Here is a 48,106-nt window from a genome sequence, read left to right on the forward strand (position 1 = left end):
GGTAGGTAACCGGCGTGTGCCCGGGCACCGACATCAGCTCCTGGCTGGATGTGTCGCTCACTCTATACAGCCTGTGCTCATGCACCACGGTCCGCGCGCCTTCCTGCGTTGGGGCGCCCGGCAAGAGACGCCGATGCTCAAGTGCCTGGGCGTCTTGAGCGACCGATGTATCGGCGTCCTCGATCATTTTTGTGTAGCACAAGCTGTCAATGTTGCGCTTTACGCGGCGCCCAACCGGCGCACAAACGGCTTCAAAATCCTCCAGCGGCTCGGCATGCTCGGTAGGCCCCATCTTGGTCAAGGCGTCCGGTTGTGCGGGGTCGTAGCGGTAAACGTCATCCCCGACCACTACATCGGTATGGGTTGCACGCTTGATCAGGAAGGTCTGGTCTGCGGACAGGCCCTCAGGTACCAGCACGCTTGCCCCTGCAGCTCCCGGCTCGACTTCGCGCGTGAGGGCGATGCGGGTGGAGGACTCAAGGGCTTTCGAGGCCCTCTCTATCCCTTTCTCCACCAGTGAAGTTGCGCCCGAAGCCACCGTCGGCAGCGCATTGAGCACTCCGAACACGATATGGTCGGCCCCGCCTTTCTTGCCGTGCTTGACGTCATCGATGCCGATACCGGCCTCCGCTACGCCGGAGGCGACGTAGAACACCTCGAGGGCCACGGCGACTTCGGGCATCACCAGTGCCAGCGGCGTCATCAGCATCGCGACTTTGGTGGCGGTTTCCAGGCCTTTGAGGATGTTGGCTTTGGTCACGTCGCTGTCGGTGACGATTTGGGTCTCGGCATCCTTGTACGAGCGATCTTTCTGGCGGGCAGTAATGGCCTCGAATGGGTCCTGGGCGAGGGGTTCGGTGGTGATGAAAGTCTGCGGGTTGAATTCATTCAGGCGCTCCAACACATCGGCATCCGGCGCGTCTTTGCGGTGCCAGCCACCCAGCCCGGTCAGTGTCTGGTTCACGCCGTCGGAGAACGTCCGGTCGGCCTGGTCACGCAGCGTGAAATGGGTTGAAAGGGCTTCGCGCTTGGTGGGGTCGGCAGCTTGCTCAGCCAGCCAGTTTTTCATCTGGGCCTGGCTGTCAAAGCGATGAATAGGCGACGAGTTGCCGGGAATATACAAAAGCGTGGGGCTGATGATCTTGCCGTCATCGGTGACCTTGGGGTTTTTGTCGGTGATGTACAGCAGGTCCGAAGATTGAAAACCGTTGATGCTGAGCAGACCCATTTCCAGGCCTGGGTCCTGGGCGGCAGAGGCTTTCAGGTCCTCGACGCGGAGGTTCGACCAGTCTTTATCGGTGGTCAAGTTCGCTGCGCGTAGCGCCAGTTCCTTGTCGCTTGGGCTCAGGCTGCCGGTCTTTTCCTGGAGCAGGATGGCGGCAACGAAGGAGGCCTTGGTCAATGCCGTGTATTTGCTTTCGTGGCTGGGCCAGAACGTATCCAGGAATGTTTTATACGGCGCGGCGCGTTCGGTGTTCCACACCAATTCCCTGAATTGCTCCGGGGTCTTTTTGATCCGCATCGACTCGTTGTATTGCTGGCGCTGGCCGGGCGGGGAGGCGCGGTATATAAACTCATAGGTCTGCTGGGCATTGACGGCAGAGTCAATGGCAAGCCCCGCCTGGCCCAGCGGCGAAAACGTCAGTAGCCGTTCCAGCCAGGTATGCAGGGTCGTGCGTGTTTTTTCCTCGGGCGTCTGGTGTTCATCGGTGTTGTTTTTTTTCTGCACATCTTGCAGGGCCGCCTGGGTCAAGGTTATCCGGTTCAGTACCTTTGCATTGCGAGGAGGCCTTCCCCGTGTCGGGTCGTAGTTGAAGGTAGTAATAAACGTGTTGTCCGGATCAACGTCCTCGCCCCACTTTTTCTTGATTTCGGCCTTGATAAGGTTGGCGGTGCTTTCCAGGGGCGTCTCGAACCCTGTCGTTGCACTGCGAATGTAGTTTTCGACTGTCTTGTTGTATGGCAATCCCGGGATCAACACGTCGTGAGTGTGACGGCGGGGTCGTGATGCGGGAGTGTCGGTGGCCCGATCGGCTGCCTTTACGGGCTGCCCTGGCGAATATGTCTGCCGTGAAGTATCCGTACCTTGGCGGGGTTTTCCCTGTTCTTCGGCAATACCTGCCGAGGAGGGGGTATCAAGGAAGAAGCCGTTGTTTGCCGCGATGGAACCTATGGTGGTCATATGACAAATCCTGATGTGCATGGTGTGCAGGAATGATGTGATGTCCGCCATAGGTGGTTCAGCGTGTAGGCGTGTTCCGTTCTTTGATGGGGAAGATGTAGTTCGCCATTACGCGGGTTATAAGCTGAAAAGATTTATCGCCGGTGCGCTTCAAGGTGTGTGGACCAGAACACTCTCAGCCATTGAGTATTTTCTTAAGCTGATATCCGGTTATTACCGCTGATACTTCTTGAATGAAGTGCGCAGGCAAAAAAAAACGCTGCCCGTGGGCAGCGTCATTGCAACTGGGGTACCGCTCGATCAAGGCATCTGGACTTCGATCACGCCATCTGCGGTCATGTTGACCTGGCTGGTGCCGGCTTCGACTTCCGGCGTCGGTGCCGAATCCATCGCTGCGGCTTTCATCATCATCCCGCCACGTGCATACGGCTGTGGATAACCGTTGGTGTTGAAGTTCAGGTTGACGATCTTGTAGCCCTTGCCGCCCAGCGCATCGGTGGCCAGTTGGGCACGGGCCTTGAATGCGGTGACCGCTTCTTTAAGCAGGGCATCTTCGCTGGCCTTGCGGGTCGGGTTGGCGATGGCGAAGTCCATGCTGTCCATTTTCAGGTTGGTCAGCATGTCGCCGGTGAGCTTGGACAGGGCGGCGAAGTCGGCACTTTCCATGCGCAGCTCAGCGCGTTCACGCCAGCCGGTGATTTTCTGGTTCTTGTTGTCGTAGATCGGGTAGCTGTTGCGGCTACCCTGGCGCAGGGTCACGCCTTTGACTTCGCGGGCCTGGGCCAGCGCCTTGTTCATGGTGGTGGTGATTTCGGCGGCAAGCTTGGCCGGGTCGGTGTTCTGCGACTCGGTGTACAGGGTGACGATCATCTGGTCGCGCGCCACTTCCTGGCTGACTTCGGCACGCAGGGAAATCTGGTTGTAATGCAGTTCGTCAGCGGCCATGGCCGGCAGGCTGGCGAGGGTAGCGGCGCCGAGGGTGAGGGTGGCTGCACTGCGAATGAAACGAGACATGTAAGCTCCTTGAGATGTTCGTGTTCGGTAAGACTGTAGACGCAAGGTTTCAGTTCTTCGGGTTTACACATTCGCTACAAGTTGGCGGATGCCGACGAACGGTCATGATCCTGACCCCTGCGTCAAAGAGCCACACACGCCGTGCCAGCGCTGTCGCTTCGTTTATACTCCGTGCGATCCGCCTGCAGCGCTCATCGGGAGAGCTCATGCTCGCCGCCGTAAAACTGACTTCCGCCACCCGCCAGAACCTTTGGCGCCTGACGTTCATCCGCACCCTGGTGCTGGCCGCACAGGCCGGTTCGGTGGGGCTCGCCTATTGGTTCAAACTGCTGCCGCTGCCCTGGTTGCAGTTGGCCGTGACCCTCGGCTTCTCCACGGTGCTGTGTGTATTTACCGTCATCCGCCTGCGCACCACGTGGCCTGTGACCGAGCTGGAATACGCCCTGCAACTGGCCTGCGACCTGTTTATCCACAGCGTGTTGCTGTACTTCTCCGGCGGCTCCACCAACCCGTTCGTGTCCTATTACCTGGTGCCACTGACCATCGCGGCGGTGACCTTGCCGTGGCGTTATTCGGTGGTGCTGTCGGGTATTGCCCTGACCCTGTACACCCTGCTGCTGGCACAGTTCTACCCGTTGCAGACCTTCCCCATCGCCCGGGAAAACCTGCAGATCTACGGCATGTGGCTGAGCTTTGCCCTGTCGGCGGCGGTCATCACCTTTTTTGCCGCACGAATGGCGGAAGAGCTGCGCCGCCAGGAAGAACTGCGCGCCATTCGCCGTGAAGAAGGCCTGCGTGACCAGCAGCTGCTGGCCGTTGCCACCCAGGCCGCCGGCGCGGCCCACGAATTGGGCACGCCGCTGGCGACCATGAGCGTACTGCTCAAGGAAATGACCCAGGACCACCACGACCCGGCCCTGCAAGACGACCTGAGTGTGCTGCAGGAACAGGTCAAGCAGTGCAAGCTGACCTTGCAGCAGCTGGTGCGCGCCGCCGAGGCCAATCGCCGCCTGGCGGTGGAGATGCAAGACGTCACCCAGTGGCTGGACGAAGCCCTGAACCGCTGGCACCTGATGCGTCCCGAAGCCAGTTACCGGTTTCACCTGCTGGGCCAGGGCACGGTGCCGCGCATGGCACCGCCGCCGGACCTGACCCAGGCGCTGCTGAACCTGCTGAACAACGCCGCCGATGCCTGCCCGGAAGGGTTGGAAGTGACCCTGGACTGGGATGCGGAAGACTTCACCATCAGCATTCGCGACCACGGCGCCGGTGTGCCGCTGGCGATTGCCGAGCAGATCGGCAAGCCCTTCTTTACCACCAAGGGCAAAGGCTTCGGCCTGGGCCTGTTTTTGAGCAAGGCCAGCGTGACCCGCGCGGGCGGCTCAGTGAAACTCTATAGTCATGAGGAAGGCGGTACGCTCACCGAGCTGCGCCTGCCCCGTGTCGCACGAGGAGACATCGATGAGTGACGAGATCCAAGTCGAAGGCGAAGAACTGCCGCACCTGCTGCTGGTAGATGACGACGCCACCTTTACCCGCGTGATGGCCCGCGCCATGAGCCGTCGTGGCTTTCGCGTCAGCACCGCAGGTTCCGCCGAGGAAGGCCTGGCCATCGCCACGGCCGACCTGCCGGAATACGCGGCCCTGGACCTGAAAATGGACGGCGACTCCGGCCTGGTGCTGCTGCCCAAGCTGCTGGAGCTGGACCCGGAAATGCGCGTGGTGATCCTCACCGGCTATTCCAGCATTGCCACCGCCGTCGAGGCGATCAAGCGTGGCGCCTGCAACTACCTGTGCAAGCCGGCAGACGCCGACGACGTGCTGGCCGCCTTGCTCTCCGAGCACGCCGACCTCGACACCCTGGTGCCGGAAAACCCGATGTCGGTGGACCGCCTGCAGTGGGAACACATCCAGCGGGTGTTGACCGAGCACGAAGGCAACATCTCCGCCACGGCCCGCGCCCTGGGCATGCATCGTCGAACGTTGCAGCGCAAGTTGCAGAAACGCCCGGTTCGACGTTGAACGGCGACTGAACAATCTGCTTCAGGCCGCACGGAGCCCTGAACCGATCGTCTATGATCGGTTCAAACGCCTGTTATTTTTTTCCTACCGAGCCTGAACAATGAATCAGAACGCTGAGTATTCCGCGGTCAATGACGCGGTGCGTGGGCAATTTTTAAGGAAAGTCTGGGCGCTGATCACCCCCTACTGGCGCAGTGAGGAGAAGTTCAAGGCCTGGCTGTTGCTGCTGGTGGTGCTGGGGCTGTCGCTGTTCAGTGTGGCGGTGTCGGTGTGGTTCAACAGCTGGAACCGCGACTTCTATAACGCCCTGGAAAAGAAGGACTACGACGCCTTCACCCACCTGCTGATGTATTTCAGCGTGATCGCCGTGGTGGCGATCGTCACCGGGGTGTTCACTTCCTATTTGCAGCAAATGCTCACCATCCGCTGGCGGCGCTGGCTGACTGAAACCTACTTCGCCAAGTGGCTGAGCGAGAAGAACTACTACCACCTGGAATATGGCGGCTACACCGATAACCCCGACCAACGTATCTCCGAAGACCTCAACGCCTTTACCAGCAGCACCCTGAGCCTGGGCCTGGGGTTTATCAGTAACCTGGTGAGCCTGGTGTCGTTCTCGGTGATCCTGTGGGGCGTGTCCGGCAGTATCGAGGTTTGGGGCATCACGATTCCCGGCTATATGTTCTGGGCGGCACTGGTATATGCCGTGCTGGGCAGTTGGTTGACCCACTTGATTGGTCGAAAACTGATCGGCTTGAGCAACCGCCAGCAACGCTTCGAGGCCGACTTGCGTTTCAGCCTGGTGCGGGTGCGCGAGAACGCCGAAAGCATCGCGCTGTTCAATGGCGAGCCGAATGAACACCAACAACTGAGTGCACGTTTCGGGCGGGTGTGGAGCAACTTCTGGAGCATCATGCAGCTCAAGAAGCGCCTGAACTTTTTCACCAGTGGTTACTCGCAGATCGCGATCATCTTCCCGTTTGTGGTGGCAGCGCCGCGTTACTTTTCCGGCCAGATAGAGCTGGGCGTGCTGATGCAAGTGGCCAGTGCGTTTGGCAGCGTGCAGGGCAGCCTGAGCTGGTTTGTCGACGCGTACACCGTGTTGGCCAGCTGGCGTGCGACCTGTGATCGTCTGCTGAGCTTTGGCGAGGCGATGGAAGAAAACGAAGGCCGCAACATGGGCATCGAGTTGCAACGCCAGGGCGGCAATTTGCAGATGAGCAACCTCAGCCTCGATCTGGCGGATGGTCGTCACCTGCTGGATGGCGCCAACCTGACGGTTGCCGAGGGTGAGCGATTGATGCTCAGCGGGCGTTCCGGCAGCGGCAAGTCAACCTTGCTGCGGGCCATGGGCAATCTCTGGCCAAACGGCCACGGCAACATCCGCTTGCCGGCCGAGCGTTATCTGTTCCTGCCGCAAAAGCCGTACCTGCCGATTGGTACCTTGCGGGGTGTGTTGAGTTATCCACAGGAGGAGGACGCGTACCCGGCGCAACGTTATGCACAGGTCCTGGAAACCTGCCGCCTGGCGCACCTGATTCCACGCTTGGATGAGGCCAATCACTGGCAGCGCATGCTGTCGCCGGGTGAGCAACAGCGCCTGGCGTTTGCGCGGGCGTTGTTGTTTGAACCGCAATGGCTGTACATGGACGAGGCCACCTCGGCGATGGACGAGGAAGATGAGGCGGCGCTGTATCAGGCGTTGATCGATGAGTTGCCGGGGTTGAGCATCGTCAGCGTCGGGCACCGCAGCAGCCTCAAGCGTTTCCATGGGCGGCATGTGCGGATACAGGACGGGCAGCTACAAGAACAGCCAGTGTCCTGAAGTCGGACTCGGTCAATGTGGGAGCGGGCTTGCTCGCGAATACGGTGGGTCAGTTAATACATCGGGTGACTGATAGACCGCATTCGCGAGCAAGCCCGCTCGCACATTGGATCAGTGTCGTCTGGTCGACCTGGTGCCAACAAAAAAGCCCGGCTGATCATCGATCAGCCGGGCTTTTTTATGCCGCTTGAAAAGCTATTACTTCTTCAAGCCGTAATGCTCATCCAGCATCCCCGGGGCATTTGGCGTTTTTGGCGCGTAATCCCGTGGCGGCTCCTGATTTTCCCGCGGAGGGGTCAGGCGTTCCCGTGGAGCGTGCGGTGCATCGGAATGCAGCGCGGCCAGCAGGCGCTGGCGGGTGATGTCGTCCAGGGCCAGGCGGTTGGCACCCTCGGCGAGATGATCCTGTACTTCCTGATAGCTCTGAGTGAGCTTTTTCACCAGGGTCGCGGTGCTGTTGAAGTGGGTAACAACCTCGTTCTGATAACTGTCAAAACGTTCCTGAATGTCATCCAGCTGACGCTGCGTGCGGTTAGGCGCGGCATTCGGCAGCAGGCGGGCAACCAGGAATCCAATGGCGACACCGGCAACCAAGGCGAGAGTCGGCAACAACCAAACTAAGAGCGAGTGTTCCACGAGTCCTTCCTCTATAAACGGCTTTGCTTTACGTTAACGGCTCGGACCTGCGCTGTATACCGCGATTAAGCTCGCAATGATGCCATGCACAGACTTTTAGCTAGACGAGTCGACCCCTTGAGAGGTCACGGAGTTCCTTCCTTGCTGATGCGTGAAACCCCCGTTTTGATCGATGGCCCGGTAGGCCAACTGGAAGCCCTGTATCTGGATCACCCCGAGCCACGTGGCCTGGCGCTGATCTGTCACCCGAACCCGGTGCAGGGCGGCACCATGCTCAACAAAGTCGTATCGACCCTGCAACGCACCGCGCGCGATGCCGGCTTGATCACGTTACGTTTCAATTATCGCGGTGTCGGCACCAGTGCCGGTACGCACGATATGGGCACCGGTGAAGTCGACGACGCCGAAGCGGCAGCCACCTGGCTGCGTGAAAAGCATCCCGACCTGCCGATCACCCTGCTGGGTTTTTCCTTCGGCGGGTTTGTCGCGGCCACCCTCGGCGGCCGCCTGGAAGCCAAGGGCGAAAAACTCGCGCACCTGTTCATGGTGGCCGCGGCCGTGATGCGCCTGCGGGATAACGACGTGTTGCCACAAGGCTGCCCATTGACCGTGATCCAGCCGGAAACCGACGAAGTGGTCGACCCGCAACTCGTCTACGACTGGTCCGCGGCCCTGAATCGCCCCCATGAGCTGCTGAAAGTGGCAGAATGCGGACACTTTTTTCATGGCAAGCTGACCGATCTCAAGGATCTTGTGCTGCCACGTCTTTCGAATTGATGACAAGCGATCACCCATGACGACCCGTACCCGCATCCTCACCGGCATCACCACCACCGGCACGCCGCACCTGGGCAACTACGCCGGCGCGATTCGCCCGGCGATCCTTGCCAGCCAGGACGCCAACGCCGACTCCTTCTACTTCCTGGCCGACTACCACGCCCTGATCAAGTGCGATGACCCGCAGCGCATCCAGCGCTCGCGCATGGAAATCGCCGCGACCTGGCTGGCCGGTGGCCTGGATGTGAACCGGGTAACCTTCTACCGCCAGTCCGACATCCCGGAAATCCCCGAGCTGACCTGGCTGCTGACCTGCGTGGCGGCCAAGGGCTTGCTCAACCGTGCGCACGCCTACAAGGCCTCGGTGGACAAGAACCTGGAGAATGGCGAAGACCCGGATGCGGGGATCACCATGGGCCTGTACAGCTACCCGGTGCTGATGGCCGCGGACATCCTGATGTTCAACGCCCACAAGGTGCCGGTCGGTCGTGACCAGATCCAGCACGTGGAAATGGCTCGCGACATCGGCCAGCGCTTCAACCACCTGTTCGGCAAGGGTAAAGAATTCTTCACCATGCCCGAAGCGCTGATCGAAGAAAGCGTCGCCACCTTGCCGGGCCTGGATGGCCGCAAGATGTCGAAGAGCTACGACAACACCATCCCGTTGTTCACCAGCGCCAAGGACATGAAGGACGCGATCTCGCGGATCGTCACCGACTCCCGCGCGCCGGGCGAAGCCAAGGATCCGGACAACTCGCACCTGTTCACCCTGTACCAGGCGTTTGCCACCCAGGCCCAGGAAGAAGAGTTCCGCGGTGAACTGTTGCAAGGCCTGGGCTGGGGCGAGGCGAAGAACCGTCTGTTCCAACTGCTGGACGGCCAACTGGGCGAAGCGCGCGAGCGTTATCACCAACTGATGTCGCGCCCGTCGGACATGGAAGACCTGCTGCTGGTCGGCGCCCGCAAAGCCCGCGCCGTGGCTGCACCGTTCCTGGCCGAACTGCGTGAAGCGGTGGGCCTGCGCTCGTTCGTCAACCCGGTCGCCGTGGCTGCCACCACCAAGAAGAAAGCTGCGAAAGCCGCGCGCTTTGTCAGCTTCCGCGAAGACGACGGCAGCTTCCGCTTCCGTTTGCTGGCGGCCGAAGGCGAGCAACTGCTGCTGTCGCGCAACTTTGCCGACGGTAAAACCGCAGGCGCCGTAACCAAGCAGCTGCAATCGGGGCAGGCGCTGGATGTACGCAGTGAAGCCTCGAGCTTCAGCGTGTGGCTGGACGGTGAAGTCGTCGCCGATAGCCCGGCGTTCGCCGACAGCGCCTCGCGGGATGCGGCGATCGAAGCCTTGCGCGTTGCGTTGACCCCAATCGAGGATTGACCCGACCAAGGGTTGATTGCCATTCTTCAGGGCCGTCGTTACAGTGGCGGCCCGTTTTTGTTGCCTTGCTAACGAATTATGACGCCCCTAGAACGATATCAAGCTGATCTGAAACGCCCTGAATTCTTCCATGACGCTGCCCAGGAAACTGCGGTGCGCCATTTGCAGCGCCTGTACGACGATCTGGTCCAGGCCTCGCAGAACAAGCCGGGCATGTTCAGCAAGCTGTTTGGCAAGAAAGACCATACGCCGGTCAAGGGCCTGTATTTCTGGGGTGGTGTTGGCCGGGGCAAGACTTACCTGGTGGACACCTTCTTCGAAGCGCTGCCGTTCAAGGAAAAGGTCCGCACCCACTTCCACCGCTTCATGAAGCGCGTGCATGAAGAGATGAAGACCCTGCCGGGCGAAAAGAACCCGCTGACCATCATCGCCAAGCGCTTCTCGGAAGAAGCCCGGGTGATCTGTTTCGATGAGTTCTTCGTGTCCGACATCACCGACGCGATGATCCTCGGCACCCTGATGGAAGAGTTGTTCAAGAACGGCGTGACCCTTGTCGCCACCTCGAACATCGTGCCCGACGGCCTGTACAAGGACGGCCTGCAACGCGCGCGTTTCCTGCCGGCCATCGCCCTGATCAAGCAGAACACCGACATCGTCAACGTCGACAGCGGCGTCGACTACCGCCTGCGTCACCTTGAACAAGCCGAACTGTTCCACTACCCGCTCAACGAAGTGGCCCAGGAAAGCCTGCGCAAGAGCTTCCGCGCGCTGACGCCGGAATGCACCCAGGCGATTGAAAACGACAAGCTGATCATCGAAAACCGCGAAATCATCGCGCTGCGCACCTGCGATGACGTGGCCTGGTTCGAATTCCGCGAACTGTGCGACGGCCCTCGCAGCCAGAACGACTACATCGAACTGGGCAAGATCTTCCATGCGGTGATCCTGAGCGGTGTCGAGCAGATGAGCGTCACCACCGACGACATCGCGCGGCGCTTTATCAACATGGTCGACGAGTTCTACGACCGCAACGTCAAGCTGATCATCTCGGCGGAAGTCGAGCTCAAGGACCTCTACACCGGCGGCCGCTTGAACTTCGAATTCCAGCGCACCTTGAGCCGCTTGCTGGAAATGCAGTCCCACGAGTTCCTGTCGCGGGCGCACAAGCCGTAAGCGATGTGCTTGAAATGAAAAAGGCCCGCAGCGATGCGGGCCTTTTTTATGCAAAATTTCCAGGTCAACAGAAAGAGCTGTGGGAGCCGGGCTTGCCCGCGATAGCGGTCTGTCGGTTGATGCCGCTGGTGCCTGGCACGCCGCCATTGCAGGCAAGCCAGCTCCCACATTTTTACTGCGTATACCCTTTGGTTACGCGGCCTGCTGGAACTGCTGGCGATACTGGTTGGGCGACAGCTCGGTATGCTGGCGGAACAGCCGCGCAAAGAAGCTCGCGTCGTCGTAGCCCACCTCGTAACTGATGGTCTTGATGCTTTTGCGGCTGCCGGACAGCAGGCCCTTGGCTGTCTCGATGCGCAACCGTTGCAGGTAGTGCAGCGGCTTGTCACCGGTGGCGGTCTGGAAGCGGCGCATGAAGTTGCGGATGCTCATGCCGTGTTCCCGGGCCACGTCTTCGAAGCGGAACTTGTCGGCGAAGTGCTCTTCGAGCCAATGCTGGATCTGCAGGATGATCACGTCCTGGTGCAGCTTCTGCCCGCCAAAACCGATGCGCCCGGGGGCGTAGCTGCGTTGCACTTCGTAGAGGATGTCGCGGGCCACGGCCTGGGCGATGTTGGCGCCGCAGAAGCGTTCGATCAGGTAGATGTAGAGATCGCAGGCCGAGGTGGTGCCGCCGGCGCAGTACAGGTTGTCGGCGTCGGTCAGGTGCTTGTCCTGGTTCAGTTGCACCTTGGGAAAGCGTTCGGTGAAAGCGTTGAAGAAGCGCCAATAGGTGGTCGCTTCCTTGCCATCCAGCAGGCCGGCTTCGGCGAGCCAGAACACCCCGGTGGCTTCGCCGCACAGCACCGCGCCACGGGCGTGTTGTTCGCGCAGCCAGGGCAGCACTTGGGGGTAGCGTTGGCACAACGAGTCGAAATCGTCCCAGAAGGCCGGGAGCACGATGATGTCGGCGTTTTCGAGGCCGCCGTCCACCGGCATGATCACATCGCTGAAGCTGCGCACCGACTGCCCGTCGGGGCTGACCAGGCGGGTTTCGAAGGCGGGAGTGAGGCCCTGGCCCAGCTGTTTGCCGTAGCGCAGGCTCGCGAGGTGGAAGAAATCCTTGGCTTGCATGAGGGTTGAAGCGAATACCCGATCAATGGCCAAAATGCTGACGCGCCGCAAGGGCGTGGAGATTTGGTTAGACATAATTTCATTTATTCTTATAGGGGAAAGTGGTCACCAGACGGCTGGATCGTCTTATTTTTTGTCGCATGTGTCCAGTGTCCTGTGACGCCTTCGCGGCTTAGGCTCTGTGATCCCGGTCTTGTCCGACAATTCACACAGGTGACCCATGATTCCCAGAACCTTGTTCAGCTCGGAGCACGAACTCTTCCGCCAGAGCGTGCGCACCTTCCTCGAAAAAGACGCGGCGCCGTTCCACGGGCAATGGGAAAAGCAGGGCTACATCGACCGCAACCTGTGGAACAAGGCGGGGGAGGCGGGGATGCTCTGCTCGCATTTGCCGGAAGAGTACGGCGGCCTCGGGGCGGACTTTCTCTACAGCGCGGTGGTGATCGAGGAGATCAGCCGCCTGGGATTGACCGGGATTGGTTTCTCCCTGCATTCGGACATTGTTGCGCCCTACATCCTGCATTACGGCAGTGAGGCGCTGAAGCACAAGTACCTGCCCAAGCTGATCTCCGGGGAAATGGTCACGGCGATTGCCATGACCGAGCCGGGGGCCGGGTCCGACCTGCAAGGGGTCAAGACTACGGCGGTGCTGGATGGCGATGAATACGTGATCAACGGCTCCAAGACGTTCATCACCAATGGCTTCCTGGCTGATCTGGTGATCGTCGTGGCCAAGACCGATCCCAAGGCCGGCGCCAAGGGCACCAGTCTGTTTCTGGTGGAGGCCAACACGCCGGGCTTCGACAAGGGCAAGCGCCTGGAGAAGGTCGGGATGAAGGCCCAGGATACATCGGAACTGTTCTTCCAGGATGTGCGGGTGCCCAAGGAGAATCTGCTGGGCCAGGCGGGGATGGGCTTTGCCTACCTGATGCAGGAGTTGCCGCAGGAGCGTTTGACGGTGGCGATTGGTGCGCTGTCGTCAGCTGAGGCGGCGTTGCAATGGACGCTGGAATACACCCGGGACCGCAAGGCGTTCGGCAAGGCGATCATCGACTTCCAGAACACCCGATTCAAACTGGCGGAGATTGCCACTGAAACCCAGATCGGCCGGGTGTTTGTCGACAAGTGCATGGAGTTGCACCTGGAAGGCAAGCTCGATGTGCCCACGGCCGCGATGGCCAAATACTGGGCCACGGACCTGCAGTGCAAGGTGCTGGATGAGTGTGTGCAACTGCACGGCGGGTATGGGTTTATGTGGGAATACCCGATTGCGCGGGCGTGGGCAGATGCGCGGGTGCAGCGGATTTATGCGGGGACGAATGAGATCATGAAGGAGATTATTGCGCGGGCGCTTTGAATTCTTGGTGTTTTTGAGGGCCGCTTCGCGAGCAAGCCCGCTCCCACATTCGACTGCATTCCAAAGGTGGAACTCGGTGGAATGTGGGAGCGGGCTTGCTCGCGAAGGCGGTCTAGAGATCAATCAAGGCGCAGGATTCGGATGATCCTTCTGAATCGCCTCAATCCCTGCCAGCACCTCATCCGACAGTTTCAAATCAGCGCTGGCGATGTTGCTGTCCAGCTGCTCCAGGGTCGTGGCGCCAATGATGTTGCTGGTCACGAACGGTTGTTGGGTCACAAACGCCAATGCCATCTGCGCCGGGTCCAGGCCGTGCTCACGGGCCAGTGCCACATAACGGCTGCATGCAGCTTCCGACTGCGGGTTGAAGTAGCGGCTGAAGCGGCTATAGAGGCTCAGGCGGCCCTTGGCCGGGCGTGCGCCACCTTCGTACTTGCCGCTGAGCATGCCGAACGCCAGCGGTGAATACGCCAGCAAACCGCACTGTTCACGGATGGCGATCTCCGCCAGGCCCACTTCAAAGCTGCGGTTGAGCAGGTTGTAGGGATTCTGGATCGACACCGCGCGGGTCCAGCCACGGGCTTCGGCCAGGGCCAGGAACTTCATGGTGCCCCACGGGGTTTCGTTGGACAGGCCGATGTGGCGGATCTTGCCGGCCTTGACCTGCTCATCCAGGGCTTCGAGGGTTTCCTCCAGCGGCGTCAGGTCTTCGTCGGCCTTGTGCTTGTAGCCCAGCTGGCCGAAAAAGTTGGTGCTGCGCTCGGGCCAGTGCAACTGGTAGAGGTCGATCCAGTCGGTTTGCAGGCGCTTGAGGCTCGCATCCAGGGCTTCGGCGATGTGCTTGCGGTTGTGCTTGAGGCTGCCATCGCGGATGTAGTCGATGGTGTTGCCGGGGCCGGCGATCTTGCTAGCGAGGATCCAGTCGGCACGGTCGCCGCGGCTTTTGAAGTAATTACCGATATAGCGCTCGGTGGTGGCGTAGGTGTCGGCCTTGGGCGGCACCGGGTACATTTCCGCGGTGTCGAGGAAGTTGATCCCCGCGGCCTTGGCCCGTTCGATCTGTGCGAAGGCCTCTGCCTCGCTGTTCTGCTCGCCCCAGGTCATGGTGCCCAAGGCTATCGCGCTCACGTTCAGATCGGTTCGGCCCAGCTGTCGATAGTCCATCGGGTACTCCTTCGGGGAAAACAATCATAAAAGCAGGTTGAAATTTTTTTGGCAATCTGCATAATTGCCCACCTCTTTCTGCAGTGGAAGTGATGCGCCGCCTGCCGAAGAATCTTGCCGTTGAACGGACGCGCCGACCCGAGCCCCCGATAGCGTCTGTATCCGGCTGCCTTTGACTTGTCAAAGTACGCACTATTCAGTAAGATCCGCCGTCTAATTTACAGGGCGGCCCCTGAGGCTATTAAAGAATGACAACTTTTACTGCAAAACCAGAAACAGTTCAGCGCGACTGGTTTGTCGTCGACGCCGCTGGTCAGACCCTGGGTCGTCTGGCCACTGAAGTCGCCAGCCGTCTGCGTGGCAAGCACAAGCCTGAGTACACCCCTCACGTTGATACCGGTGACTACATTGTCATCATCAACGCCGAGCAGGTACGTGTTACCGGCAACAAAGCGCAAGACAAAATGTACTACCGTCACTCCGGTTTCCCAGGCGGTATCAAGTCTTCGAACTTCGAAGGCCTGATCTCCAAAAAGCCTGAAGCCCCGATTGAAATCGCGGTCAAAGGTATGCTGCCGAAGGGCCCACTGGGTCGCGACATGTATCGCAAGCTGAAAGTCTATGCGGGCGCTGCTCACCCTCATGCTGCTCAGCAGCCCCAAGAACTGAAGTTTTAACGGAATAGTTCATTATGTCGGCGACTCAAAATTACGGCACTGGCCGTCGCAAAACCGCTACCGCTCGCGTTTTCCTGCGTCCGGGTACTGGTAACATCTCGATCAACAACCGCACTCTGGAAAATTTCTTCGGTCGCGAAACTGCCCGCATGGTAGTTCGTCAGCCGCTGGAATTGACCGAGACCGTTGAAAAGTTCGACATCTACGTCACCGTTATCGGTGGCGGTGTAAGTGGTCAAGCTGGCGCAATCCGCCACGGTATCACTCGCGCTCTGATGCAGTACGACGAAACCCTGCGTGGCGCTCTGCGCAAAGCTGGCTTCGTGACTCGCGATGCTCGTGAAGTTGAACGTAAGAAAGTTGGTCTGCGTAAAGCGCGTAAGCGTCCGCAGTACTCGAAGCGTTAATTCGCTTTTACGTTCCAGAAAACGCCCAGCCTCCTCACGGAGCTGGGCGTTTTTTATTGCCTGCTATTTATGTAAAAAAATCTGTGTGACAACTTGCCACATCCGTAGAGCCCCTATACTCAAAGGCTTGGAGCCAGTGCCGGGGGTAATTACCTTGTCAGACGTGGGGCTTTTCATTACCATTCGGCAAAATTTTTATAAGTTCAGATTTAACACTTAGTAGACGCCTGATTTAACAGGCCACAAAGCTGATGGGAGAGGACTGAATGAGCAATGACGGCGTGAATGCAGGCCGGCGTCGCTTCTTGGTAGCAGCCACATCCGTGGTGGGTGCTGCAGGAGCGGTGGGGGCTGCGGTCCCGTTCGTGGGGTCATGGTTTCCCAGTGCCAAGGCGAAAGCCGCAGGTGCACCGGTGAAGGTGAATGTCAGCAAGATCGATCCAGGCCAGCAAATGATTGCTGAATGGCGCGGTCAGCCAGTGTTCATCGTTCGTCGTACCGAGGAAATCCTGGGAAATCTGAAGAAGATCGAGGGCCAGCTGTCCGACCCCGACTCGAAGAATTCCGACCAACCCGCTTACGTCGATAAGGAAATTCGCTCGATCAAGCCGGAAATTCTGCTGCTGATCGGTATCTGCACCCACTTGGGTTGCTCTCCCACCTTCCGCCCGGAAGTGGCGCCCGCGGACCTGGGCAAGGACTGGGTCGGGGGCTATTTCTGCCCGTGCCACGGTTCTCACTACGACCTCGCTGGCCGCGTCTACAAGTCACAACCTGCACCACTGAACCTGCCAGTTCCGCCACATCACTACGAGACTGACAGTGTCATTGTCATTGGCGTCGACGAGGGGGAGAAAGCCTGATGAGCAAGTTCATGGATTGGGTGGATGCGCGCTTCCCCGCGACCAAGATGTGGGAAGACCACCTCAGCAAGTACTACGCACCGAAGAATTTCAACTTCTTCTATTTCTTTGGCTCCCTGGCACTTCTGGTACTGGTCAATCAGATCGTTACCGGTGTCTGGCTGACGATGAGCTACACCCCGTCGGCCGAAGAAGCCTTCGCCTCCGTCGAATACATCATGCGCGACGTCGAGTACGGCTCGATCCTGCGTCTGCTGCACTCCACCGGCGCCTCGGCGTTCTTCATCGTCGTCTACATGCACATGTTCCGTGGCCTGCTCTACGGTTCGTACCAGAAGCCCCGCGAGCTGGTATGGGTGTTCGGCATGCTGATCTACCTGGCGCTGATGGCCGAGGCCTTCATGGGCTACCTGCTGCCGTGGGGCCAGATGTCCTATTGGGGCGCCCAGGTGATCATCTCGCTGTTCGGTGCGATCCCGGTCATCGGCAACGACCTGACCCAGTGGATTCGCGGTGACTACCTGATCTCCGGGATCACCCTGAACCGCTTCTTCGCCTTGCACGTGGTGGCCTTGCCGATCGTGATCCTGGGCCTGGTAGTGCTGCACATCCTGGCGTTGCACGAAGTGGGTTCGAACAACCCCGACGGCGTGGATATCAAGAAGCACAAGGACGAAAACGGCGTACCACTGGACGGCATTCCGTTCCACCCGTACTACACCGTGAAAGATATCGTCGGTGTGGTGGTGTTCCTGTTCATCTTCTGCTCGATCGTGTTCTTTTTCCCGGAGATGGGCGGTTATTTCCTCGAGAAACCGAACTTCGAACAGGCGAACGCCTTCAAGACCCCGGAACACATTGCCCCGGTCTGGTACTTCACTCCGTTCTACGCGATCTTGCGGGCGATTCCCGACAAACTCATGGGCGTTATCGCCATGGGCGCAGCGATTGCGGTGCTGTTCGTGCTGCCGTGGCTCGACCGTAGCCCGGTCAAGTCCATGCGCTACAAGGGCTGGCTGAGCAAGATCTGGCTGTGGGTGTTCTGCATTGCGTTCGTGATCCTGGGTGTACTGGGCGTACTGGCGCCGACCCCGGAGCGTACGTTGCTGTCGCAGGTCTGCACCTTCCTGTACTTCGCCTACTTCATTCTGATGCCGTTCTACACCCGGCTCGAGAAGACCAAACCGGTACCGGAAAGGGTGACTGGCTGATGAAAAAATTATTCGTTGCATTCATTCTTGCGGCCCTGCCGCTGCTGTCTTTCGCCGCTGAACACGGCCCAGAGCTGGAAAAAGTCGACATCGACGTGTCGGACAAAGCCGCAATGCAGGACGGGCTGCGTACGTTCACCAACTACTGCATGGGCTGCCACAGCGCCAAGTTCCAGCGTTACGAGCGAGTGGCCGACGACCTGGGCATTCCCCATGACGTGATGCTGAGCCACTCGGTGTTCACCGGGGCGAAGATCGGCGACCACATGACCATCGGCATGCAACCGGCCGACGCCAAGACCTGGTTCGGGGCTGCACCGCCCGACCTGACCCTGGTGGCCCGTGTGCGTGGCACCGATTGGCTCTATGGCTACCTGAAATCCTTCTATGAAGACCCGACGCGTCCCTACGGCGTGAACAACAAAGTGTTCCCGAACGTCGGTATGCCTAACGTTCTGGTCGGCCTGCAAGGTCGCCAAGTGGTAGGATGCAAGCAAGTACAAATCGTCGAAGACGGCAAGAAGCAGTATGATCCGCTCACCGGTACGCCTTTGACTCATGAAGCGTGCGATCAGCTGACCATAGTGCCGAAGACCGGCACGCTGAACGAAGAGCAGTTCGACGAGAAGGTCAAGAATCTGGTGACCTTCCTGGCCTACTCGGCCAACCCAGTGAAGCTGCAGCATCAGCGCATTGGTACCTATGTGTTGCTGTACCTGGCCTTCTTCTTCGTGTTCGCCTATCTGCTGAAACGCGAATACTGGAAGGATGTGCATTGATCCAACCGTAAGTAATTGCTGTTAATCTTGCGCGCCCAGCGGCATCTCTGAAGGTAAGTCTGGTTTATCCAGGCATCACGGAGATGCTCACTGGGCGCGCTCGTTTTTGAGCTTCCGATAATTTCAACAAGCGAGGAGGACCGCCATGGGCGTGACCAATCGGTTGGCCTGTTACTCCGACCCCGCCGACCACTATTCCCACCGAGTACGCATCGTGCTCGCAGAGAAGGGTGTCAGCGCAGAGATCATCAGTGTGGAGGTGGGACGTCACCCGCCGAAACTGATCGAAGTGAACCCTTACGGCAGCTTGCCCACCCTGGTCGATCGTGACCTGGCGTTGTGGGAGTCAACCGTGGTGATGGAATACCTGGATGAGCGTTATCCCCATCCACCGTTGCTGCCGGTGTATCCGGTGGCGCGTGCCAACAGCCGCCTGCTTATCCATCGGATCCAGCGTGACTGGTGTGGCCTGGTGGACCTGATTCTGGATTCACGCAGCAAGGAAGCGGCCCGGGTTCAGGCGCGCAAGGAATTGCGCGAGAGCCTGACCGGTGTTTCGCCGTTGTTTGCCGACAAACCTTTTTTCCTCAGCGAGGAACAAAGTCTGGTGGATTGCTGCCTATTACCCATACTCTGGCGCTTGCCGATTTTGGGCATAGAACTGCCGCGGCCTGCCAAGCCGCTGCTTGACTACATGGAGCGCCAGTTTGCGCGTGAGGCTTTCCAGGCGAGTCTGTCTGGTGTCGAACGCGATATGCGCTAAGGCTTAAGGAGCCGTTGATGAACTCCAGTCGACCTTACCTGGTCCGCGCGCTCTATGAGTGGATAGTGGACAACGATTGCACCCCGCACATGCTGGTCAATTCCGAGTTTCCCGCGGTTCAGGTACCGCAAGGTTTTGCCAGTGACGGACAAATCGTCCTGAACGTTTCACCCAGTGCCGTGCGACACCTGCACATGGACAATGAAGCGGTCAGCTTTGAAGGGCGTTTCGGCGGTGTGCCGCATACGCTGTTCGTGCCCATCGGTGCCATCCTCGGGATCTACGCCCGGGAAAATGGCCAGGGCATGGTGTTTGATCTGGAGTCTTCCCTTGAGGATGACGAAGCGATCGAGCTCGAAGGTGAAGATGATGTGCCGCCGCCGGATTCCGAGCCACCGCGTCCAAGCGGTCGGCCGAGTCTGAAAGTGGTGAAGTAACAAGGCGCGGGCCCTCGGGCCAGCGTTGAAAATGCCTCGGTGATGCCGGGGCATTTTTTTGCCTGGCGAAAACCCCGGCCGTTATAGATGAAAGTCATGACAGGACGGTGATCGTACAACCGCCATGGGCTATCATGCGTGCTTCAGATCGCCGAGATAGATGATTGATCATGGAAAACTCCAGCGCCGCCCCTCGTCTTCCCCGCAAGCGCCGCAGCCTTGCCCAGGAATTGGTCACGGTGTTGTCCGAGCAGATCCGCGACGGCCAACTCAAACGTGGCGACAAACTGCCCACCGAGTCGGCGATCATGGACGCCCACGGGGTCAGCCGCACCGTGGTGCGTGAAGCCATCTCGCGATTGCAGGCCGCCGGGCAGGTAGAAACCCGCCATGGCATCGGTACCTTTGTGCTGGATACGCCAAGCCCCAGCGGTTTCCGGATTGATCCGGCCACTGTCGTCACCCTGCGTGATGTGCTGGCCATCCTTGAACTGCGGATCAGCCTGGAAGTGGAGTCTGCCGGGCTTGCTGCCCAGCGCCGTAGCGACGAGCAATTGGCCGGCATGCGTGCTGCCCTCGATGCGCTGAACGAAAGTGCGGCCCACGCCGGTGATGCGGTGGCGTCGGACTTCCAGTTCCACCTGCAGATTGCCCTGTCCACCGGCAACCGCTACTTCACCGACATCATGACCCACCTGGGCACCAGCATCATTCCGCGCACGCGGCTGAACTCGGCACGCCTGGCCCATGATGACCAGCAGCACTACATGAGCCGCCTGAGCCGCGAACACGAAGAGATCTATGAGGCGATCGCGCGCCAGGATTCGGATGCGGCGCGGGCGGCCATGCGGTTGCACCTGACCAACAGCCGTGAGCGGCTGCGCCATGCCCATGAAGAGGCGGAAGCGCAGCGCGGTTGATTCCAGGCTGGACGTAAGCGTGTGGCTTGAAAGCTCATTGTGGCGAGGGAGCTTGCTCCCGTTGGGCCGCGCAGCGGCCCCAAAATCCATTGCCCCGAGTTCTGTCTGAAAGAACCCCGTGTTCTTGCCGGGGCTGCTTCGCAGCCCAACGGGAGCAAGCTCCCTCGCCACAGGTTAATGCGCGAGGCTTAACTCACGTCTTTCAGACCGGCTGATTCGGCTTGTAGTCCTTGAGCAGCAGATACGTGCTCCAACCCCACCAGTCATTGGTCCACTGCTTGTCGTTCAGGTTGTTGACGTCCTTGCGTCGCAGCACCTTGTCGCCTTCAGCCTTGAACAGCGGTGAGAAGTTGTTCGCCGGGTTCTGCGCGGCGTTCAGGTCCGGCACATACAGCGGTGCCTTGAAGTTGGCCGGGGAGGGCGCCATGCCGCTGATAAACGTTTCGAAGATCTCATCGGCCGAGGCCTGCACGGCGCGTTTGACCATGGCGCGGTTGGCCGCATCGTTGCTGTCGAAATAGCGTTTATCACCGTAGGCATGCCACTGCTCGCCCAGGGCGTTGCGCACATTGAGCCCGAACTTGCTGTCTTCATCGTGCATGAAGCGGCTGATCAGCGAGCCCAGTTCACCCGGTGTCACCACCGCCGCCAGTTGCTTGCGCGGTACCCGCAGGTGCCCGGCGGAAAATAGATCGGTCAAAAAGTGATCAGCAAAGCTGTTCATGGCATAGGCCAGTTCCAGCGCCTGGTCGGTGCCGGTCTGATGCGCCACGACGGCTTGTTGCAAGGCTGCCGTATGCCCCGCCAGATAGGCCGCCAAAGCCCATTCGCCAAAGTGGTCGGCATTGTCTGCCGCCAGTTTCAGGTAGCGCCCCAGTGGAATCAGCGCCGAGACGGCACTGCCGCCGCCGGTGATGCGGTTCCATTCCTCGGACAAGGTGTCACCCAGCGCGTCATAGGCTTCATGGGGTTGCTTGCCATCCTTGATCGCCTGGTTGACCGCATTGATCTCCTTTTGCATCACCGCGAGGATCTTGCCCGCTTCTTCCCGTGATGCTGGCAATACCGCCAGCGAGTTGAATGCATCGGTAAAGCGCTGCACACGATCAGCGGGCGATGTGCCTTCGTTGATGGGGCGCCCGGGGATGCCATAGAAATCACCGCCCAGGGCGATGATCTGGCCGTAGCTCAGCGCCAGGCCATTGGGCAGGTGCAATTCGACCTGCCGGGCGGGAATCGGCGGGGCGTCCTTGACGAAACGCAACAGGGTGTCGTCGCCGATGGCGGTGTGTTCGCCGCCTTCAAAACGCAGGGTTGGCGGGGTTTTCACAGGTGTGGCGAGTTCAAGATCTGACATGTTAGCTCCTTGCTATGTCGTAGGAATCTTCCGTAATAACTGTACGTATATACAGTTATCCAGAGCATAGAGGAAAAACTTCCTACGTCAAGAAAGCAGCAATCGAGAAGGGCGGCGATGAATTGCAGTTGACGAATATTTTTATAGTTGTACGATGACGTACGACATCAAGATAACCATCCGTAATCTCACAACAGAAAGTCTTCGCCCAGGGTGTTCGAATAATGAATCCACAAGAACTGAAGTCCATCCTCTCTCACGGTCTGCTGTCTTTCCCGGTGACCGATTTCAATGCCCAGGGTGATTTCCACCAGGCGGGCTACATCAAGCGTCTGGAATGGCTGGCCCCTTACGGCGCTACTGCCTTGTTCGCCGCTGGCGGCACCGGTGAGTTTTTCTCCCTGGCGGCCAGCGAATATTCGCAAGTGGTGAAAACCGCCGTTGATACCTGCGCCACCAGCGTGCCGATTCTTGCCGGTGTCGGCGGTGCCACCCGCCAGGCCATCGAGTACGCCCAGGAAGCCGAGCGTCTTGGCGCCAAAGGCTTGCTGCTGCTGCCGCACTACCTGACCGAAGCCAGCCAGGATGGGGTTGCCGCCCACGTTGAAGCGGTGTGCAAGTCGGTCAAGATCGGTGTAGTGGTCTACAACCGTAACGTCTGCCGCCTGACCGCGCCGCTGCTGGAACGCCTGGCCGAGCGCTGCCCGAACCTGATCGGTTACAAGGACGGCCTGGGTGACATTGAATTGATGGTGTCGATCCGTCGTCGCCTCGGTGACCGTTTCAGCTACCTGGGCGGCTTGCCGACTGCAGAGGTTTACGCCGCTGCCTACAAGGCCCTGGGCGTGCCGGTGTACTCCTCGGCGGTGTTCAACTTCATTCCAAAAACCGCGATGGACTTCTACCACGCCATTGCCCGGGAAGATCACGCCACCGTCGGCAAGATCATCGACGACTTCTTCCTGCCGTACCTCGACATCCGTAACCGCAAGGCCGGTTACGCGGTGAGCATCGTCAAGGCCGGGGCGAAAATCGTCGGCTACGACGCAGGCCCCGTGCGTACCCCGCTGACCGATCTGCTGCCGGAAGAATACGAAGCCCTGGCCGCGTTGATCGACAAGCAAGGCGCGCAATAACCCATCACCAAGGCCGCTGAGTAATCAGCGGCTTTTTGCGTCAGGAGAGAATTCGTGTCCCAAGCCAAGCGTTTTGAAAACTACATCGGTGGCCAGTGGGTTGCCGGCGCCGACTACTCGGCCAACATCAATCCGTCGGAGTTGTCTGATGTCATTGGCGAATACGCCAAGGCTGACCTCGCCCAGGTTCACGCGGCCATCGACGCTGCGCGCGCTGCTTTTCCGGCGTGGTCCACTTCCGGGATCCAGGCGCGTCATGATTCGCTGGATAAGGTCGGCACCGAAATCCTCGCCCGTCGCGAAGAACTCGGCACCCTGCTGGCCCGGGAAGAGGGCAAGACCCTGCCGGAAGCCATCGGCGAAGTGACCCGCGCCGGTAACATCTTCAAATTCTTCGCCGGTGAATGCCTGCGCCTGTCCGGCGACTACCTGCCGTCGGTGCGTCCGGGCGTCAACGTTGAAGTGACCCGTGAGGCGTTGGGCGTGGTTGGCCTGATCACGCCGTGGAACTTCCCGATTGCCATCCCGGCCTGGAAGATCGCCCCGGCCCTGGCCTACGGCAACTGCGTGGTGCTCAAACCGGCTGAACTGGTACCGGGCTGCGCCTGGGCCCTGGCCGAAATCATCTCCCGCGCCGGCTTCCCTGCCGGTGTGTTCAACCTGGTGATGGGCAGCGGCCGTGTGGTCGGCGATGCCATGGTCAACAGCCCGAAAGTCGACGGCATCAGCTTCACCGGCTCGGTGGGCGTGGGTCGTCAGATCGCCGTCAGTTGCGTGTCGCGCCAGGCCAAGGTGCAGTTGGAAATGGGCGGCAAGAACCCGCAGATCATTCTCGACGACGCCGACCTCAAGCAAGCCGTCGAGCTGTCGGTGCAGAGCGCGTTCTACTCCACCGGCCAGCGTTGCACCGCGTCCAGCCGCTTTATCGTCACCGCCGGGATTCACGACCAGTTCGTCGCGGCCATGGCCGAGCGGATGAAGTCGATCAAGGTCGGCCACGCCCTGAAAACCGGCACCGACATCGGCCCGGTGGTTTCCCAGGCCCAGCTGGACCAGGACTTGAAGTACATCGACATCGGCCAGAGCGAAGGCGCCCGGCTGGTCAGCGGCGGTGAGCTGGTGACCTGCGACACCGAAGGCTACTTCCTCGCGCCGACGCTGTTTGCCGACAGCGAAGCCGCGATGCGCATCAGCCGTGAAGAGATCTTCGGGCCGGTGGCCAACGTGGTGCGCGTGGCGGATTACGAGGCGGCGCTGGCGATGGCCAACGACACCGAGTTCGGCCTCTCGGCCGGTATCGCCACCACCTCGCTGAAATACGCCAACCACTTCAAGCGTCATTCCCAGGCCGGGATGGTGATGGTCAATCTGCCGACTGCCGGTGTGGATTACCACGTTCCATTCGGCGGCCGTAAGGGTTCATCCTACGGTTCGCGTGAGCAGGGTCGCTATGCGCAAGAGTTCTACACCGTGGTGAAAACCAGCTACATCGGTTCGTAACGGCTGCACCCTGTGGCGGGTCCGTGCCCGCCACAGGCTTACAATTTGATTACCCGCAAAAAAAATAATTAGTGGGAGTACATCTTCATGCAAGCGACCAAGCCGACCCATGTCCGCTATTTGATCCTGCTCATGCTGTTCCTGGTGACCACGATCAACTACGCCGACCGGGCCACCATCGCCATTGCCGGCTCCAGCCTGCAAAAAGACCTCGGCATCGACGCGGTCACCCTTGGCTATATCTTCTCCGCATTCGGTTGGGCCTACGTGGCCGGGCAAATTCCCGGCGGCTGGCTGCTGGACCGATTCGGTTCGAAAAAAGTCTACGCCCTGAGTATCTTCACCTGGTCACTGTTCACCGTGCTGCAAGGCTATGTCGGTGAGTTCGGTGTTTCCACGGCCATCGTTGCGCTGTTCATGTTGCGCTTCCTGGTGGGCCTGGCTGAAGCGCCATCCTTCCCCGGAAATGCGCGCATCGTGGCGGCGTGGTTTCCTACGGCTGAGCGGGGTACGGCCTCGGCGATCTTCAACTCGGCGCAGTACTTCGCCACCGTGTTGTTCGCACCGCTGATGGGTTGGATCGTCTACACCTTCGGCTGGCAGCACGTGTTCGTGGTGATGGGCGGCATCGGTATCGTATTCTCGCTGATCTGGCTGAAAGTTATCCACAGCCCGCGCCAGCACCCGATGATCAACGAGGCCGAGTTCCAGCACATCGCTGCCAACGGGGCCATGGTCGACATGGACCAGGACAAGGGCAGAGGCAAGAAAACCGACGGCCCGAAGTGGGATTACATCCGTCAGTTGCTGACCAACCGCATGATGCTCGGCGTGTACCTGGGCCAGTACTGCATCAATGGCATCACCTATTTCTTCCTGACGTGGTTCCCGGTGTACCTGGTTCAAGAACGCGGCATGACGATTCTCAAGGCCGGCTTCATCGCGTCCTTGCCGGCGATCTGCGGCTTTATCGGCGGCGTGTTGGGCGGGGTGATTTCCGACTACCTGCTGCGCAAGGGCCATTCGCTGACCTTCGCCCGCAAGGCGCCGATCATTGGTGGCTTGCTGATTTCCAGCAGCATTGTCGCGTGCAACTACGTGGACATCGAATGGATGGTGGTGGGCTTCATGGCCCTGGCCTTCTTCGGTAAAGGCGTTGGCGCACTGGGCTGGGCGGTGGTGTCCGACACCTCGCCGAAACAAATCGCTGGCTTGAGTGGCGGCTTGTTCAACATGTTCGGCAACCTGGCCTCCATCAGCACCCCGATCGTGATCGGCTACATCATCAGCACCACAGGCTCCTTCAAGTGGGCGCTGGTGTTTGTCGGTGCCAACGCATTGCTGGCGGTGTTCAGCTACCTGGTAATCGTTGGCCCGATCAAGCGTGTGGTGCTCAAGGAGCCGCCGGCCAAAGGCCCCGAGCTGACTAAACTTTCCCAAGCGCATTCCTGAAGGGGCCCGCGTCATGCAGTTGATTGAACATGCCGATTCGCCACGCTCCATCCGTTTGCACGCACTGGATAACGTGGTGATTGTGGTCAACGACCAGGGCGTACCGGCGGGGACCGAGTTTCCCGACGGCCTGGTGACGGTGGATTTCATTCCCCAAAGCCACAAGGTGACGCTGGAAGACATCCCCGAAGGCGGCCGCATCATTCGCTACGGCCAGACCATCGGTTATGCCCTGCGCCCGATTCCCCGCGGCAGTTGGGTGCAGGAAGATCAACTGCGCATGCCCACGGCGCCGCCGCTGGACAGCTTGCCGCTGTCCACTGAAGTGCCCGAGGCCCAGGCGCCGCTGGAAGGCTTTACCTTCGAGGGTTATCGCAATGCCGACGGCACCGTGGGCACCCGCAATATCCTCGGGATTACCACCACGGTGCAGTGCGTCACGGGCGTGCTGGACCATGCGGTGAAGCGCATCAAGGACGAGTTGCTGCCCAAGTACCCGAACGTCGATGACGTGGTGGCGCTGACCCACAGCTACGGCTGCGGCGTGGCGATCACGGCCACCGACGCCTACATCCCGATCCGCACCGTGCGTAACCTGGCGCGCAATCCGAACCTGGGCGGTGAAGCCCTGGTGATCAGCCTGGGTTGCGAGAAGTTGCAGGCCGGTCAGGTGATGCATGAAAACGACAGCTCGGTGGACCTGAGTGAGCCATGGCTGTATCGGTTGCAGGACTCCAGCCACGGCTTTACCGAAATGATCGAACAGATCATGGCACTGGCCGAAACCCGCCTGAAGAAACTCGACCTGCGCCGGCGGGAAACCGTACCGGCGTCGGAGTTGATCCTCGGCATGCAGTGTGGCGGCAGTGATGCGTTCTCGGGGATTACCGCCAACCCGGCGCTGGGTTATGCCTCGGATTTGCTGCTGCGGGCGGGCGCGACGGTGATGTTTTCCGAAGTGACCGAAGTGCGCGATGCGATCTACCTGCTGACTTCCCGTGCCGAGAACCAGGACGTGGCCCGGGAACTGGTGCGGGAAATGGACTGGTACGACCGCTACCTGGCCAAGGGCGAGGCAGATCGCAGCGCCAACACTACGCCGGGGAACAAGAAGGGTGGGTTGTCGAATATTGTCGAGAAGTCGTTGGGTTCCATCGTCAAGTCGGGCAGTAGTGCGATCAATGGCGTGCTTGGCCCGGGCGAGCGGTTCAATCGCAAGGGCCTGATCTTTTGTGCCACGCCGGCGAGTGATTTTGTGTGCGGCACGTTGCAGTTGGCGGCGGGGATGAATTTGCATGTGTTCACCACCGGGCGTGGCACGCCCTATGGGCTGGCGATGGCGCCGGTGGTGAAGGTTTCGACGCGCACCGAGCTGGCGCAGCGTTGGCCGGACCTGATTGATATCGATGCCGGGCGGATCGCCACTGGGCGGGCAACGATCGAGGAGTTGGGTTGGGAGTTGTTCCACTTCTATCTGGATGTGGCCAGCGGCAAAAAACAGACGTGGGCGGAGCAGCACAAGCTGCATAACGACATTACGTTGTTCAATCCGGCACCGATTACTTAAGACCGAGTCGCCTGCTTCGCGAGCAAGCCCGCTCCCACATTTGACTGCATTCCAAAGGTAGAACTCGGTCAAATGTGGGAGCGGGCTTGCTCGAGAAAGCGGTAGTCCAGACGAAGCTGGCCATGCTGGCTTATCATTAGCCACCTACCGACGCCCACCCAAGGTTCTCTCCGGCATGCTGGCAATCTTCCTACAAACCCTGAACATCACCGCGCCGGTGTTTGCCATGCTGTTCCTGGGCGTCCTGCTCAAGCGCATCAACTGGATCAACGACAACTTTATCCACATCGCTTCGGCCCTGGTGTTCAACGTCACCATGCCGGCGTTGCTGTTTCTCGGGATTCTCCACGCCGACCTGCATTCGGCCCTCAAGCCCGGCCTGCTGATCTATTTCGCCGTTGCCACGCTGTTGAGCTTCGCCCTGGCCTGGGGCTGGGCGATCTTTCGGTGCCCGCGTGTAGACCGTGGCATTTACGCCCAAGGCGCTTTCCGTGGTAACAACGGGGTGATCGGCCTGGCGCTGGCGGCCAGCATGTACGGCGACTACGGGATTTCCCTTGGCGCGGTGCTCGCGGCGCTGGTGATCCTGTTCTACAACACCCTGTCGACCATTGTGCTGGCGGTGTACAGCCCGGTGATCAAGTCCGACCCGTGGAGCATTTTCAAAAGTGTGCTGGCCAACCCGTTGATCATCAGCGTGATCGCGGCGGCGCCCTTCGCGTACTTCCAGATTGGCTTGCCTGGCTGGCTGGAATCCTCCGGGCAGTACCTGGCGGACATGACGTTGCCATTGGCGTTGATCTGTATCGGTGGCACGTTGTCGTTGGCGGCGCTGCGCAAAAGCGGCGACATGGCCCTGAGCGCCAGCCTGATGAAGATGGTCTGGCTGCCGGTGATCGCGACCCTGGGGGCGTGGCTGCTGGGGTTCCGTGGGCCGGAGCTGGGGATTCTGTTCCTGTACTTCGGCGCGCCCACGGCGGCGGCCAGTTTTGTCATGGCGCGGGCGGCGGAGGGCAATCATGAACTGGCGGCCGCGATTATCGTGATCACCACCCTGATGGCGGCGGTGACCACGAATATCGGGATTTTCGTGTTGCAGGCGGGTGGCTGGATCTAGGCGTCTTTCTGGTAGCTGTCGATCACTTCCTGCGCGGCGCGGAAGGCGTCAATCGCCGCCGGCACACCGGCATACACCGCACAATGCAGCAGCGCCTCGCGAATCTCCTCCACGGTGCAACCGTTGTTCAGCGCGCCGCGCACGTGGCCCTTGAGTTCCTGCGGGCACTTGAGGGCGGTCAACGCGGCGAGGGTGATCAGGCTGCGGGTTTTCAGCGGCAACCCTTCGCGATTCCACACGCTGCCCCAGGCATGCTCGTTGACGAAATCCTGCAGCGGCTGGCTGAACTCCGTGGCATTGCCCAGCGCCCGATCGACAAACACATCACCCATCACCTGGCGGCGCATTTCAACGCCGGGCTTTTTCTGTTCGGTCATTGCGATTCCCTCTTGTGTTGGCGGCGCCAGGCTTGCAGCGAGGTGAACAACAGGAAAGCCACCAGCGCTGGCAGGACGTAATACAGCATCAGTTGTTCAAGCTTGTTGGCCAGCGGCATGCCGAAGGTGAACGACACCACGTGCAGCCCGTACACCAGGTACAGGCCCAGGAACACCAGGCCTTCGGCCCGGGTGACGCGGTAGCCCGAATAAAACACCGGCAGGCACAGGGCGACCACGCCGAGCATTACCGGCAGGTCGAAATCCAGGGCATTGGGCGACACCGACAACGGCGAGGGCGCCACCAGGGCGGTAAAGCCCAGCACCCCAAGCAGGTTGAACAGGTTGCTGCCGATCACGTTGCCCACGGCAATTTCCCGCTGGCCGCGCAGGGCGGCGATCAGTGAGGTGGCCAGGCAGGGCAGGGAAGTGCCGACGCCAATCAGCGTCAGGCCGATGATGCGTTCCGACAGGCCCAGGTCAGAGGCCACGTCCACCGCCGCGCCCAGCAGCAGGTGCCCGGCCAGTACGAGGATCAACAGTCCACCGAGCATCAGCAGCACGCTGCTCAGCCACGGCGCCTGCACCACAGTGTCCCGGGTGCGCGGGCGGCGGGAGTGGCGGGTCTGGTAGAGCAGCACGCCGAGGTAGGCCACCAGGGCCACCAGCAGTAACAGGCCATCGATCGGCGTGAGTTCTTCATTGGCGGCTAGCACAAACACCAGCAGGCTGGCGATGATCATCATCGGGATATCCAGGCGTACCAGTTGCCGGGAGACCCGCAGCGGAATGATCAGGGCTGCCAGGCCAAGGGTCACGAGGGTGTTGAAGATGCTGCTGCCGATCACACTGCCCACGGCGATGTCGGTGTTGTCCGCCAGGGTCGCTTGCAAGCTGATCGCCATCTGCGGCGCGCTGCTGCCGAAGGCGACGATGCTCAGGCCGATGATCAGCGGGCGCACCTTGAGGCTGGCCGCCAGGCGCACGGCGGCGCGCACTAATACTTCTGCGCCGAAGATCAACAGCAGCAGGCCGCTGATCAGTTCGATCAGGCTAAAGGGCGAGAGGGCGGTTAATGCGGAAATGGCCTGGGCTCCGTCGGTCAGTTGCTGAGGGCTTGCACGCGAACGCGCGCGGTGCCGCTGCCGATCATACCGATCTGTTCGGCGGCCTTGCGTGAAAGGTCGATCAGGCGCCCACGGGTATGCGGGCCGCGATCATTGATGCGGACAACGACGCTTTTGTTGTTGTCGAGATTGGTGACCTTCACCTGCGTGCCGAAGGGCAGGCGACGATGGGCGGCGGTCAGGGCATTCTGGTTGAACGGTTCACCGCTGGCAGTGCGGTTGCCGTGGTGTTTGGCGCCGTAGTAGGAAGCGGAGCCGGTTTCGTCATAGCCGTTGGGGTCGATGAGGCCGCTGGCGCAGCCGGCGAGCAGAGAGAACAGGGCCAACAGGCCGAGTAGACGCTTCATTTTCAAGGTTTCCCCCTTACAAATGTGGGAGCGGGCTTGGGTGGGAGCGGGCTTGCTCGCGAATACAGTGTGTCAGGCAACGAATAGGCTGACTGATCCACCGCTTTCGCGAGCAAGCCCGCTCCCACACAAGCCCGCTCCCACAAGGGGTCAGAGTTGGACGTGAGGTCCTGCTCCGACCATTTCACCGCGTTTAGCCTTCGAGCTTGCTTTTCAGCAGTTCGTTGACCTGTTGCGGGTTGGCCTTGCCTTTGGAGGCTTTCATCGCCTGGCCGACAAAGAAGCCGAACATCTTGCCCCGCTTGGCTTCATCCGCCGCACGGTATTGTTCAACCTGCTCGGCATTGGCTGCCAGCATCTCGTCGAGTACGGCCGAAATCGCGCCGCTGTCGGTGACTTGTTTCAGGCCGCGCTTCTCGATGATCTCGTCAGCGTTGCCTTCGCCGGCGGCCATGGCTTCAAACACGGTCTTGGCGATTTTGCCGGAGATGGTGTTGTCCTTGATCCGCAGCAACATGCCGCCCAGTTGCTCGGCCGACACCGGTGCTTCGTCGATTTCCAGGCCCTGTTTGTTCAACAGGCTGCCCAGCTCAACCATCACCCAGTTGGCCGCCAGTTTGGCGTCGCCGGCAATGCTCACGACTTTTTCGAAGTAGTTGGCTTGCTCGCGGCTCGACGCCAGCACGCTTGCGTCATACACCGAAAGACCGAACTGCGCCTGGAAACGCTCGCGTTTCTGCGGTGGCAGTTCCGGCAGCGTGGCGCGCACGTCAGCCAGGAACGAGTCCTCGATGACCACCGGCAACAGGTCCGGATCGGGGAAGTAACGGTAGTCGTTGGCTTCCTCCTTGCTGCGCATGGCGCGGGTTTCGTCTTTGTTCGGGTCGTACAGGCGGGTCTGCTGGATCACCTTGCCGCCGTCTTCGATCAGCTCGATCTGGCGACGTACTTCGGTGTTGATCGCCTTCTCGATGAAACGGAACGAGTTGACGTTCTTGATCTCGCAGCGGGTGCCGTACTCGGCCTGGCCTTTTGGCCGCACCGACACGTTGCAGTCGCAACGCAGGGAGCCTTCGGCCATGTTGCCGTCGCAGATCCCGAGGTAACGCACCAGCGCGTGGATCGTCTTGACGTAGGCCACGGCTTCCTTGGCGCTGCGCATGTCCGGCTCGGAAACGATCTCCAGCAGCGGGGTGCCGGCGCGGTTCAGGTCGATGCCGGTGGCGCCGTTGAATTCTTCATGCAGGCTCTTGCCGGCATCTTCTTCCAGGTGCGCACGGGTCACGCCGACACGTTTGATGGTGCCGTCTTCCAGCGGGATGTCCAGGTAGCCCTTGCCGACGATCGGCAATTCCATCTGGCTGATCTGGTAGCCCTTGGGCAGGTCCGGGTAGAAGTAGTTCTTGCGGGCGAACACGTTGTGCTGGCCGATCTCGGCATCGATGGCGAGGCCGAACATCACCGCCATGCGCACCGCTTCCTGGTTCAGCACCGGCAGCACGCCGGGCATGCCCAGGTCTACCAGGCTGGCCTGGGTGTTGGGTTCTGCGCCGAACGTGGTGGCGCTACCGGAGAAAATCTTCGATTGGGTGGCGAGCTGGGTATGAATCTCCAGCCCGATCACGACTTCCCATTGCATAGTGTTCTCCTCAGAAGCCGGTAGGGGTGCGAGTGTGCCAGTCAGTGTTCAACTGGTACTGGTGCGCCACATTGAGCAGGCGGCCTTCCTGGAAATACGGGGCGAGCAGTTGCACGCCCACCGGCAAGCCATCGACGAAACCTGCAGGCATGGACAAGCCCGGCAGACCGGCGAGGTTGGCGGTGATGGTGTACAGGTCTTCCAGGTACTCGGCGATCGGGTCGCCGGTCTTGGCGCCGATCTTCCAGGCCGGGTTCGGCGTGGTTGGGCCGAGGATCACGTCGACTTCATTAAAGGCAGCCATGAAGTCGTTCTTGATCAGGCGACGGATCTTTTGCGCCTTGAGGTAGTACGCGTCGTAGTAGCCGGCCGACAGGGCGTAGGCACCGACCATGATCCGGCGTTGTACTTCCGCGCCGAAACCTTCGCCACGGGAGCGCTTGTACAGGTCGGTGAGGTCTTTCGGGTTTTCGCAGCGGTAGCCGAAGCGCACGCCGTCGAACCGCGACAGGTTGGAGGACGCTTCTGCCGGCGCGATCACGTAGTAGGCCGGAATCGCGTGCTGGTTGTTCGGCAGGCTGATTTCCTTGATCACGGCGCCGAGCTTTTCCAGCTCCTTGACGCTGTTGTGCACCAGTTCGGCGATGCGCGGGTCGAGGCCGGCGCTGAAATACTCTTTCGGCACGCCGATGCGCAGGCCTTTGATCGAGGTATTCAGGCTGGCGCTGTAGTCCGGCACGGGTTCATCAATGCTGGTGGAGTCCTGCGGATCGAAGCCTGCCATGCCTTGTAACAAAATTGCGCAGTCTTCAGCGGTGCGTGCCAGGGGGCCGCCCTGGTCGAGACTGGAGGCGTAGGCAATCATGCCCCAGCGGGAAACGCGACCGTAGGTCGGTTTCAGACCGGTGAGGTTGGTGAAAGCGGCCGGTTGGCGGATCGAGCCGCCAGTGTCGGTGGCCGTGGCGGCAGGTAACAGACGAGCGGCAACCGCGGCCGCCGAACCACCGGACGAACCGCCGGGCACGTGCTCGAGGTTCCACGGGTTTTTCACCGCGCCGTAGTGGCTCGACTCGTTGGCCGAGCCCATGGCGAATTCGTCCATGTTGGTCTTGCCCAGGGTCACGGCCCCGGCAGCGGCCAGCTTGGCGACCACAGTGGCGTCGTAGGGCGCCTTGAAATTGTCGAGCATCTTCGAGCCGCAACTGGTGCGAATGCCCTGGGTGCAGAACAGGTCCTTGTGGGCAATCGGCGCACCCAACAGGGCGCCGTTCTCACCGTTGGCGCGACGTACGTCGGCGGCCTTGGCCTGGCTCAGGGCCAGCTCTTCGGTGATGCTGATGAAGCTGTTGACCTTAGGGTCCAGCTCGGCGATACGCGCCAGCAGGGTCGTGGTCAGCTCTTCGGAAGAAAACTTTTTGTCGGCGAGACCGCGGGCGATCTCGGCCAGAGTCAATTGATGCATTGCAGGCTCTTTCCCTTTAGTCGATGACTTTCGGAACCAGGTACAGGCCGTTTTCGACCGCTGGCGCGATGGACTGGTAAGCCTCGCGATTATTGCGCTCGGTCACGACGTCGGCGCGCAGGCGCTGGCTGGCTTCCAGCGGGTGAGCCAGGGGCTCGATGCCGTCGGTATTCACGGCTTGCATTTGGTCGACCAGCCCGAGAATGCTGTTCAGGGCTGCGGTGGTCTGTGGAAGATCGGCTTCATTGAGGCCCAGGCAGGCCAAATGAGCGATTTTTTCCACGTCGGAGCGTTCAAGCGCCATGGGATTCTCCAGTGGAAAACAGAACGGAAGCTATCCGTGTGTTAGATTGTAGGAACACTACCGCATTTCTACGGTCATATGGCCGCGATTGTGGGGGTTGGTGCACAGAAAGTCGGCCAATTTAGCACATTGGCGCCTTGCCCAAAATCCCTGTCGTTGTTAGAGTTTGCCGCACTTTTTTACCCACGCGTTGCCTAGGGTCCCTTTCCCATGTTCAAGAAACTGCGTGGCATGTTTTCCAGCGATCTTTCCATCGACCTGGGCACTGCCAACACCCTTATTTACGTGCGCGAGCGCGGTATCGTCCTGAATGAGCCATCGGTTGTGGCCATTCGGACCCATGGTAATCAGAAAAGTGTCGTTGCCGTTGGCACCGAGGCCAAGCGCATGTTGGGCCGAACACCGGGCAACATTGCTGCCATTCGTCCGATGAAGGATGGCGTGATTGCTGACTTCAGTGTCTGCGAAAAGATGCTGCAGTACTTCATCAACAAGGTTCACGAAAACAGTTTCCTGCAGCCCAGCCCTCGTGTGCTGATCTGCGTTCCGTGCAAGTCCACCCAGGTGGAACGTCGTGCCATCCGTGAGTCGGCCCTTGGTGCCGGTGCCCGTGAAGTGTTCCTGATTGAAGAGCCAATGGCCGCTGCGATCGGTGCCGGCCTGCCGGTTGAAGAAGCGCGCGGTTCGATGGTGGTGGATATCGGTGGTGGTACCACTGAAATCGCCCTGATCTCCCTCAATGGTGTGGTGTATGCCGAATCCGTACGGGTTGGCGGCGACCGCTTCGACGAAGCGATCATCACCTACGTGCGTCGCAACTACGGCAGCCTGATCGGCGAATCCACCGCCGAGCGCATCAAGCAGGAAATCGGTACCGCTTACCCGGGCGGCGAAGTTCGCGAAGTCGATGTTCGCGGTCGCAACCTGGCCGAAGGCGTTCCACGTGCCTTCACCCTGAACTCCAATGAAGTGCTGGAAGCTCTGCAAGAGTCCCTGGCCACCATCGTTCAGGCGGTGAAGAGCGCCCTGGAGCAATCGCCTCCGGAACTGGCTTCCGATATCGCCGAGCGTGGCCTGGTACTGACCGGTGGTGGCGCCTTGCTGCGCGACCTCGACAAGTTGCTGGCCCAGGAAACCGGTTTGCCAGTGATCGTCGCTGAAGACCCGTTGACCTGCGTCGCCCGCGGCGGTGGCCGTGCACTGGAAATGATGGATAAACACACCATGGACCTGCTCTCCAGCGAATAAGAATTTGCTGGTTTGCCCATGTTTCGCTCACAGGCAGCACTTTGCAGTGCTGCCTGTTGGCGTTTATCTTCTTCAATCTGCATCCAGGCCGGTTTGATGCCGTATGAATAAAGAAAACATTTGCCTGGGAGGAGCGGCTTATTAAACCGCTTTTTTCCAAAGGCCCCTCATTGGGCGTGCGCCTGTTGGTGCTGGTCGTGCTATCGGTTGCGCTGATGGTGGTCGATGCCCGCTTCACACTGCTCAAGCCAGTGCGTAGCCAGATGTCGCTGGTCCTGATGCAGACGTACTGGATCACTGACCTGCCGCAGCGTCTCTATCAGGGTGTCGCCAGTCAATTTGGCAGCCGCACCGAACTGGTGGCGGAGAACGAAAAACTCAAGACCGAAAACCTGCTGCTGCAGGGGCGCATGCAAAAGCTCGCGGCCCTCACCGAGCAGAACGTTCGGCTGCGCGAGTTGCTCAATTCCTCTGCGCTGGTCAACGAGAAGGTCGAAGTGGCCGAGTTGATCGGTATGGATCCGAACCCCTTCACCCATCGCATCATCATCAACAAGGGTGAGCGCGACGGCGTAGTCCTCGGCCAGCCGGTGCTCGATGCCCGTGGCTTGATGGGCCAGGTGGTGGAGTTGATGCCTTATACCTCTCGCGTGCTGTTGCTGACCGACACCACCCACAGCATCCCGGTGCAAGTCAACCGCAACGGCCTGCGGGCGATTGCCAGCGGTACCGGTAACCCGGAACGCCTGGAGTTGCGTCACGTCGCAGACACCGCCGACATCAAGGAAGGCGACCTGCTGGTCAGCTCCGGCCTGGGTCAGCGGTTCCCGGCAGGCTACCCGGTCGCGACGGTCAAGGAAGTGATCCACGATTCCGGCCAGCCGTTCGCCATTGTGCGTGCCGTGCCGACCGCCGCATTGAACCGCAGCCGTTACCTGTTGCTGGTGTTCAGTGACAACCGCACCCCGGAAGAGCGTGCCAACGAAGCCGCCCAGGCCCAGGAAGCGGAAGACAAGCAAAACGGCACCGCGCCGATCATTCCGGCCACCGTGCCAAAGCCGGCGGCACCTGCTGCCCCGGCAGCCGCTCCGGCAACGCCAGCCGCGCCGGTTGCGACACCGGTCAAGCCTGTGGCCCATAGCGCGCGTCCGGCCAAGCCTGCGGCTGCAACACCTGCCGCTGCCAAACCGCCCGCCGCCGCCAAACCACCGGCCGCGGCCCCGGCAACCACTCGGCAGAGGGAAGAATAATGGCCGGTACTCATTCGCGTAACGGCTGGATCGTCTGGCTGACCTTTGCCATCGGCTTGCTGCTCAGCGTTTCGCCGCTGCCGCAATTCATGGAGATCCTGCGCCCGCTGTGGCTCGCCTTGCTGCTGGCGTTCTGGGCCCTGGCGCTGCCGCACAAGGTCGGGATGGTCACGGCCATGTGCCTGGGGCTGATGGAGGATGTGCTCTACGGCACCCTGCTCGGGCAGAACGCGTTGATCCTGACCCTGATTACCTTCCTGGTGCTGTCATTGCAGCAGCGCCTGCGGATGTTCCCGATGTGGCAACAGTGCCTGGTGATCCTGGTGATCTTCGGCCTGGCGCAGTTGGTACAGCTGTGGCTTAGCGCCTTGACCGGCAACCGCCAACCGACCCTGGCGCTGGTGTTGCCCGCGCTGGTCAGCGCGCTGTTGTGGCCCTGGGTCAGTTTTGGCCTGCGTGGATTGCGTCGTCGCTATAAAATCAATTGAATGGATCGCGAGGCTCTGCCTGGTTATCGAACCCTACAGGGAGAGTCTGCATGAATTCGCTTTATCTGGCCTCGGGCTCCCCGAGGCGGCGTGAGCTGCTGACACAGATCGGCGTGCCGTTCACCGTCGTCAGCGCCGCCATTGATGAAACTCCCCTTACAAATGAATCGCCCGCGTCCTACGTAGAACGCCTGGCGCGCGGCAAGGCTGCGGCCGGTCGAGCGACCTTGGCCGATGCCACCGGCGCCTGTGTGCTGGGCGCGGACACAGCCGTGATCCTCGACGGCCGGATCCTCGGTAAACCCGTGGATCAAGCCGATGCCCTGGCCATGTTGCTGGCCCTTTCCGAGCGTGAACACGAAGTGTTGACGGCCATTGCGCTGATTGACGGCCAGCGTTGCGAAACGCGGCTGGTCAGCAGTCGTGTGCGCTTTCGCAGGATTTCAGCGGACGAAGCCACCACTTATTGGCACAGCGGCGAGCCCCAGGACAAAGCGGGCGGCTATGCTATCCAAGGCTTGGCGGCGGTGTTCGTCGCCGGACTCAATGGCAGCTACTCTGCCGTCGTTGGCCTGCCGGTCTGCGAAACCGCAGAACTGCTGGGCCAATTCGGCATACCCTGTTGGCAAAACCTTACCGTGCGCTAAACGCCGTATTCCAGCGCCAAGCCTTAAGCGATCGGTCACTATTGTGAAAACGCCTGAACGAGACCCAGCCATGAGTGAAGAGATTCTGATCAATATCACGCCGATGGAATCGCGCGTGGCGGTGGTAGAGAACGGTGTTCTGCAAGAAGTGCACGTCGAGCGCACCCAAAAGCGCGGGATCGTCGGCAATATTTATAAAGGCAAGGTCGTGCGTGTGTTACCGGGGATGCAAGCGGCGTTCGTCGACATCGGCCTGGACCGCGCTGCGTTTATCCATGCTTCGGAAATCTCCCTGCGCGAAGGCCCGGCGGTCGAAAGCATCAGCGCCCTGGTGCACGAAGGGCAGAGCCTGGTGGTGCAAGTCACCAAGGATCCGATTGGCTCAAAGGGCGCACGGCTGACCACGCAACTGTCGATTCCTTCGCGCTACCTGGTGTACATGCCGCGCACGGCCCACGTCGGTATTTCCCTGAAAATCGAAGATGAAGCCGAGCGCGAGCGCCTGAAAAAGGTGGTCAGTGACTGCGTGGCGCTGGAAGGTATCAAGGAGGCCGGCGGCTTTATCCTGCGTACTGCCGCAGAAGGTGCCGGTGCCGATGAAATCCTCATGGACATCCGCTACCTGCGCCGCCTCTGGGACCAGATCGGCGCGCAGATCAAGACCATCGGCGCCCCCAGCGTGATCTACGAAGACCTCGGCCTGGCCCTGCGCACCTTGCGCGACCTGGTCAGCCCGAAGATCGAGAAAATTCGCATCGACTCGCGGGAAACCTTCCAGCGCACTACGCAATTTGTTGCCGAGCTGATGCCGGAAATCGCCGATCGCCTGGAGCATTACCCGGGCGAGCGGCCGATTTTCGACCTGTATGGCGTCGAAGACGAAATCCAGAAAGCCCTTGAGCGCAAAGTGCCGCTCAAGTCCGGCGGTTACCTGGTGGTGGACCCGGCGGAAGCCATGAGCACTATCGACGTGAATACCGGTGCCTTTGTGGGCCATCGCAATCTCGAAGAAACCATCTTCAAGACCAACCTCGAAGCGGCCACCGCGATCGCCCGCCAGCTGCGCCTGCGCAACCTGGGCGGGATCATCATCATCGACTTCATCGACATGGAAGACGAAGAGCACCAGCGCCAGGTGCTGCGTACCCTGGAGAAGCAACTGGAGCGCGATCACGCCAAGACCAACATCATCGGCATCACCGAGCTGGGCCTGGTGCAGATGACCCGCAAGCGCACCCGCGAAAGCCTCGAGCAAGTGCTGTGCGAGCCGTGCAGCAGTTGCCAGGGGCGCGGTAAGTTGAAGACCCCGGAAACGGTTTGCTACGAGATTTTCCGGGAAATCTTACGGGAGGCACGCGCCTACCAGGCCGAGGGCTATAGAGTCCTGGCTAACCAGAAGGTGGTCGACCGTTTGCTGGATGAAGAATCCGGCAACGTAGCCGAGCTGGAGGGTTTTATCGGGCGCACCATTCGCTTCCAGGTCGAAACCATGTATTCCCAGGAACAATATGACGTGGTGCTGCTCTGATTCGCGTTAGTTCTTATCAACGAGACGGGCAGGCCTTGATCTGCCGTCCGACTATTGCCTTTGAGGGTCGCCTGACATGGAGCGTCTGATACGCTTTTTTGCCGCATTGACCCGCTGGGGCCTCGGCCTGTGCGCCTTGCTGCTGGTATTGGCGGCGGTGTACGTGAGCCTGGGCCGTGAATTGACGCCGTTGGTGGCGGAATACCGTGGCGAAATCGAGGCCAAGGCGCGTATTGCGCTGGATATGCCCGTGAACATCGGCAGCCTGGAAGGGCGCTGGAGTGGCTTCGCGCCGGTATTGTTGGCTCACGACGTGATGGTCGGCGAGGGCAGCAGCGCCCTGCGCCTGGACCAGGTGCAAGTGGTGCCGGATATCTGGGCCAGCCTGCTGGCGCGTGAAGTGCGCATTGCCCACCTGGAAGTCAGCGGCCTGCAAGTCAGCGTGAAGGAAGACCAGGACGGCCACTGGGCGCTGCAAGGCCTGCCGGTGCAGGATGACCAGCCGCTGGATCCCGAACAACTGCTGACGCGCATGCAAATGGTCGGGCAGGTTTCATTGCTCGACAGCCAGGTGACGCTGCAGCCGTTCGACCAGGCTCCGCTGACCTTGACCTATGTCGGCGTGAGCCTGCAGACCGGCGCCAACCGCCAGCGCCTGGACGCGCGCCTGACCCTGCCCGACGGCCAGCCCCTGGCGTTGAACCTGCGCACCCGAATCCGCGCCAGCCAGTGGAAAGACGGCGAAGCCGAGGCTTACCTGAGCTTGCCCCAGAGTGACTGGGCAAAATGGATCCCGGCAAAACTGACCCAGCAATGGAAACTTACCGAACTCAAGGCCGGCGGCGAATTCTGGCTGACCTGGGCCAAGGGCACCGTGCAAAGCGCCGCCGTGCGCCTCAACGCCCCGCAGCTCAAGGGCAGCTATGCCGATCGCAAGCCGACTTATATTGAGAACCTGGCCCTCACTGCGTACCTGCAACGCAGTGACAGCGGCCTCAAGGTGCTGTTTGACTCGCTCGCAATGAACCTCGGCGACACCCGCTGGGAATCGCGCCTGCAACTGCAGCAAACCCTGGCCACCGACAAGGCCCAGGAAGTCTGGAACCTGCAGGCCGATCGCCTCGACCTGACGCCGATCACGCCATTGCTGCACGCCTTGGCACCCTTGCCGGAAGCCGTGGCCACCACCCTGGATCATCTGAAGGCCACCGGCACGCTGCGGAACGTGTTGCTGGATTATCGGCCTCAAGACACCACCGACCAGCGCGTGAGCTTCGCGGCCAACCTCGACCGTATTGGTTTCGACGCTTACTTCGGCGCGCCGGCCGCCCGCAATGTCAGCGGCAGCATCAGCGGTGACCTGGGCAAGGGTGAGCTGCGCATGGACAGCAAGGATTTCTCCTTGCACCTGTTTCCGATCTTCGCCAAGCCCTGGCAGTACATCCAGGCCAACGCCCGCCTGACGTGGAAGCTCGACAAGGAAGGCTTCACCCTGATCGCGCCGTATATCAAGGTGCTGGGCGAGGAGGGCAAGGTCGCCGCCGACTTCCTGATTCGCCTGCATTTCGACCATAGCCAGGAAGACTACATGGACCTGCGGGTCGGTATGGTCGACGGCGATGGCCGCTTCACCCCCAAATACCTGCCGGCGGTGTTGAGCCCGGCACTCGATGAGTGGCTGCGCACTGCGATTCTCAAGGGGGCAGTGGACGAGGGCTTCTTCCAGTACCAAGGCTCGCTGAACCACGACGCACTGCCTGCCTCGCGCAATATCAGCCTGTTCTTCAAGGTGCATGATGCCGAGCTGGCATTCCAGCCGGGCTGGCCGCACGTGAGCAAGGTCAAGGGTGAAGTGTTTGTCGAGGAAAGCGGCGTGCGCATCCTGGCCAGCAAGGGCCAGCTGCTCGACACCAAGGTCAATGATATCTACGTCAACATTCCCCACGCTCCCGAAGGCAAGGATAGCAACCTGCTGCTCACCGGCAACTTTGCCGGTGGCCTGGGCGATGGCCTGAAAATCCTTCAGGAAGCGCCGATCGGCACCGCCTCGACCTTCGCCGGCTGGAAAGGCGAGGGCGACCTGCAAGGCAAGCTGGACCTGGATATTCCCCTGGCCAAGGGCGCCGATCCCAAGATCGTGGTGGATTTCAAGACCGACAAGTCCCGCCTGCAACTGGCCGAGCCTACGCTGGACCTGAGCCAGCTCAAGGGTGATTTCCGCTTCGACAGCGCCAAGGGCCTGAGTGGCCAGAACATCAGCGCCCAGGCCTTCGACCGACCGATCACCGCGCAGATTTTCGCCGATGGCAAGCCAGGCGACCTCAACACCCGCGTCACCGCGAAAGGGCAGGTGACCGTCAAGCGGCTGACTGACTGGCTGAAGGTCAGCCAGCCGTTGCCGGTGTCCGGCGATATCCCCTACCAATTGCAGCTCAACCTCGATGGCGCCGACAGCCAGTTGATGGTCAGCTCCAACCTCAAGGGCGTGGCCGTGGACCTGCCGGCGCCGTTCGGCATGCCGGCGAGCCAGGGCCGCGACAGTGTGTTCCGCATGACCTTGCAGGGTAAGGAGCGCCGTTACTGGTTCGATTATGGCGAGTTGGGCAGCTTCACCTTCGCCGCCCCGGCGGACAATTTCGCCGACGGCCGGGGTGAGCTGTTCCTGGGAGATGGCGATGCGGTGTTGCCGGCCGGCAAGGGCTTGCGAATCCGCGGCGTGTTGTCGGAGCTGGATATCGACCCCTGGAAAAAGCTCGTGGACCGCTACGCCGGCAACGACCCGGGTGGCAGTGCCAAGCAGTTGTTGAGCGGGGCCGATTTCAAGGTCGGCAAGCTGACCGGTTTCGGCACCCAGTTCGACCAGGTCAGCTTGCAGCTGGACCGCAAACCCGCTGCCTGGGGCTTGCAGTTCGACAGCCAGCAGGCCAAGGGTACCGTGGGGTTGCCGGACGCCAAGGGCGCGCCGATTGCAGTCAACCTGCAGTACGTGAAGCTGCCTGCGGTGGATCCGACCGTGCAGGCGGATGAAAATGCGCCGGACCCATTGGCTGATGTTGATCCCAAGGATATTCCCGCGCTGGATATCTCGATTGCCCAGTTGTTCCAGGGCCCGGACCTGGTAGGTGCCTGGTCTCTGAAAGTTCGTCCGACCACCAGGGGCATGGCGTTCAACAGCCTGAACCTGGGGCTCAAGGGCATGGTGCTCCAGGGTGCCGGCGGTTGGGAAGGTGCACCCGGTGCCAGCAGCAGTTGGTACAAGGGCCGCCTCGATGGCAAGAACATTGGCGACGTGCTCAAGGGCTGGGGATTTGCGCCGAGCGTGACCAGCGAAGATTTTCACGTGGACGTGGACGGCCGCTGGCCGGGTTCGCCGGCCTGGGTAGGTCCCAAGCGTTTCTCCGGCAGCCTGGACGCCAGTTTCCGCAAAGGCCAGTTTGTTGAAGTGGACGGCGGTGCGCAGGCCCTGCGGGTGTTTGGCTTGCTGAACTTCAACTCCATCGGTCGCCGGCTGCGCCTGGACTTCTCGGACTTGCTTGGCAAGGGCTTGAGTTATGACCGGGTCAAGGGCTTGCTGGCCGCCAGTAACGGCGTGTTTGTAACCCGTGAGCCGATCACCATGACCGGCCCGTCGAGTAACCTGGAGATCAACGGCACCCTGGACCTGGTGGCTGATCGCGTCGATGCCAAGTTGCTGGTGACGCTGCCGGTCACCAACAACCTGCCGATTGCTGCATTGATCGTCGGCGCGCCGGCCATTGGCGGGGCGCTGTTCCTGATCGACAAGCTGATTGGCGACCGTGTTTCGCGTTTCGCCAGCGTGCAGTACAAGGTAGAAGGCCCGTGGAAGGACCCGAAAATCACCTTCGACAAGCCATTTGAAAAGCCAAACTGAGTACCTGTGGAGTAGCATGGCCGCATGCCTTTTCTGGAGTGTGGGCCCATGTCCTTTGCGGTAATTCAAATGGTCAGCCAAAGCGATGTGCTGGCCAACCTGGCTCAGGCTCGGCGCCTGCTGGAGCAAGCGGCGGCGGGCGGTGCAAGGCTTGCGGTACTCCCGGAAAACTTCGCCGCCATGGGCCGTCGCGATGTGGCCGATATCGGTTGCGCCGAGGCCTTGGGCGAAGGTCCGATCCTGCCATGGTTGAAACAGACCGCCCGCGACCTCACCTTATGGATAGTGGCCGGCACTTTGCCGCTGCCCCCAAAGGATCAGCCGAACGCCAAGTCCAATGCCTGCTCGCTGCTGATCGATGATCAGGGCGAAATCGTTGCCCGCTACGACAAGCTGCACCTGTTCGATGTCGATGTGGCCGATGCCCGGGGTCGTTATCGTGAATCCGATGACTATGCTCATGGTAGCCAGGTGGTCGTCGCGGATACGCCGGTCGGCCGCCTGGGGCTGACGGTGTGTTACGACTTGCGCTTCCCGGAGCTATACAGCGAATTGCGCGCTGCGGGTGCCGAGTTGATCACCGCGCCCTCGGCCTTTACAGCGGTAACCGGCGCCGCGCACTGGGATGTGCTGATCCGTGCGCGTGCCATCGAGACCCAGTGCTACCTGCTGGCGGCCGCCCAGGGTGGCGTGCATCCGGGGCCCAGGGAAACCTTCGGGCATGCAGCGATCATCGACCCATGGGGGCGCGTGCTGGCACAACAGGATCAAGGCGAGGCGGTGTTGTTGGCCGAACGCGATAGCAGCGAACAGGCGTCGATACGGACGCGCATGCCGGTGGCGGGCCACCGGCGCTTTTTCTCGCAGGGCGCACAGCGACCTGCTTCAGAACGATGAATTTAAGGCCAAACCTATGAGCGAGTTGTTGTCCTCAGTCAGTGAACACCTCCTGGCGCCTGGTGGCGTGACCATCGAAAGCTTGCAAACGGTCCTCGGCGATCTGGCCGGGCCAGGCATCGACGCGGCCGACCTGTATTTCCAGGGGCAGATTTCCGAGTCCTGGGCCCTGGAAGACGGGATCGTCAAGGAAGGCAGCTTCAACCTCGACCAAGGCGTGGGTGTGCGTGCGCAGTCCGGTGAAAAAACCGGCTTTGCCTACAGCAACGCCATCACCCTGGAAGCCCTGGGGCTGGCGGCTCGTGCAGCGCGTTCGATCTCCCGTGCCGGGCAAAACGGCACGGTGCAGGCGTTCAGCACCCAGGACGTGGCCCAGCTGTATGCCCCGGATAACCCATTGGAAGTGATCAGCCGCGCCGAAAAGGTCGAGCTGCTCAAGCGTGTGGACGCGGCGACCCGTGCCCTGGACCCGCGTATCCAGCAAGTCACCGTAAGCATGGCCGGGGTGTGGGAACGCATCCTCGTGGCCTCCACCGATGGCGGCCTGGCGGCGGATGTGCGGCCGCTGGTGCGCTTCAATGTCAGCGTGATCGTCGAACAGAATGGCCGTCGCGAGCGCGGTGGCCATGGCGGCGGTGGGCGTACCGACTACCGTTATTTCCTCACCGAAGACCGCGCCATGGGGTATGCCCGTGAAGCGTTGCGCCAGGCCCTGGTCAATCTGGAAGCAATTCCGGCCCCGGCGGGTACGTTGCCGGTGGTGTTGGGCTCTGGCTGGTCCGGCGTGTTGCTGCATGAAGCGGTGGGCCACGGCCTGGAAGGTGATTTCAACCGCAAGGGCAGTTCCGCCTACAGCGGGCGCATGGGCGAGATGGTTGCGTCCAGGCTCTGCACCATCGTCGATGACGGTACCCTGGCCGGGCGTCGCGGTTCGTTGAGCGTCGATGACGAAGGCACCCCGACCGAGTGCACCACACTGATCGAAAACGGTGTGCTCAAGGGCTACATGCAAGACAAGCTCAACGCGCGCCTGATGGGCGTGGCCCGCACCGGTAACGGTCGTCGCGAGTCCTACGCGCACCTGCCGATGCCGCGCATGACCAACACCTACATGCTCGGCGGCGAAAGCGATCCGGCCGAAATCATCGCCTCGGTGAAACGCGGCATCTACTGCGCCAACCTCGGTGGTGGGCAGGTGGACATCACCAGCGGCAAGTTCGTGTTCTCCACCAGCGAGGCGTATTTGATCGAAGACGGCAAGATCACCGCGCCGGTCAAGGGTGCAACGTTGATTGGCAACGGCCCGGAAGCCATGAGCAAGGTTTCGATGGTCGGTAACGACCTGTCGCTGGACAGCGGTGTGGGGACGTGCGGCAAGGATGGTCAGTCGGTGCCGGTGGGTGTCGGCCAGCCAACCTTGAAAATCGATGCGATCACCGTGGGTGGCACGGGGTCGTAAGAGCGGGAGCTTCGGGTGGCGAAGGCCGCCACCCGGGGAAGAGGGTCAGCGCAGGCCGCGTTGACTATCGTCCAGCTCACGGATGTATTTGAAGATTTTTCGGCTGGAGGCCGGTGGCTTGCTTTGCGCCAGTTCGTGCTGGGCCTGACGGATCAGGGAGCGCAATTGTTGGCGATCGGCATCCGGGTACTCGATGACGAACTTCTCCAGTACCGCGTCATCGCCAGCGATCAGGCGATCACGCCAGCGTTCCAGGTTATGGAAGCGCTCGTTGTACTGGCGAGTGGAGGCATCGAGTTGATCGAGCAACGTCAGAATGGCGTCAGTGTCCTGGTCGCGCATCAGTTTGCCGATGAACATGAGGTGCCGTTTACGCGCGATATTCGCGGTGTGCTTGGGCGCATCGTTCAGAGCCCGGCGCAGGGCGTCGGTCAATGGCAGTTTTGCACACAAGTCAGGCTTGAGTGTTGTAAGGCGCTCGCCGAGGTCAACCAGAGCATGCAGCTCGCGTTTGACCTGAGATTTGCTTTTCTCCCCATCGAGGGAGTCGTCGTAAGAATCAACCATGGTGGCAGTCCGCAAAGAAACGCCGCCATGATAACCAGTCGGGGGCCGCTTGTCCGGCCCGGTCGCTAGAAGGCCTCAACCGAAAGCAGAATTTGAGTGGAGAAAACCATGAGTGCAGCCCAAAGCGTCGGTCCGCAAGCGTTACCGGCACTGCAGGAACAAGTCGAGCAGATCATTGCCGAGGCCAAGCGCCAGGGGGCCAGTGCCTGTGAAGTGGCGGTGTCCCTGGAGCAGGGGTTGTCGACTTCGGTGCGCCAGCGGGAAGTGGAAACCGTCGAATTCAACCGCGACCAGGGGTTTGGCATCACCTTGTACGTGGGCCAGCGCAAGGGCTCGGCCAGCACTTCTGCCAGCGGCCCGGAAGCGATTCGCGAAACTGTTGCAGCAGCGCTGGCGATTGCCAAGCACACCTCCGAAGATGAAAGCTCCGGCCTGGCTGATGCAGCCCTGATGGCTCGGGACTTGAAGGATTTTGACCTGTTCCATGCCTGGGACATCACCCCGGAGCAGGCTATTGAACAGGCTTTGACCTGTGAAGCGGCGGCATTCGATGCCGACAGCCGGATCAAGAACGCCGATGGCACCACCTTGAGTACTCATCAGGGTTGCCGCGTATACGGCAACAGCCACGGTTTTATCGGCGGTTATGCCTCGACGCGTCACAGCCTGAGCTGCGTGATGATCGCCGAAGCCAACGGCCAGATGCAGCGTGATTACTGGTACGACGTGAACCGCCAGGGCGAATTGCTGATGGACCCGGTACTCATCGGCCAGCGTGCCGCGCAGCGTGCTGCCAGCCGCCTGGGCGCGCGCCCGGTGCCGACCTGTGAAGTGCCGGTGTTGTTCTCGGCGGAACTGGCCGGTGGTTTGTTCGGCAGTTTCCTTGGGGCGATTTCCGGCGGCAACCTGTACCGCAAGTCGTCGTTCCTGGAAGGTGCGATTGGCCAGAAGCTGTTCCCGGAATGGCTGACCATCGATGAGCGCCCGCACCTGATGCGCGCCATGGGCAGTTCGTCGTTTGACGGTGATGGCCTGGCCACCTATGCCAAGCCGTTCGTCGAGAACGGTGAGCTGGTGTCCTATGTGCTGGGCACCTACGCCGGTCGCAAACTCGGCCTGCCAAGCACCGCCAACTCCGGTGGCGTACACAACCTGTTCATCACCCATGGCGATGAAGACCAGGCGGCGCTGTTGCGGCGCATGGGCCGTGGCTTGCTGGTCACCGAGTTGATGGGCCATGGCCTGAATATGGTCACGGGTGATTACTCCCGTGGTGCGGCGGGTTTCTGGGTGGAAAACGGCGAAATCCAGTTCGCCGTGCAGGAAGTGACCATCGCGGGCAACATGCGTGACATGTTCAAGCAGATTGTCGCGGTGGGTAATGACCTGGAACTGCGCAGCAACATCCGCACCGGTTCGGTGTTGATCGAAAAGATGACCGTCGCCGGCAGCTAATCCGCCGACAGGCGCCATAAAGAAGGCGCGCCACCCATTGGGTGGCGCGCCTTTTTTTGTGCCTGGAATTCCGAGTGACTCCCTCAGGCTCTTGTTTTGATTCTCAATATCATTTAATAATAAATATCATTACCGAATGAGTGTGGATCATGAGTTCTGTCCTGCATGAGGATCCCTACCTGGAAAGCTGGCGTTGGATGAGTCGTCAGATTCGTTGCGGCCTTGCTCCCGACGAGCCCCGCCTGATCGAACATTATCTTGCCGAAGGCCGGTACCTCGCCTGTTGCACTGCGACCCACCCGTGGACCATCGGCGAAACCTCATTCCGCCTGCTGCTGGACACCGCCTCCGACATCGCCTTGCCCTGGCACTGGCGGTCCATGTGCCTGGACCAGGCCTGGCGCCCGTTGCGCGACCTGGAAAAACTTTCCCACTGTGCCTGCCGCCTCAAGCGCTGGCAGACCTTTGCCTGGCAATTGGCGACCTGCGAATTGCTGCCTTCCATTTCTGTTTCTGACCTGGTGCAAGGATCTTCCGATGATTAGGGTCGACCATCACTTATTTCCTGTGTCGCGCCGGGCCTGCAATTGCGCAGGGC

At 60.7% G+C, this 48,106-nt stretch carries 43 protein-coding genes (1 of these 43 running past the window's edge); 30 read left to right on the forward strand and 13 right to left on the reverse strand.

Annotation, left to right across the window (positions count from 1 at the left end):
- Both HX786_RS01855 and HX786_RS01860 read right to left on the reverse strand, forming a co-directional pair.
- Positions 1–2,182, reverse strand: the 5' portion of a protein-coding gene (locus tag HX786_RS01855; protein ID WP_023659189.1) for a dermonecrotic toxin domain-containing protein. 1,166 nt of this gene lie to the left of the window's left edge; 2,182 of the gene's 3,348 nt are visible here — the first part of the coding sequence; its start codon is at positions 2,180–2,182; the stop codon falls past the left edge of the window.
- 300 nt (positions 2,183–2,482) lie between these two features.
- The gene (locus HX786_RS01860) at positions 2,483–3,196 is read right to left on the reverse strand and encodes an SIMPL domain-containing protein (RefSeq protein ID WP_003216012.1); all 714 of its coding nucleotides are present in this window, start codon (positions 3,194–3,196) and stop codon (positions 2,483–2,485) included.
- Positions 3,197–3,402: 206 nt separating this feature from the next.
- Between HX786_RS01860 and HX786_RS01865 the strand changes: the two genes are divergently transcribed.
- The 3 genes from HX786_RS01865 to HX786_RS01875 all read left to right on the forward strand — a co-directional run bounded on the left by HX786_RS01865 (position 3,403) and on the right by HX786_RS01875 (position 7,043).
- Complete coding sequence (locus tag HX786_RS01865) at positions 3,403–4,665, forward strand: ATP-binding protein (RefSeq protein ID WP_003216013.1); 1,263 nt, start codon at positions 3,403–3,405, stop codon at positions 4,663–4,665.
- Positions 4,658–5,218 carry a response regulator transcription factor gene (locus HX786_RS01870; RefSeq protein ID WP_003216016.1) on the forward strand — a complete coding sequence of 187 codons (561 nt, stop codon included), beginning with the start codon at positions 4,658–4,660 and terminating at the stop codon, positions 5,216–5,218. Before HX786_RS01865 ends, HX786_RS01870 begins: the two co-directional genes overlap by 8 nt.
- A gap of 100 nt (positions 5,219–5,318) precedes the next feature.
- Positions 5,319–7,043, forward strand: a complete 1,725-nt coding sequence (locus HX786_RS01875) for an ABC transporter ATP-binding protein/permease (protein ID WP_178911660.1) — start codon at positions 5,319–5,321, stop codon at positions 7,041–7,043.
- Between the two features lie 198 nt (positions 7,044–7,241).
- Here the strand turns inward: HX786_RS01875 and HX786_RS01880 are convergent, their stop codons facing one another.
- The gene (locus HX786_RS01880; RefSeq protein ID WP_003216019.1) at positions 7,242–7,679 is read right to left on the reverse strand and encodes a YhcB family protein; all 438 of its coding nucleotides are present in this window, start codon (positions 7,677–7,679) and stop codon (positions 7,242–7,244) included.
- 147 nt (positions 7,680–7,826) lie between these two features.
- Here HX786_RS01880 and HX786_RS01885 point away from each other — a divergent pair, with 147 nt between their 5' ends.
- From HX786_RS01885 to zapE, 3 genes are all read left to right on the forward strand, one after another.
- On the forward strand, positions 7,827–8,456 hold the full coding sequence (locus HX786_RS01885; RefSeq protein ID WP_023659190.1) for an alpha/beta hydrolase: 630 nt from the start codon (positions 7,827–7,829) through the stop codon (positions 8,454–8,456).
- A gap of 16 nt (positions 8,457–8,472) precedes the next feature.
- Entirely contained in the window at positions 8,473–9,828 is a 1,356-nt protein-coding gene (locus tag HX786_RS01890; RefSeq protein WP_008437254.1) for a tryptophan--tRNA ligase, read from the forward strand.
- A 78-nt stretch (positions 9,829–9,906) separates the two neighbouring features.
- On the forward strand, positions 9,907–11,001 hold the full coding sequence (gene zapE / locus HX786_RS01895) for a cell division protein ZapE (protein WP_003216025.1): 1,095 nt from the start codon (positions 9,907–9,909) through the stop codon (positions 10,999–11,001).
- 192 nt (positions 11,002–11,193) lie between these two features.
- Here the strand turns inward: zapE and HX786_RS01900 are convergent, their stop codons facing one another.
- Positions 11,194–12,114, reverse strand: coding sequence for a GlxA family transcriptional regulator (locus HX786_RS01900; RefSeq protein ID WP_173406101.1), 921 nt, complete (start codon positions 12,112–12,114; stop codon positions 11,194–11,196).
- Between the two features lie 220 nt (positions 12,115–12,334).
- Between HX786_RS01900 and HX786_RS01905 the strand changes: the two genes are divergently transcribed.
- Positions 12,335–13,471 carry an acyl-CoA dehydrogenase family protein gene (locus HX786_RS01905; RefSeq protein WP_003216028.1) on the forward strand — a complete coding sequence of 379 codons (1,137 nt, stop codon included), beginning with the start codon at positions 12,335–12,337 and terminating at the stop codon, positions 13,469–13,471.
- Positions 13,472–13,594: 123 nt separating this feature from the next.
- Here the strand turns inward: HX786_RS01905 and HX786_RS01910 are convergent, their stop codons facing one another.
- Positions 13,595–14,635, reverse strand: a complete 1,041-nt coding sequence (locus HX786_RS01910; RefSeq protein ID WP_177021839.1) for an NADP(H)-dependent aldo-keto reductase — start codon at positions 14,633–14,635, stop codon at positions 13,595–13,597.
- Between the two features lie 248 nt (positions 14,636–14,883).
- Between HX786_RS01910 and rplM the strand changes: the two genes are divergently transcribed.
- The 8 genes from rplM to HX786_RS01950 all read left to right on the forward strand — a co-directional run bounded on the left by rplM (position 14,884) and on the right by HX786_RS01950 (position 20,692).
- Positions 14,884–15,312 (forward strand): 50S ribosomal protein L13, encoded by a 429-nt coding sequence (gene rplM, locus HX786_RS01915; protein ID WP_003216032.1) that lies wholly within the window; start codon positions 14,884–14,886, stop codon positions 15,310–15,312.
- Positions 15,313–15,326: 14 nt separating this feature from the next.
- Positions 15,327–15,719 carry a 30S ribosomal protein S9 gene (gene rpsI / locus HX786_RS01920; protein ID WP_003216038.1) on the forward strand — a complete coding sequence of 131 codons (393 nt, stop codon included), beginning with the start codon at positions 15,327–15,329 and terminating at the stop codon, positions 15,717–15,719.
- A gap of 266 nt (positions 15,720–15,985) precedes the next feature.
- Positions 15,986–16,582 carry a ubiquinol-cytochrome c reductase iron-sulfur subunit gene (petA, locus tag HX786_RS01925; protein WP_003216040.1) on the forward strand — a complete coding sequence of 199 codons (597 nt, stop codon included), beginning with the start codon at positions 15,986–15,988 and terminating at the stop codon, positions 16,580–16,582.
- On the forward strand, positions 16,582–17,793 hold the full coding sequence (locus tag HX786_RS01930) for a cytochrome bc complex cytochrome b subunit (RefSeq protein WP_003216042.1): 1,212 nt from the start codon (positions 16,582–16,584) through the stop codon (positions 17,791–17,793). The genes petA and HX786_RS01930 overlap by 1 nt, the downstream gene beginning before the upstream one ends.
- Positions 17,793–18,572 carry a cytochrome c1 gene (locus HX786_RS01935; protein WP_003216044.1) on the forward strand — a complete coding sequence of 260 codons (780 nt, stop codon included), beginning with the start codon at positions 17,793–17,795 and terminating at the stop codon, positions 18,570–18,572. The genes HX786_RS01930 and HX786_RS01935 overlap by 1 nt, the downstream gene beginning before the upstream one ends.
- Positions 18,573–18,717: 145 nt before the next feature.
- On the forward strand, positions 18,718–19,335 hold the full coding sequence (locus tag HX786_RS01940; RefSeq protein ID WP_003216049.1) for a glutathione S-transferase N-terminal domain-containing protein: 618 nt from the start codon (positions 18,718–18,720) through the stop codon (positions 19,333–19,335).
- 17 nt (positions 19,336–19,352) lie between these two features.
- Entirely contained in the window at positions 19,353–19,772 is a 420-nt protein-coding gene (locus HX786_RS01945) for a ClpXP protease specificity-enhancing factor (protein ID WP_003216051.1), read from the forward strand.
- Positions 19,773–19,942: 170 nt separating this feature from the next.
- On the forward strand, positions 19,943–20,692 hold the full coding sequence (locus tag HX786_RS01950) for a FadR/GntR family transcriptional regulator (RefSeq protein WP_008437251.1): 750 nt from the start codon (positions 19,943–19,945) through the stop codon (positions 20,690–20,692).
- Positions 20,693–20,894: 202 nt separating this feature from the next.
- Here the strand turns inward: HX786_RS01950 and HX786_RS01955 are convergent, their stop codons facing one another.
- Entirely contained in the window at positions 20,895–22,049 is a 1,155-nt protein-coding gene (locus HX786_RS01955; protein ID WP_178911661.1) for a phospholipase, read from the reverse strand.
- A gap of 224 nt (positions 22,050–22,273) precedes the next feature.
- On the opposite strand from HX786_RS01955, the gene kdgD reads away from it, so the two are divergent.
- The 5 genes from kdgD to HX786_RS01980 all read left to right on the forward strand — a co-directional run bounded on the left by kdgD (position 22,274) and on the right by HX786_RS01980 (position 28,821).
- Entirely contained in the window at positions 22,274–23,185 is a 912-nt protein-coding gene (gene kdgD / locus HX786_RS01960) for a 5-dehydro-4-deoxyglucarate dehydratase (RefSeq protein ID WP_003216058.1), read from the forward strand.
- Positions 23,186–23,239: 54 nt separating this feature from the next.
- On the forward strand, positions 23,240–24,685 hold the full coding sequence (locus HX786_RS01965; RefSeq protein WP_003216060.1) for an aldehyde dehydrogenase family protein: 1,446 nt from the start codon (positions 23,240–23,242) through the stop codon (positions 24,683–24,685).
- 87 nt (positions 24,686–24,772) lie between these two features.
- A complete protein-coding gene (locus HX786_RS01970; protein ID WP_167662905.1) occupies positions 24,773–26,137 on the forward strand; it encodes an MFS transporter in 1,365 nt (454 codons plus the stop codon).
- Positions 26,138–26,150: 13 nt separating this feature from the next.
- Positions 26,151–27,704 (forward strand): galactarate dehydratase, encoded by a 1,554-nt coding sequence (gene garD / locus HX786_RS01975; protein ID WP_178911662.1) that lies wholly within the window; start codon positions 26,151–26,153, stop codon positions 27,702–27,704.
- Between the two features lie 175 nt (positions 27,705–27,879).
- Positions 27,880–28,821, forward strand: a complete 942-nt coding sequence (locus HX786_RS01980) for an AEC family transporter (RefSeq protein WP_178911663.1) — start codon at positions 27,880–27,882, stop codon at positions 28,819–28,821.
- On the opposite strand, the gene HX786_RS01985 is transcribed toward HX786_RS01980, so the two are convergent.
- From HX786_RS01985 to gatC, 6 genes are all read right to left on the reverse strand, one after another.
- Positions 28,818–29,198 carry a carboxymuconolactone decarboxylase family protein gene (locus HX786_RS01985; protein ID WP_003216068.1) on the reverse strand — a complete coding sequence of 127 codons (381 nt, stop codon included), beginning with the start codon at positions 29,196–29,198 and terminating at the stop codon, positions 28,818–28,820. The two genes, HX786_RS01980 and HX786_RS01985, sit on opposite strands and share 4 nt — an antisense overlap.
- Positions 29,195–30,241 (reverse strand): calcium/sodium antiporter, encoded by a 1,047-nt coding sequence (locus HX786_RS01990; RefSeq protein ID WP_032899620.1) that lies wholly within the window; start codon positions 30,239–30,241, stop codon positions 29,195–29,197. The genes HX786_RS01985 and HX786_RS01990 overlap by 4 nt, the downstream gene beginning before the upstream one ends.
- Before the next feature lie 59 nt (positions 30,242–30,300).
- Positions 30,301–30,672, reverse strand: coding sequence for a septal ring lytic transglycosylase RlpA family protein (locus tag HX786_RS01995; RefSeq protein WP_003216071.1), 372 nt, complete (start codon positions 30,670–30,672; stop codon positions 30,301–30,303).
- A 193-nt stretch (positions 30,673–30,865) separates the two neighbouring features.
- Positions 30,866–32,311, reverse strand: coding sequence for an Asp-tRNA(Asn)/Glu-tRNA(Gln) amidotransferase subunit GatB (gene gatB / locus HX786_RS02000; protein WP_003216073.1), 1,446 nt, complete (start codon positions 32,309–32,311; stop codon positions 30,866–30,868).
- 10 nt (positions 32,312–32,321) lie between these two features.
- Positions 32,322–33,773, reverse strand: a complete 1,452-nt coding sequence (gatA, locus tag HX786_RS02005; protein WP_003216075.1) for an Asp-tRNA(Asn)/Glu-tRNA(Gln) amidotransferase subunit GatA — start codon at positions 33,771–33,773, stop codon at positions 32,322–32,324.
- A 16-nt stretch (positions 33,774–33,789) separates the two neighbouring features.
- Positions 33,790–34,077: an Asp-tRNA(Asn)/Glu-tRNA(Gln) amidotransferase subunit GatC gene (gatC, locus tag HX786_RS02010; protein ID WP_003216077.1), complete on the reverse strand. Its 288-nt coding sequence runs from the start codon at positions 34,075–34,077 to the stop codon at positions 33,790–33,792.
- 210 nt (positions 34,078–34,287) lie between these two features.
- Between gatC and mreB the strand changes: the two genes are divergently transcribed.
- The 8 genes from mreB (at position 34,288) to tldD (ending at position 45,486) form a co-directional block, all read left to right on the forward strand.
- Positions 34,288–35,325 carry a rod shape-determining protein MreB gene (mreB, locus tag HX786_RS02015; protein ID WP_002555108.1) on the forward strand — a complete coding sequence of 346 codons (1,038 nt, stop codon included), beginning with the start codon at positions 34,288–34,290 and terminating at the stop codon, positions 35,323–35,325.
- Positions 35,326–35,465: 140 nt separating this feature from the next.
- Positions 35,466–36,575 (forward strand): rod shape-determining protein MreC, encoded by a 1,110-nt coding sequence (gene mreC, locus HX786_RS02020; RefSeq protein ID WP_080673268.1) that lies wholly within the window; start codon positions 35,466–35,468, stop codon positions 36,573–36,575.
- On the forward strand, positions 36,575–37,063 hold the full coding sequence (gene mreD / locus HX786_RS02025; protein WP_003216081.1) for a rod shape-determining protein MreD: 489 nt from the start codon (positions 36,575–36,577) through the stop codon (positions 37,061–37,063). Before mreC ends, mreD begins: the two co-directional genes overlap by 1 nt.
- A 50-nt stretch (positions 37,064–37,113) precedes the next feature.
- A complete protein-coding gene (locus tag HX786_RS02030) occupies positions 37,114–37,710 on the forward strand; it encodes a nucleoside triphosphate pyrophosphatase (RefSeq protein ID WP_087692871.1) in 597 nt (198 codons plus the stop codon).
- A gap of 70 nt (positions 37,711–37,780) precedes the next feature.
- A complete protein-coding gene (gene rng / locus HX786_RS02035; RefSeq protein WP_003216085.1) occupies positions 37,781–39,238 on the forward strand; it encodes a ribonuclease G in 1,458 nt (485 codons plus the stop codon).
- 76 nt (positions 39,239–39,314) lie between these two features.
- The gene (locus HX786_RS02040) at positions 39,315–43,130 is read left to right on the forward strand and encodes a YhdP family protein (RefSeq protein ID WP_178911664.1); all 3,816 of its coding nucleotides are present in this window, start codon (positions 39,315–39,317) and stop codon (positions 43,128–43,130) included.
- A 48-nt stretch (positions 43,131–43,178) separates the two neighbouring features.
- On the forward strand, positions 43,179–44,027 hold the full coding sequence (locus tag HX786_RS02045; RefSeq protein WP_178911665.1) for a carbon-nitrogen hydrolase family protein: 849 nt from the start codon (positions 43,179–43,181) through the stop codon (positions 44,025–44,027).
- A 16-nt stretch (positions 44,028–44,043) separates the two neighbouring features.
- Positions 44,044–45,486: a metalloprotease TldD gene (tldD, locus tag HX786_RS02050; RefSeq protein WP_003216090.1), complete on the forward strand. Its 1,443-nt coding sequence runs from the start codon at positions 44,044–44,046 to the stop codon at positions 45,484–45,486.
- A 45-nt stretch (positions 45,487–45,531) separates the two neighbouring features.
- Here tldD and yjgA read toward each other — a convergent pair whose 3' ends face one another.
- A complete protein-coding gene (gene yjgA, locus HX786_RS02055; RefSeq protein WP_003216092.1) occupies positions 45,532–46,053 on the reverse strand; it encodes a ribosome biogenesis factor YjgA in 522 nt (173 codons plus the stop codon).
- Positions 46,054–46,161: 108 nt separating this feature from the next.
- Here yjgA and pmbA point away from each other — a divergent pair, with 108 nt between their 5' ends.
- Positions 46,162–47,508, forward strand: a complete 1,347-nt coding sequence (pmbA, locus tag HX786_RS02060; protein WP_003216094.1) for a metalloprotease PmbA — start codon at positions 46,162–46,164, stop codon at positions 47,506–47,508.
- Between the two features lie 149 nt (positions 47,509–47,657).
- Positions 47,658–48,053, forward strand: a complete 396-nt coding sequence (locus HX786_RS02065) for a FagA protein (protein WP_178911666.1) — start codon at positions 47,658–47,660, stop codon at positions 48,051–48,053.
- The last annotated feature ends 53 nt before the right edge of the window (positions 48,054–48,106 follow it).

The organism is Pseudomonas sp. 21615526 (genome assembly GCF_013386245.1).
Lineage (GTDB): Bacteria > Pseudomonadota > Gammaproteobacteria > Pseudomonadales > Pseudomonadaceae > Aquipseudomonas.

What these genes read in the sequence shown, in the direction of transcription:
- HX786_RS01860 (WP_003216012.1), bottom strand. Translation starts at nt 3,196, where the DNA reads ATGTCTCGTTTCATTCGCAGTGCAGCCACCCTCACCCTCGGCGCCGCT.
- HX786_RS01865 (WP_003216013.1), top strand. Translation starts at nt 3,403, where the DNA reads ATGCTCGCCGCCGTAAAACTGACTTCCGCCACCCGCCAGAACCTTTGG.
- HX786_RS01870 (WP_003216016.1), top strand. Translation starts at nt 4,658, where the DNA reads ATGAGTGACGAGATCCAAGTCGAAGGCGAAGAACTGCCGCACCTGCTG.
- HX786_RS01875 (WP_178911660.1), top strand. Translation starts at nt 5,319, where the DNA reads ATGAATCAGAACGCTGAGTATTCCGCGGTCAATGACGCGGTGCGTGGG.
- HX786_RS01885 (WP_023659190.1), top strand. Translation starts at nt 7,827, where the DNA reads ATGCGTGAAACCCCCGTTTTGATCGATGGCCCGGTAGGCCAACTGGAA.
- HX786_RS01890 (WP_008437254.1), top strand. Translation starts at nt 8,473, where the DNA reads ATGACGACCCGTACCCGCATCCTCACCGGCATCACCACCACCGGCACG.
- zapE (WP_003216025.1), top strand. Translation starts at nt 9,907, where the DNA reads ATGACGCCCCTAGAACGATATCAAGCTGATCTGAAACGCCCTGAATTC.
- HX786_RS01900 (WP_173406101.1), bottom strand. Translation starts at nt 12,114, where the DNA reads ATGCAAGCCAAGGATTTCTTCCACCTCGCGAGCCTGCGCTACGGCAAA.
- HX786_RS01905 (WP_003216028.1), top strand. Translation starts at nt 12,335, where the DNA reads ATGATTCCCAGAACCTTGTTCAGCTCGGAGCACGAACTCTTCCGCCAG.
- HX786_RS01910 (WP_177021839.1), bottom strand. Translation starts at nt 14,635, where the DNA reads ATGGACTATCGACAGCTGGGCCGAACCGATCTGAACGTGAGCGCGATA.
- rplM (WP_003216032.1), top strand. Translation starts at nt 14,884, where the DNA reads ATGACAACTTTTACTGCAAAACCAGAAACAGTTCAGCGCGACTGGTTT.
- rpsI (WP_003216038.1), top strand. Translation starts at nt 15,327, where the DNA reads ATGTCGGCGACTCAAAATTACGGCACTGGCCGTCGCAAAACCGCTACC.
- petA (WP_003216040.1), top strand. Translation starts at nt 15,986, where the DNA reads ATGAGCAATGACGGCGTGAATGCAGGCCGGCGTCGCTTCTTGGTAGCA.
- HX786_RS01930 (WP_003216042.1), top strand. Translation starts at nt 16,582, where the DNA reads ATGAGCAAGTTCATGGATTGGGTGGATGCGCGCTTCCCCGCGACCAAG.
- HX786_RS01935 (WP_003216044.1), top strand. Translation starts at nt 17,793, where the DNA reads ATGAAAAAATTATTCGTTGCATTCATTCTTGCGGCCCTGCCGCTGCTG.
- HX786_RS01940 (WP_003216049.1), top strand. Translation starts at nt 18,718, where the DNA reads ATGGGCGTGACCAATCGGTTGGCCTGTTACTCCGACCCCGCCGACCAC.
- HX786_RS01945 (WP_003216051.1), top strand. Translation starts at nt 19,353, where the DNA reads ATGAACTCCAGTCGACCTTACCTGGTCCGCGCGCTCTATGAGTGGATA.
- HX786_RS01950 (WP_008437251.1), top strand. Translation starts at nt 19,943, where the DNA reads ATGGAAAACTCCAGCGCCGCCCCTCGTCTTCCCCGCAAGCGCCGCAGC.
- HX786_RS01955 (WP_178911661.1), bottom strand. Translation starts at nt 22,049, where the DNA reads ATGTCAGATCTTGAACTCGCCACACCTGTGAAAACCCCGCCAACCCTG.
- kdgD (WP_003216058.1), top strand. Translation starts at nt 22,274, where the DNA reads ATGAATCCACAAGAACTGAAGTCCATCCTCTCTCACGGTCTGCTGTCT.
- HX786_RS01970 (WP_167662905.1), top strand. Translation starts at nt 24,773, where the DNA reads ATGCAAGCGACCAAGCCGACCCATGTCCGCTATTTGATCCTGCTCATG.
- garD (WP_178911662.1), top strand. Translation starts at nt 26,151, where the DNA reads ATGCAGTTGATTGAACATGCCGATTCGCCACGCTCCATCCGTTTGCAC.
- HX786_RS01980 (WP_178911663.1), top strand. Translation starts at nt 27,880, where the DNA reads ATGCTGGCAATCTTCCTACAAACCCTGAACATCACCGCGCCGGTGTTT.
- HX786_RS01985 (WP_003216068.1), bottom strand. Translation starts at nt 29,198, where the DNA reads ATGACCGAACAGAAAAAGCCCGGCGTTGAAATGCGCCGCCAGGTGATG.
- HX786_RS01995 (WP_003216071.1), bottom strand. Translation starts at nt 30,672, where the DNA reads ATGAAGCGTCTACTCGGCCTGTTGGCCCTGTTCTCTCTGCTCGCCGGC.
- gatB (WP_003216073.1), bottom strand. Translation starts at nt 32,311, where the DNA reads ATGCAATGGGAAGTCGTGATCGGGCTGGAGATTCATACCCAGCTCGCC.
- gatA (WP_003216075.1), bottom strand. Translation starts at nt 33,773, where the DNA reads ATGCATCAATTGACTCTGGCCGAGATCGCCCGCGGTCTCGCCGACAAA.
- gatC (WP_003216077.1), bottom strand. Translation starts at nt 34,077, where the DNA reads ATGGCGCTTGAACGCTCCGACGTGGAAAAAATCGCTCATTTGGCCTGC.
- mreB (WP_002555108.1), top strand. Translation starts at nt 34,288, where the DNA reads ATGTTCAAGAAACTGCGTGGCATGTTTTCCAGCGATCTTTCCATCGAC.
- mreD (WP_003216081.1), top strand. Translation starts at nt 36,575, where the DNA reads ATGGCCGGTACTCATTCGCGTAACGGCTGGATCGTCTGGCTGACCTTT.
- HX786_RS02030 (WP_087692871.1), top strand. Translation starts at nt 37,114, where the DNA reads ATGAATTCGCTTTATCTGGCCTCGGGCTCCCCGAGGCGGCGTGAGCTG.
- rng (WP_003216085.1), top strand. Translation starts at nt 37,781, where the DNA reads ATGAGTGAAGAGATTCTGATCAATATCACGCCGATGGAATCGCGCGTG.
- HX786_RS02040 (WP_178911664.1), top strand. Translation starts at nt 39,315, where the DNA reads ATGGAGCGTCTGATACGCTTTTTTGCCGCATTGACCCGCTGGGGCCTC.
- HX786_RS02045 (WP_178911665.1), top strand. Translation starts at nt 43,179, where the DNA reads ATGTCCTTTGCGGTAATTCAAATGGTCAGCCAAAGCGATGTGCTGGCC.
- tldD (WP_003216090.1), top strand. Translation starts at nt 44,044, where the DNA reads ATGAGCGAGTTGTTGTCCTCAGTCAGTGAACACCTCCTGGCGCCTGGT.
- yjgA (WP_003216092.1), bottom strand. Translation starts at nt 46,053, where the DNA reads ATGGTTGATTCTTACGACGACTCCCTCGATGGGGAGAAAAGCAAATCT.
- pmbA (WP_003216094.1), top strand. Translation starts at nt 46,162, where the DNA reads ATGAGTGCAGCCCAAAGCGTCGGTCCGCAAGCGTTACCGGCACTGCAG.
- HX786_RS02065 (WP_178911666.1), top strand. Translation starts at nt 47,658, where the DNA reads ATGAGTTCTGTCCTGCATGAGGATCCCTACCTGGAAAGCTGGCGTTGG.